This window comes from Flavobacterium defluvii (assembly GCF_900129555.1).
GTDB lineage: Bacteria > Bacteroidota > Bacteroidia > Flavobacteriales > Flavobacteriaceae > Flavobacterium > Flavobacterium defluvii.
The window spans coordinates 403,701-461,371 of record NZ_FQWC01000003.1; the positions used below are offsets into that span (position 1 = coordinate 403,701).

Below are 57,671 nucleotides of genomic sequence, written 5' to 3' on the forward strand. Positions count from 1 at the left end.
GATTAAATTCGTCGGATTGTATAATTCAAAGTTTAGCATTTTTTTTAAGGTTCTAGGATGCTAAGATGCTATGGTTCTAAGTTTTTTCTTTGAACTTTTCTGCAGCCCAGCATTGTTGTTTATTTATTTTTTATTAATTTTTTGAGCAAGGGATTGAATTTTTAAGCAATAAGGAGAACCTTAGTTCCGATTGCTATCGGAATAGCATCTCAGTCCCTTAGCCCTTTATTTATTTTAACTGATCTAATAGTTTCCCTGCGACTAATTTAGACGATGCCGGGTTTTGACCCGTAATTAAAAGTCCATCGGCAACAGCATAAGGCTGCCAGTTTTCTCCTTTAGAAAAGATTGCTCCGTTTGATGCCAGTGCGTCTTCTAATAAAAACGGAACAACTTTAGTTAAACCAACAGCTTCTTCTTCGGCATTTGTAAATCCGGTAACTTTTTTACCTTTTACCAAATATTCGCCTTTTACTTTTACGTTTTTCAAAACTGCCGGAGCGTGGCATACAAAAGCTACAGGTTTGTTATGTGTATAAAAAGATTCGATTAATGCAATTGAACTTCTGTCTTCAACTAAATCCCAAAGCGGACCATGACCTCCAGGATAAAAAACAGCATCATAATCTTTTTGATTTATAGTTGATAGTTTCAGTGTATTTTTTAATTTTTCCTGTAAAACTTTATCAGCATCAAAACGTTTTGTGTCTTCTGTAGCTGATGCCGGATCGGCACTTTTTGGATCAATTGGCGGCTGCCCTCCAAGTGGAGATGCAATCGTAATTTCGACTCCCTGATCTAATAATTCATAATAAGGTGCAGCAAATTCTTCAGACCAAAATCCGGTTTTTTCTCCAGTGTTGCCCAGCTTATCGTTGCTGGTTACAACAAATAATACTTTTTTCATACCTTTTTTATTTGATTTTTGTGCTACTGCAGAAATATTTACAGAAGCAAATGCAATTATTGCGAATAGTGCTATTTTTTTCATGAGTTTAAAATTTTTAACAAATTTACGCGGAAAGTGATATCAGTAAAAATAAAATAAACTATGTTTGTTATAAACAAATTTATATCATGGTAAATCTAGAATGGTACAGAACTTTTAAAGCAGTTTACAAAAACGGCAATTTTTCAGTTGCCGCAAAGGAATTATTTATGAGCCAGCCTGCGGTTAGTCAGCAGATTTCTATGCTCGAAGCTCATGTGGGGAATAAATTGTTTAATCGGAAATCAAAAGGTGTTGAGCCAACAGAATATGCTAAGTTACTCAATAATTTGATTATAGATGCGCTCGACAGACTCGAAAGTGTAGAAACAAGTTTTAGGGCTAAAGCAGAAGATGCCAATCGATTAATTTCTGTAGGGGTTTCAAAAAACCTTTTTGATTGTATTGGAAATCTTTTGATTTCAAAGTTTGATTTAATCGATTTTACTTTTGCAGAAAACGATGAACTTTTTGAATTAGTAAATTCTAAAAAACTCGATTTCGCCATTACGACAAAAAGGTTCGATACTTTTGATACTACTTATGAAATTGTTGGAAAAATTAAGCTGATAATGGTCGCACCAGCCAGTTTAGATATTACCGAATTCCGTCAAAGATTAAAGGCTGATAATTTTACCGAAATTGAACAATGGCTTAATACACAAAAATGGTACAGCCATGATGCAAGAATTCCGCATATAAAATTATTCTGGCTGCATGCATTCAATAAAAAAAGACCTTCAATGGTTCCTAATTACATTATTCCATCAGAATCTGAAATGCTTAGACTTTTATCTAAAAATACGGGTGTAGCAGTAACATGGAATTGTAATGCAAGAAATTATATCAAAGAAAACAAATTGCAGCTAGTTTGGAACAGTTTCCATGTTCCGGAAGAATTTGTGTATTTACTAGCGCCTAAAAACAATAATTTGAAATCATTTTTTGATATTATTGAAAAGGAACTGAAATTGTTTTTTGGAAATAGATTATAGTTTAGTTTAAAAATATATGAAAATTCTTTCTATTTTACTTTGACTTTATTTTTTAAAAGGATATTTTTGAGTGTATTAACCACTAAAATTTCCGATTATGAGAAAGATTACGGCTGTTTTAATGTTTTCCCTTGTGTTTTTTGTAATTAATTCCTGCAGCAAACATGACGATGAAGAAATAGTAGATTGTTTTGGAGATTCAATTTTTATCAAATTGACCCATTCTGTTGACGCATCGGATTCTAAGAAAATTAATTATTCTATAGAATATACTGGTTCAAGAACATTGAGTTCAGTAAAATGGACTTTTGGAGACGGAAGTACAGGTACAGGAACAAGTATTTCGCATACTTATGCCGCCGCTGGAACTTTTGAGGTTAAGGCAGATGTTACTACAAAAAACGGAAATGCAGAATGTACCAGTAGTCCTAAGAAAAGTATAACTGTGAATTAACTAGAAGATACTTTCGGATTTGCGATGAAAGCAACTTACGGAGAAGTAAACGGAGAGGGAAGAGCCATCTTCAAAGATCCAATTACAGATGACGGAACTAAAAAATCGGCTAAAGGATTAATGAAAATAGATTTAATCGACGGTAAGTATCACTTAACTGATAATGTTTCTTGGGAGGAAGAAAAACAAGGTGAATTGAAAGAAGTTTTTAGAGATGGAAAACTTTTAGTTGATCAATCACTGAACGAAATCAGAACGAGAATAAAAAGTGAAGTAAGCATAGAAGCTTAATTATAGCAAAAAGCCTGAGTTTTAAATTCAGGCTTTTTTTATATAGTATTGTCATTTCGACGAAGGAGAAATGACAAGATTATACTTAATTCTTTATTTTTTATAAAAATTATTATGATCAATATATTCCCAAACTTTAGAAGGTAATAAGGGCTGAATATTTTTCCCTTCTTTTATGCTGTTCCGAATGAAAGTTGAAGAAATCTCTACAATTGGCGCATCAATAACATGAATTTTTGGATGCGATTTTAATTCGATATTTTCAGGTTCGTCTGAAATTCGCGGATAAACATAAATATTATGATTTTCAAGAATCACTTCATAATTTCTCCATTTGTGAAGCGTTTTCAAATTGTCTTCGCCCATAATTAAAGAAAATTCATGATTTGGATATTTCTCTTGTAAATGAGCGAGTGTAATCACTGTATAGCTTGGCTGAGGCAATTTAAATTCAATATCTGAAGGTTTTATTTTCGGATAATCTTCTGTGGCCAGAAAAACCATTTGAAGTCGTTGCTGATCGTCTAATAAAGTCGCTTTCTTTTTTAACGGATTATGTGGCGTAACAACCATCCAGATCTGATCTAAATCTGCAAACTCGGCCATGTGATTCGCAATAATCAAATGACCAACATGAATAGGATTATATGTTCCGAAGTAAAGACCTATTTTCATTTTTTATAGTTTCACAGAGAGTCGCTAAGATAGCACAAAGATTCGCAAAGTTTAGAATAATACTTTTGCGAATCCCGGTGTTTTTTCTTTGTGTATCTCTGTGGAATAAAATTATTTATTTACAAACTCCTTTACAAGTTGATAAGCTTCTTCTTTAGCAGTATCTAAATCGTAGTTTTTAATAATAGTATCAAATTGAGGAGCTGTTGCCAATTCTACCGAAGCTTTTGCAATTCGCATATTGATTTTATCATCGCTTTCTGTTGAACGTTGTTTTAAGCGTCGTTTTAGTTCGTCAACACTGGGCGGTTTTACAAAAACTGCTAAAGTCTGTTCCGGGAATTTGTGTTTAATACGAAGGCCGCCGGCAACATCAATATCGAAAATTACATTTTTTCCCATAGCCCAGATTCTTTCAATTTCGGCTTTTAAAGTTCCGTAGAAATTATCGCGGTAAACTTCTTCCCATTCCAGGAATTCTTCAGCTTTAATGTGTTTTTTGAATTGTTCAAGCGAAATAAAATAATAATCTTTTCCGTGAACTTCTTCTCCGCGTGGGTCACGTGAAGCTGCTGAGATCGAAAATTCTAAGTTTAAATCTTCTTTCCCTAATAAATGTTTTACTATAGTTGTTTTCCCTGATCCCGAAGGTGCTGAAAAAACAATTAATTTTCCTTTGTTCATTCTATATGCTTTAGGCTTTAGGCAGTAAGCCTTAAGCTTTAATTTGATTTGTTATTCAGCTTATAGCATATTGCTTATAGCTTACAGCTTTTAAAGTACATTCAAAACCTGTTCTTTAATCTTCTCCAATTCATCTTTCATCATCACGACTAATTTCTGCATTTGAGCGTGATTTGATTTTGAACCCATAGTGTTGATTTCACGACCCATTTCTTGTGTAATGAAACCTAATTTTCGTCCATTAGCTTCGCTTCCGCCTAAAGTTTCAATGAAATAATCTAAGTGATTTGTTAAACGAACTTTTTCTTCAGTAATATCTAATTTTTCAAGATAATAGATTAATTCTTGTTCAAAACGATTTTCATCAACATTAACCTGTAATTCTGAAATGGCAGTCTGGAGACGGTCTTTAATTGCCTGAACACGTTCCGGATCTAATGCCAGAGTATCATTCATTAACTGACGAATATTACTAATTCTTAGATTGAATTCTTTCTCAAGAGATTCGCCTTCGTCTTTCCTGAAATTTAAAATGTTTTGTAATGCTTCGTCAATAATACTCTGAATTTGTTCCCAGTCATTTTCATCAATTTCTTCACGTTCTGTTTTTAATGTATCAGGCATACGAACCGCCATTTTCATTAATTCAGTTTCATCAGCATCAGCATAAACTTCTCTCAATTGTGCTATGTAACTTTTTACAACGGGAACGTTTACTTTAGTTGAAGTTTGTTCTGCAGTACTTTCTACATAAATTGCAAAATCAATTTTTCCTCTTTCAAGTCTGGTCGAGATTTGAGTTCTTAAACCTAATTCCATTTCACGGTAAACGGATGGCATTCTTACGTTTAAATCCAAACCTTTGCTATTTAAGGATTTTACTTCAACGGTAATTTTTTTTGTAGGCAATTGCAAAGAAGCTTTGCCAAACCCTGTCATAGATTGTATCATATAATTGAGTATAAAGGCGCAAAGATAAATAAAACTTTCTGTATTCGATTGCAAAATAGTGTTCAGTCACAGTTTTCAGTCTTACAGAAAAAAAATTAAGATTTTAGCTTAAAGCGTTTATTACTTCGGCTACATTTTTTTGGCTGTTGCCGATGTAAATTTTGCCATCAATAATAAAAACCGGACGGCTTAAAAAAGTGTAATGTTCTAATATGTATTTTTTAAAATCTGCCTCAGTCAAAGATTTATCTTTTAGACCCATTGATTTGTACAATTGTGCTTTTTTGCTGAATAATGCTTCATAGCTTCCTGAAAGTTTATACATTTCTTCCAGTTCAGTTTCGGTAATTGGATCTTGTTTAATATCGTGAAAAACCAAATTGTTTTTCGGCAGACTTTTGATGATTTTGCGACAAGTATCGCATGAAGCTAGATAATATATTTTATTCATTTTTTTCAAATTTGTTAGAATGCAAAGAAAATCCATTTGAAGCTTAAAATTGTCTAATTTTAGAAAAAAAATAAAATTATGAGTTCAGTTTTTGAAACGCAGAAAACAATTAGAGAAATCCTGGTAAAAGTCTTGGATAATAATTCATTAGAACAATTAAACAAAATCCCAAGCGGATTTAAAAATAATTTAATTTGGAATGTGGCGCATTGTATAGCTTCACAGCAGATTTTGGTCTATAAATTATCAGGTTTGCCTTTACATGTTTCGGATGAATTTATTGGCAAATATTCAAAAGGGACAAAACCTGAAGCTGATGTTACTAAAGAGGAAGTTGATGAGATTAGAAATTTGCTTATAAGTACTTTACAGCAAACAGAAGATGATTTTAAAAACAATGTTTTTACTAATTATAATCAATACAAAACAAGCATGGGTTTTGATCTCACAAATGTTCAGGAAGCGCTTGACTTTGTGAGTTATCATGAAGGAATTCATTCCGGAATTATAATGAGTATTAAAAAGTTTATTTAAAAAAATCCAGTCTTGAATTCAAGACTGGATTTTTTTATTCTATAATTGTTTCAATTGTCACTTTCATAGCACCTGCACCTTTGTGCTTTGTGATTTCCATAAAAGCCCTTTTCGAAAGATCTATTTCACGGGTTTTTACAAATGGACCACGATCTGTAATTTTTACGATTACAAATTTTCCGTTAGCTTCGTTAGTTACTTTAACTCTTGTTCCAAAAGGAAGTTTTTTGTGTGCAGCAGTGTATTTATTGTTATTAAATCTACTGCCGTCAGCAGTTTTTTTACCATTAAAACGATCAGCATAGTAGGAGGCATGAGCGTTTTTTTTATATGTTTTCAATTTTAAACCTTTATCTGTAAATACTGAGTCGGTTGGTAGTGCAATAATAGTAGGTTTTGCATTTTTTACAGTATCCTGAATAACTTTGGGTTCAGTAGTAGGTTTGGTCTGGCTTACAACATAAGTAAAACAACTTATAAAAGCTGCTGTAAGTGTTGTGATTACAATGTTTTTTTTGTTTTTCATGGGTTATTTTTTTCAGACTTGGGGAGTTTGTACAAATAATATGCCATCATAAAAAAAGTCCTAAACTCTAGGACTTCATTCGTTTAGAACCATAGGCTCCAAGGTATTCTGCTTAAAATTAGGATTAATCCTAATCCATAATAAATTGCGAAGGTTTTAAATTTAGCTTCGCTGTTAATTAGTTTTTTATGTTTTGACCATCCGATAGTTATCAAAACTATAGCTATTAAATTGATTAGCGGATGCTCTAAAGATGTTAGTCTTAATGCTGCATTAGACATTTGACCGAAAGCATCTTTCCCTAATGGAGAAACAAAATAAAGTATTAATCCGATTAGTAATTGTGTATGAGTTCCGATTAATGCAAATAAAGATATTTTACGATCTTTTGCTGTAAATTCTTTTTTAGAAGTCAGGCCGATGATTGAATTGATTACTGCGAACAGTAAAAGCAACAATGCTAAATATGCCCATCCAGAGTGTAGTTGTTTTAGAAAAGGGTACATAAACTGTATTTTTTTGTTAAAAACAAATATAACAAAATTGGTCATAAAAAAACGGCATTGAGTTTAAAAGTCAATGCCGTTTATGATATTTATTTAGATTCTAAATATTAGAAATCGTAACGTAAACTAAAGTTCCAAGTTCTACCGAAACCGAAGAATACTTGGTTAGCATTAGCTACACCGTTGTATAATCTACCATTAGATGCATAAGTTCCTAAAGCAGGATTTGTTGAACTTACGTTGTCATCTGCAAAAATGTTAGTTCTTGATTCAGCAATGTAAATTTTATCAAATAAGTTATTGATGTTTAATCTGAAATTAACAGATTTATCTTTGTTTTTACCTGTTAACATTTTATAAGAGAAACCTGCATCAAATAAGCCATAAGAAGGTAGTTCTAATGCCCCTTTGTTAGTTGGGCTAGTAAAGTTAACCGGGCTTAATCCAGCATATAATTTGTCGTTATAGTTGTAGTTAGCATCAACAGTTACTCTTGTTAAAACTTCGTAAGAAGCTCCTAGAGAAGCTGTCATTTGAGCAGCATCACCAACTTTTACTTTATCCATATACACAGTCGCTGCAGTATATCCTGTTACAGGGGTGTTATCTGCTTGGTAGTATGCATTAACAGTTGCATTTCCTTTGTATTCCCAAATTCCATAAGAGAACATAGCATTAACTTTGAATTTATCAGTAATATTTGAATAACCTTCAAACTCAATTCCAGAGTGAACCTCGTTAAGTCCTGTAAATTCAGTATAAGTTGTGTTGGCTACAATTCCTCCACCTGCTGGAAGAGCATTACCTTTTAAGTATCTGTCATTCCAATTTGTATTGTAAACGTTTACAGTAGCATTAAAGAATCTAGAACGGAAACCATATCCAGCTTCAAATCCAATAATTTTCTCATTAGTAAGATTAGGGTTTACTGTAGATCTATTGTTTGGATAAACAGAGTTAAAGAACGGTTGTCTTGAGTAGTATCCAGCATTAACGTAAACATTATGTTTCTCGTTCAAATTGTAGTTAGCACCTCCTTTTACGTTTCCACCTAAGATGTTTTCGTAATCTGTAGAAGACAATGGATCAGTTGGTAAGTATACAAAGTTATCTTCTCTTTTAAATCCTTGTTGTGAGATTGCTCCTTGTACGAAAGCAGTTAAATCATTTTTAGAGTACTCTAATTGAGTAAATGCTCCATACCATCTAACTTTTCCAGTACTGTTAAATGAAACTTTTTCATAGCTTTTTTTGTCGAAAACATTCCATTGAACATCTGTAGGGTAAGTTGTTGTAATGTGTCTTCCAGCTGGTTTTTGACTAGCAACAAAGTTGTCAAAATATTCATCACCACCTAATAAATCATTTACTACTGTAAAGTGGTATCCTGTGTAAGTTCTAGCATCAAGACCAAAATCCAATGTTAATGTGCTAGATAATTTTTTGTTTAAGTTAATTACCGCACCATACCAGTCATGAGAGTTGATTGATGAAGTTTGAGAAATACCAGAAGTATTTATAGATGTATTTGCATTATAATCAGTATTTGCTCCACTAAAGTAAGAACTGTTTTGGAAAAGCCCACCAATTCTTTGTCTTGTTTGAGGTCCAGTAAGTCCGCCAATAGTAACAGTTTGGCCAGAGTTGTAAGCTACAATTTTATCGTAATTAATCGATCCGTCAGGATTTCTGAAAGCTAAAACGTCATTATATCCTTTTCCTTTAATACCACCAGTTGCACTAGCTCCCGCACCACGTCCCATAGAAGCATAAAGAACAGAAGAAAGTTTTGTAGTTTCGTTGATTTTGTAATCCCAGTTAAACGATGCGATAGGTTTGTGATAGTAGTTTTTTCTAATGTTATACTCTTCACCATTTAAATAACCTGTATCTGCATTATAACGAATGTTTGGTCTGTCAAGAGAACCATATTGTTGGTAAACAGCAATTGTAGAAGCTGTACTTCTTTGGTTGTGCCATTGTGGAGCACCAGTTACAGTTAATTGAAAATCGTGTTTATCATTTTTAGTAGAATACCCTAAAGCAATGAAGTAGTTAGAACCATCAAATGCAGTTCCATCAACATAACCATCTCCCATTGTATGAGATAATAATACAGAAGCAGAAAGACCGTTTTCTAATTTTCCTGTGTTGTAAGAACCTTGAACTTTGAAGTTTCTTCCATTTCCAAATCCAGAAGAGAAAGATCCTCCTTCTTTTTTGTCAGAAGATTTAGTAACAATGTTGATAGTACCTCCTACAGATGGAGTAGCCAATTTAGAAGAACCTAAACCTCTTTGAACCTGCATAGCAGATGTTACATCTGATAAACCAGCCCAGTTACTCCAGTAAACAGAACCATTTTCCATGTCGTTAACTGGCATACCGTTAATCATAACAGCAATGTTGTTTTGGTTAAATCCACGGATGTTAATTCTAGAATCTCCAAATCCACCCCCTGATTTAGTAACGTAAACAGATGGAGTGTTTCTTAAAATTTCAGGAAATTCTTGAGTACCAAGTTTTTCTTGAATCTCAGCTGCTTTAATTGTAGAAACAGCAACCGGAGTTTTTCTGTCTTTAGCGATATCGACTACTGTACTTTTAACAACAATTTCACTTAATTCGTTTGAGTTTGATGTCAAAACGATAGTTCCTAAGTTAGTAGTTGCACCATTTGAAACTGAAAATTTAACAGTTTGGTTTTCGTAACCTAAGTAAGAGATAACAATTTCTCCTACGCTTGTTGTTGAATTGAGGGTAAATTTACCATCAAAATCTGTTGAAGTTGCCGTAGAAGATCCTTTGATCTGTACGTTTGCTCCTGGTAATGAACCTGTACCATCGGTAATAGTACCAGTAACTTTTCCTTGAGAAAATACGGTTGAAACTATCATAAAAAATAGTCCAGTAAGTAACCAATTTTTCATTTTCTTCATTTGTTCTTTAAGTTTATTGTTTTTGGCAAAATTATAACAATTAAATCAGATAATGTTATCAAAATGTTAAGAAAAATCAGTTTTACACTTTGTGCTGCGTATTAAAATGAATTTGTTGATTTTATTTAACTAAAATCATGTTTTATTGAATTTAGATATTTGTATTTTGTTAAAATGATAATATTTTGCACAGTGTTGTAGCGCTAAACCTTCAATAATTCTTAAAAAAGGGGATTTTTGCTGCTGTTTTATACGAAAAAACGCCTTAATTTTTGTAAATCAAGGCGTTTCATATTTTAATGGAAATTTTCTCTATTCTTATTTATTTTTCAAAAAATGGTCTAATAAAAACGAAGTTGAACTGTCATGACTTTTAACCATTTTGGAATTTATTTCGTCTAAAATTGAATTCGCCAATTGCTTTCCTAATTCAACTCCCCATTGATCAAAACTGAAAATATTCCAGATAACTCCCTGAACAAAAATCTTATGCTCATATAATGCAATCAGCGAACCTAAAGATTTTGGCGTTAATTTTTGAATAAGGATTGTATTCGTTGGTTTGTTTCCTGTGAAAACCTTAAATGGTAACAAGTAAGAAGCTTTCTCTGCAGATAAACCTTGTTTGTCAAATTCAGCCTGAACTTGAGTTTCAGTTTTTCCGTTCATTAATGCTTCGGTTTGAGCGAAGAAATTTGACATTAATTTATCATGGTGATCTTCATTTCCGTAAAGTGGTTTTACGAATCCAACAAAATCTGTTGGAATCAATTTTGTTCCCTGATGAATTAATTGAAAAAAGGCGTGCTGAGAATTTGTTCCCGGCTCTCCCCAAATAATAGTTCCAGTTTGGTAGTTAACAGGTTTTCCGTCACGACCAACACTTTTTCCGTTACTTTCCATAAATGCCTGTTGCAAGTAAGGGGCTAATTTTGATAAATATTGTGTATACGGAATCAAAGCTTCACTTTCAGCTCCAAAGAAATTGTTATACCAAATGCTTAATAAAGCTAATATTACCGGAATGTTTTCATCAAATTCTGCTGATTTAAAATGCTCATCCATTTCGTTAGCACCCTTCAATAAATCATTATAATTATCAAAACCAATAGCCAGAGCGATGCTTAAACCAACGGCACTCCATAAAGAAAATCTTCCTCCAACCCAGTCCCACATTGGGAAAACATTTTCAGGATTAATTCCAAATTCTGTTACTTTTTGAATATTAGTTGAAACCGCCACGAAGTGTTTTGCAATATCTTCCTGTTTTGCCGATTTTAAAAACCATTCTTTAATAGTTTCAGAATTTGAAAGCGTTTCCTGAGTTGTAAAAGTTTTAGAAACAATAACAAAAAGTGTTGTTTCAGGATTTAATTTTTTAATAATTTCATTTACGTGGTCACCGTCAACATTCGAAACGAAATGTGTATTCAGGTGATTTTTGTAAAATTGTAAAGCTTCAACAGCCATAACCGGACCAAGGTCAGAACCACCAATTCCAATATTTACAATATCTGTAAAAGCTTTTCCTGTAAAACCTTTTCTTTCTCCAGAAATAACTTCCTGAGTAAAGTTTTTAATTTTATTTTTTACTTCATAAACTTCCGGAATCACATTTTCTCCGTCAACTTTAATCACTGCCGATTCCGGAGCGCGCAAAGCCGTATGTAAAACAGCTCTGTTTTCAGTTTGGTTAATTAATTCTCCTCCAAAATATTGAGCAATTGCATCTTTTAATCCAATTGAATTTGCCAGTTCTAGTAAAAGAGAAATAGTTTCCTGACTAATATTGTTTTTAGAATAATCTACTAAAAAGTCATTCCATTGTAAGTGAAATTTTTCAGCACGAGCACCATCTTGCTGAAATAATTCTTGTATCGTTGTTCCGTGAATAGCGTTAAAGTGATTTTGGAGATTTTTCCACGCTTCAGTCCCGGTTGGGTTTGTTGTGTTTAAAGCCATTTGTATTTTATTATTGAGATTGTTTTTTTTAGAAACACAAAAATACTCAAATAACTTTTAAAAGGCTCACGCTTCATGATTATATAACAATTAGTTGCGAAAACGTTTTATGAAACTACATCATAATTTTTTCCAAATTACTTCGGCCGTTGCCGATTTTCCACCTTGTGTTGTATTGGTTACGATGTATTTAAGTTCGTTGTTTTTGAAAATATAAGATCGTTTTTGCATTGTGTTTTCCCAATTCGGAAAAGACGCTGTTTTTATTTTAAAAGTAATAGTGTTGTTTGTTTCGTCAATTTCATATTCTCCAAAATGCGAATTACTTCCTTTTACAATCGCTGCATTTTCTTCAGGAGTACATTTATTTTTATCACCCCAAACAATTTTTGCTCTTTCGCTTTTGTAAATCTGAATGGCGTAATTTCCTTTTTCATCAAAAAACAAAAAGCCTTTGGGATTTACATCATAAGGAAGATTTTTTGTTCCGTCCTGATTTATGTTTTCTACCGAAACCAAAGTCCATGAACCTAAAAAATCGGATTTTTTTTGTGCGTTTACTGAATTTACTATCAAAAGTAAAATCATCACAATTGTGTTTTTCATCTTTAAATAAAATTAATAGTTTACTTTAATAATCTCTCCGTTTATAATTCCTTCAACACTTTTGTTGTAAGCGTTTATTAAATCCTGAATTGGAATGTCTGAAACTTTTGCCGGACTAATGGCATTTATTCTGATTCCTCTTTCTAATTCAAGTGAAGCGGCAAGAACAAAACTGTTGATGCCGCCATTTACAATTGCTTTGCTAATATTGTTTTTTACAGGTTTGTCGGCCATTTTTCCTGAAGTCAAGGTAAATGATCCGTTGTCGTTTAAATATTTCTGACCAATTAAAACCAAATTTATCTGTCCCAATAATTTATTTTCAATGCCAATATTTAATTTTTTTTCGTCAAGCGAAAGTAAATCTCCCGTATAACAATCTCCAGCAACACAAATACAGGCATCAATGTTTTTAATTTCTTCGAATAATTTTTCTATCGAATTTGAATCTGATAAATCGATTCTGAAGTTTCCACTGGTTCTTCCGGCCGAAATTATTTCATGATTTTTTGCCAGAGCCGGTTGTAGTATTTTGCCAATTTCTCCATTTGCCCCAATTAAAAGTATTTTCATTTTGTCCATTTTTAGTTTGTTATCTGAAACAAAATTAAAAAGTTAGCTTCCGCCGAAAATTGTACTTATTGGTACTAAAATTGTATTTTAGCCTAATGACAAATACGAATTTATATCTTCCTTTTGAAGTAGATTTTAAAGAACTCGAACAGTTTCCGAAAACAATTCGGAAGAATAATTTCTTTGAACTGATTTACATCGTCGACGGAACCGGAATTCAGATTATTAATGATAATAAATTTCAGTACCGAAAAGGAAATCTCTTTTTAGTAACGCCGCAAGATGTTCATTCATTTGAAATTTTAACGCCAACGAAATTCTTTTTTCTTCGGTTTAATGAATATTATATCAAAGCAAATTCTCAAAACGCAGAATCAGAAATGATTTTGCGAATGGAATATATTCTTCAAAATGCAAGTCATCGCCCGGGATGTATTCTGAAAAATAAAATTGATAAACCTTTAATTGCGTCATTAATTGAAAATATAATCAGCGAACAAAACAATCAACAGATTTACCATCAAAAAATTATTGAGCAGTTTGTAAATACAATAATTACAATTGTAGCGAGAAATATTGCTTTAAAACTTCCGAAGAATATTAAAGAAACAACCGGAGAAATGGTTCTCGAAATCCTGCATTATATTCAGGAAAACATCTACAATCCAAAACAATTAAAAGCAGAAAAAGTAAGCAAGCATTTTAATATTTCTCTTAATTATTTAGGGAAATATTTTAAGAAACAAACTGGCGAAACACTTCAGGAATATATTGCAAACTATAAATTAAGATTAATTGAAGCCAGACTTTTAAACAGCGATATGCGTATTAACGAAATTGCAGATGAATTAAATTATTCTGACGAAAGTCATTTGAATAAAGTTTTTAGAAAACATAAAGGAATGAATCCGTCTGAGTTTAGAAAGAAATATACTAAATAAGCCGAAAACTATAATTACCAAATCTTCCACCAGGGCTTTTTATTAACTTCAATAGTTTTCTTCTCGATATTGATTTCGATTCTTTTTGGCGATTCAACTTTGATTCTTGAATCATCAAAAAACATTTCACCGTTTTCATTCATTCCAAGAGGAGATTTTGTTCTTTCTTTCCAGCTTTCCGTTTGCAATTCTGGAACTAAAGCCAAATTTATTTTGGTTTCAAATTTTTTTCTTGCTTTTTCTATAATCTCATCTTCCAGATTTGAAGATGAATTTTTTAAAAGCGTAATTGAATTGTCTGGAATGTTTAAAAGAAAAACTTGTGTTTTATTACCTATTTTCTGAATATCCAAAACTTTAAAATAAGCAATTGTGTCTAAAAGAAAATGTCCAATTTTTGCTGAATCGGGATTAAATTTCGATAAGTCTTTGGCATGAGCACTTGCAATTAGATACCTGAAATTACCAGAAAGTCCTCCACCGATAGAAGTCATATCTGTAAAGCCTTTTTCCAGAATTATTTGTCCAATTTTATAATTTGAAATTAAATTTTCAGGCAAATCAGTATCTCTGTAATATAACTTTAAACCTGAAAAAGTATCATTGTAAATTGCCTTAAGACGCGCATTTTTCATTTGATTTCAGATATTACAAATTCCCAATACTATCCAACTCTCTTTTCAAAGGTTCAATTTGCTTGAAGAAACGGGTTTTGTCATTTCCGGTTAAGGATTCTCCGGTTGGTAAATTCAATCGAAGCGCATCTACCTGAACGCCATTTTTCCAAAAGCGGTAACAAACGTGCGGGCCAGAAGCTAAACCTGTACTTCCAACCAAACCAATTGTTTGTCCTTGTGTAACGCGTTGTCCGCGGCGCACTAAAATTCTGGACATGTGTAAATATTGAGTAGAGTAGGTGCCGTTATGTTTTACTTTTACAAAGTTTCCGTTTCCTGCAGTATATCCGGTTGCTTCAACAACTCCAGATGCCGTTGTCGAAATTGGAGTTCCGGTTGGAGCTGCATAATCAGTTCCTTTGTGGGCTTTCCAGGTATGCTGAACAGGATGAAATCTGTTCATTGTAAATCGTGAAGTGATTCGGCTGAATTTAATTGGCGTTTTTAAGAAGAAGTTTTTTAGCGTTTTTCCCTCATCATCATAATATTCAATTTTTCCGGAAAGTGTATCTTTTTCGAAAGGAAAAGCATAAACGATTTTTCCTTTATATTCAAAAAATGCAGCTTCAAGATCTTCAACGCCGTCGTACGTTTTTCCGTTGATAAAACGTTCGGTAAAAATCAAGCCGTAACGATCTCCTTTTTTAAGTTTGAAGAAGTCGATTGACCACGAAAATACTTTTGTAATTCTGCTGGCAAGAGCTGTTTCTACATCTTCATCTCCTAAAGTTTCGGATAATGAAGTTTTTAAAACGCCGCCAATTATTTTTCTTTTTAAGGTAACCGGTTTTATTTTTTTATAAGCTTTTGCAATGCTGTCTCGTAAATCGATTACATAATATGTTAAAGCGTCGGGCTGATAAATAAAAACCTGAAGATTGTTTGTTTTGTTTTTTGAGCGAAGTAAAGTAAAAGGTTTGTTATAGCGAATGGTTCTTACGTCAAAACTATCTTTGACCTGCTCGACAATGTCGAATACTTTTTTGTCGCCAATATTTTGACTCTGAATTATAGATCCAAAAGAATCTCCTTTAGAAATAGTATCATTAACTACATTAAAATCAGCGTAATTAAAACCAAATTCTACTTTTTTAGTTTTTGGTTTTGTAATTTTAATCTCAACTTTTTCTTCGGTTTTATTGCATGAAAATATTGAAAATAATACTATTATAATTACGAATGCTTTTTTCAAACTCTTAAAATTTTTGAAGGAAATTAAAGTGTATTTTCATTTCCCCAATTGGACAATTCTTCTTCGGTCCACAATTTAGGAAAAAAGATGCGTCTTTGGTATTTTGGATGCATATATTTTTGCCAGTCGCTTCCTCCGGTCGCTTCACCATTGCCTTTTCCGCTTTCTAAAATGTATTTTATCGCAGTATTTAAGTGCTGCATAACCCACGTAATGTTTACAGTGTGATCGTAATGACGCATTGCCTTGATCAATTCTGTATTTTGCTGGTCTTCAAGTGGTAGTTGTGTAAATTTCTGCCAAATGTTTTTCGTTTTAAACGAAGCCATTTGTCTTAAGAACTGATCTTTGTATTTCTTTTCAAACTCATTTAGCAAATAAGATTTTTCGCCAGTATGATAATCTTTTCCGGCAGCCTGCCAGTACAAATGTTCAAAACTGGTTTCAAGATCTGTATTTTCATCAAAGTTTGCTTTGTATCTTCTGTCAGTTAAATTGATAACATCTGTAGAAGCGAATTCAATCAGCCTGTATTGCGCACTTTGAAAACCGCTTGCAGGGGTTAAAGTATTTCTAAATTTCATATATTGGTCAACTTCCATTCCGTTTTCCATAATACTGAAAGAATTTGTCAGCATATCAAAATAACGGGTAATTCTTGAAAGTCTTTCGCTAAAAAAATCAACCTGAATGTTTTGCGTATCTGCAATTTGATCGATTTCCCACAAAATCATTTTAAAAATCAATTCGTTTACCTGATGATACATGATAAAAACCATTTCGTCAGGAAGCGTTGTGCGTTGTATTTGTAAATTTAAAAGAGCGTCTGTTTGTATATAATCCCAATAAGTAATTGGTTTTGACCAAAGTAATCCTTCTAACTGAACGTCAGTTTTTTGATTTATGGCTTGAAATTTTTGGTCAATTTCTTTTAAAATTGATTCTGAATGATCAGTAAGGTTCATTATTTTTTAACTTTAAACGGATTTTTTAATCCTTTATATTCATCAAGATCTGCTTTTAGAGACCCAACTGCCAAATCCGCTTTGATTCTTATCGGAACTTTGTTGTCGTCGTCTGTAATCCAGAGCGTTAAACTTTCTTTTTCTTTAAAAACTCTTCCGGTTTGTACAAGTGGTTTGAAAACCATTGTAGAAACCGTTCCAAATTTAGTTGTAATATCTTGACGGCCTACATATTTTAACTTAAATTTTGTGATTTCATCATCAAAAAACATATCAATTGTAATCGCTTCGCCAGATTTCAATTTATCAATACTCGGATGGTTTCTTAAAAAATAAAATGCCGAAACGATATCCTGCACATGGTCTGTGATTACAATTGTTTTTTCGGTTTTTCTTTTATAGTCTTTTACTAGAACTTTATTTTCACTTTGGTTAAAAAAACCTTCCTGATTTTTGGTATACCCGCCTTCATCAATTTTTCTCACGAAGCGATACGGATCACCATTTTCCTTGTCAAAATAACTTTCATATAAATCTTCAACTTTAAAGAAAAATTTTGACATTCCGGTTGTATAGCCTTTACCTACAGCATGATGCACCCTTTTATTGTTTATAATGGCATCTTTAACTTCGAGAGTTGCATATCCGGCGTTTACAATTCCGTAATGGATTCTAAATTTGAAATACTCTCCAGTGTCAAAAGCATTTTCTTTTTGTGCATCAAAACTAAATGTGGAGAGAATTAATATGATGAGGATGAACTTTTTCATAGTACATTTTTTACATTCTATTATAAAGATAGAGAAATGCAAATTTTATTCCAAATGTACGAAAACAAAAAAACTCAGCCACGAAGACTGAGTTTTTATGCTATTAACTAACCAAAAAACTATAAATTATGAAATTTATATCAATTCAGAAGGAAACCACCCCTTCTTGATTTGCGAGTGCAAAGATAGATAGAAAGTTCAAAAAATAAATAGCAAAAGTCAAGTTTAACATAACATTTGCATAAAAATCAACGATTTACAGAGAATTTTTCTGCATAATGCAAAAATATTGCGTTTTTATAGAGTTCCTCTCAATTCTTGCTCTCTCTCAATTGACTCAAAAAGAGCTTTAAAGTTCCCTGCACCGAATCCTTTTGCACCCATTCTTTGAATTATTTCGAAGAAAAGTGTAGGTCGGTCCTGTACCGGCTTTGTAAATATTTGTAAAAGATAACCATCTTCATCGGCGTCGACCATAATTGCAAGTTTTTCAATTTCGTTTAAATCTTCTTTCATCATATCCATATGAACACCCAATCTTTCCGGGATTGCTTGGTAATATGTATGAGGAGGAGCTGATAAAAATTCTACACCACGCGCTCTTAACTGCGATACGGTTTTGATAATGTCATCTGTTGCAATAGCGATATGCTGAATTCCAGGTCCGCCGTAGAAATCTAAATATTCCTCGATCTGCGATTTTTTCTTTCCTTCTGCCGGCTCGTTGATTGGGAATTTAATTCTGCCGTTTCCGTTTGACATTACTTTACTCATTAATGCTGAATATTCTGTAGTAATTTGTTTGTCGTCGAAAGAAAGGAAATTTACAAATCCCATAACTTCTTCATAGAATTTTACCCAGGTATTCATTTCGTTCCAGCCCACATTTCCAACCATGTGGTCGATGTATTTTAATCCTGTAGGTTCTGGGTTAAAGTCAGATTTCCATTCTCTGTAACCTGGAAGAAAAACTCCGTTGTAGTTTTTTCTTTCCACGAAAATGTGAACTGTTTCTCCGTAAGTATAAATTCCGGAACGAACCACTTGTCCAAATTCATCTTCTTCAACAGTTGGTTCCATAAAAGAACGTGCACCGCGTTTCATGGTTTCTTCGTAAGATTTTGTAGCATCTTCTACCCAAAGCGCAGCCACTTTTACACCGTCGCCATGTTTTTTCAAATGTTCGTTGATTGGCGAATCAGCTGTTAGAGGCGTTGTCAAAACAATTCTGATTTTATCTTGTTTTAAAACATAAGATGCTCTGTCTCTTACTCCGGTTTCTAATCCGGCGTAAGCTAATGATTGGTAACCGAAAGCAGATTTGTAATAATGTGCAGCTTGTTTAGCATTCCCTACATAAAACTCTACATAATCTGTTCCTAATAATGGAAGGAAATCCTGCGCTCCTTCAAATATTTTTTCTAATCCGTATTCTACTGATTTAACTTCTTTACTCATGATGTTTATTTGTTTAATCGGTTATTTGGAAAAACCGAAATGTTGTGTTTAATTTTTTTTAACCGCAAAGGCGCTAAGTAAATCGCAAAGCTCGCAAAGTTTATTATAGCGATCTTTGCGTAAAATCCTTGCGAACTTTGCGGTTAGATCGAAAGTGAAATTTATTCACACCAAGATTTGTAGTACTGACCATCGTCAAGCCCCATAGCTTCTTCAGTAACCATTAATGGACGGAAAGTATCTACCATAACGGCTAATTCCTGAGTTTCTTTATGACCAATACTGCGTTCCATTGCGCCAGGCGCTGGTCCGTGAGGAATTCCTTTTGGATGTAAAGTAATATGGCCTTGCTCAATATTATTACGGCTCATAAAATCGCCATCTACATAATATAGAACTTCATCAGAATCTATATTGCTGTGATTGTATGGCGCCGGAATTGCTTTTGGATGATAATCGTAAAGTCTAGGGCAGAAAGAACAAACAACAAAAGCTGCTGTTTCAAAAGTTTGGTGTACCGGAGGCGGTTGGTGAACACGTCCCGTTATAGGTTCAAAGTTGTGAATCGAAAATCCGTATGGAAAATTATATCCGTCCCAGCCCACAACATCAAAGGGATGCGTTGCATAAACCACTTCGTGAATCATGCCTTCTTTTTTGATTTTAATTAAAAAATCTCCTTTTTCGTCGTGTGTTTCCAATTCATTTGGCAGAATAAAATCACGCTCGCAAAATGGAGAATGTTCTAAATGCTGACCCGATTGGTTTTTGTATCGTTTTGGAGTATAAAATGGAGAATACGATTCTACATAAAATAGTCGATTATCTTCCGTTTCAAATTCTATCTGATAAATAATACCGCGTGGAATAATTAAATAATCACCATATTCAAACGGAATATTTCCTAACATGGTTCTTAATTTTCCTTTTCCTCTATGGATGAAAAGCATTTCATCGGCATCGGCATTTTTGTAGAAATAATTTCGAAGCGATTCTTTTGGCGCAGCCAGACCAATAATGCAGTCTTTGTTGACTAACATGGCTTTTCGGCTGTTCAGAAAATCATTTTCGGGTTTTAATTCAAAACCTTTAAAAAGAAGCGATTTTATATTTTTTCCGATTGCAATTTTTGGTTCAACAGAATAAGAGTTTAAAATTTCTTTTACCTGCGTTGGTCTGTGTACATGATACGATAGAGACGAATGTCCGTGAAAACCTTCTGTTCCAAATAACTGCTCGTAGTAAAATCCGCCGTTTGGTTTTTCGAATTGGGTGTGTCTTTTTTGAGGGAAATCCCCAAGTTTATGATATAGTGGCATGGCTTTTCAATTAGATAATTTGTAAATTAGATAATTCGAAAATGTGAATTGAAGAAGTAGACAATCAGTTCAGTCTTTTCGACTGACTAATTATCTCAATTCGATAGAGCCATTATTCCGGATTTCTCTTAATGAGGAATTGAAGATACTCTAATAAACCTGTCCAATTTGTTTTCATTATAACAAATGTCGTAAATTTTATCGACCAAAATTACATATTATATTATTTATAACATAAAATATTTCTAAAAAATCATTTTAGAAAATAAATCCAATGCTAAACCAGGTAAAACTCTTAGACATTTGCGGCGACCAGGATTGTTTAACTTCAATTGGGCCAATTATGGTTTCTAATCCGTAACCTACTGCATAACCTGAGTTTTTAGGCATTGAAATCCAGTCGACTGTTTTAAAAATATCGTCTCCAAGATTAGCAAAATTGGCTGAAAAGTTCACATGATTTTTTCTGATAAACTCGTAATCTAAAGTAATATCTGTCTTTATAAAACTATTTCCGGCAATACTTAAAAAGTCGTAACCATAGAAATAATTGAAATTATTGATTTTATTGTAACCATAACCTCCGAGTATAAAATCAAAAAATGGTACGCTGTCACTTCCAATATTAAATCCCGCATCGGCGCCAATTTTGACAGTCGCTTTTCTAAGGAAAGTTTTAACAAAGGAAACTTCTGCTTTTGCGATTGAAAAAGGCCTGAATTTATTTGTGTAATCTGATGAAGCCATATACGTTTGCACATCTGTAGAAAAATACAATCCGGAATTTGGAAAATATTTATTATCGAGCGAATCGTATTTTAAATAAGCAAAAGCACTAAAATAATTACTTTTATCTATTATATTTTCTTCATTAGAAAGTGTCGGGGAACTTATTTTTAGATACTTATATTCTAAACCGCCGCCCATTAAAAATTTCTGTACAAAAATGGTTTGAAAATAAGCCTGGTTATTTAAATCTAAAAAATCGACATTTATCAAATTTAAATTTGGATTTTCTGAAGTTAAACCACCAAGACTTGTGGTAACATTTCGATTAAACTGACTCAGTCTTGAACGAAAACCAAAACTGATGTTGAAACCATTTTCGACATAATAATTAAAATCGTATCTAAAATTATCTCCTAAAATAATGTCCAGCGAAGTAACATCATTTTTCAGAAATGTTTTTTTATGAGTAAGATTTAGCAATACAGCACTTTTATATAATCCATCGTAATGAAGACCGAGTTTTAAAAATGTCTGAGTGGGATTTTCTCTCAACACAAGATCCAAATCGTCTTTATTTCCGTCGGGCTGTAAACAATATGAAATTGTGCTAAAATTTTGTGTTGCATTCAAATTATTAATTCCGGTTTTTAGATCATCATACGTAATAGTACTTCCGGGTTTAAAACGAAGTTTTCCGCGAATGTATTCTTTAGTATAATTATCTAGTCTGTCGGTATTTATTTTTTGTATCTGAATAGTATCTGTGGCAACTTTTAATTTTGGTTTTTTATAAAAATTGTCTTCATTTACGAGGGATTTAATTTTCTCGTAAACAGCAAAAGCAGCTTCTTCACCTTTTCGGATAATTTCTTCGCCTCTGTCAAATGAAATTACACCAAAATCACGAATGTCAGGTTTTATATAAACATCTGTATCTTTTATTTTGCTTTTCATTTTATCGATAGACTGCAAATTGGTAATCTGAACGAGAATTCTGGTAGCGTTTTTTAAATTTTTTCGCTTCATCAAATCGTCCTGAACATCAACACCAATAATAATATCGGCGCCAAGATTACGAACTTCTTTTATAGGATAATTGTTTACAACTCCGCCGTCAACCAATAAATTTCCGTCGATTTCTACGGGAGTAAAAAGAGAAGGAAAGGCAGCACTCGCCATCATTGCCTGAACAAGATTTCCTTTATTCAATAAAACCTCTTCGCCGGTTTCAATATTGGTTCCTATACATAAAAAAGGAGTTGGCAGTTTATTGAAATCACGAACATGTCGAACATTACGTGTCAAACTGCTTAATAAATTATAATTATACATTCCTTTTGAAAGTGCTTCAGGAATGCCGACTCTGAATTTACTAAATGGTAAAACTATTGCATATAATTCGTCATTTTTTTTGCCGTAAAAGTTTTTTGATGAGCGCGGAATATAATCGTTTATCAATTCGTCGAAATTGGTTTTTTTGAAAATAGAATCAATTTGAGAGGCATTGTAACCAGAAGCATACAATCCGCCAATTACAGATCCCATACTGGTTCCGCCAATATAATCGATTTTGATTCCGGCTTCTTCCAAAACTTTTAAAACACCAATATGGGCAAAACCTTTGGCGCCGCCGCCGCTTAAAACCAAACCAATTTTAGGTCTTTTTACACTGTCTTTTTTTATTTCCTGCGAAAATGAATTTTTAGGAAGAAATAAAAACACAAAAAATAATAATGCTGCGCTCCAAATCTTACCGATAGTTCTCGGAACAAGAGAAAATCCTGTTGACTGAGTTTTTGAAATTAACAGTTTATTGAGGCGCATAAAAAAATGTAATTGGTTTTTGTAAAAGTCGGTAATTTTTTCGGCTTTATGCTAGATTTATCTTAATATGATTGTGTTTTTGATAGTATTAATTTTTTGTTTTTGTTATACTTCCAAACATCTGTATGATTTCTTGCGCCGCCTCTGCAGTTTGATGTAAGTGTCTTTTTGATTTTATCAATTTTCACATCACAAAACATGTCACATTTAGGGCTAAAACCCGCTGGAAAATTCAAGCGTTCAAATTGTTTTGTTTTCGGATTAAAAATAAAAATTTCATAAATCGTATAAACACCCATTCCGTCATCTGTATGAAAGGAAGCAAAATCCGTAAAACCGTCAAAATTAAAATCATTGACTTCGAGATTTGATTGTTTCCCCGTTATAGAAGCTTCAAGATTTTTTATAATCTGAACTTGTTTGGTTTTAGTATTTTTTATTTTTAATGTCTCAAAATGATCTGCAAAACTTACTTTGAATTCACTTTTGTCTTTTTGTAAAAAAGTTGTTTCATTTTGACTATACGAAATAGAAAAAGCAAATAGTAAACAAATATTTAAGAAGTGTTTTTTCAAAATAAATTAATTCTCTTTTGGATGATAAAATTCGACAATTTTTTTGGCTTTTGATATACCTACCACAGCAGATATATCTTTTTCTGATGCCAATTTCAATCTTTTAACACTTTTGAAATGTTGTATTAACGTAAGCATCGTTTTTTCGCCAATTCCCGGAATACTTTCTACCGAAGAATTAAGAGCAGCTTTGCTTCGTTTGTCCCGGTGAAATGTGATTCCAAATCTATGAGCTTCGTTTCTCAGCTGCTGAATTACTTTGAGCGTTTCTGATTTTTTATCTAAATAAAGCGGAATCGAATCGCCCGGATAAAACAACTCTTCGAGGCGTTTTGCAATTCCTATAATCGTTACTTTTCCGCGTAGACCTAATTCGTCAATACTTTTTAATGCCGAAGACAATTGACCTTTTCCACCGTCGATAATAATTAATTGGGGCAAAGGTTCGTTTTCGTCTAATAATCTTTTGTAACGACGATACACAATTTCGGTCATCGAAGCAAAATCATCAGGACCTTCAACTGTTTTTACATTAAAATGGCGATAGTCTTTTTTGCTTGGTTTTCCGTCTTTAAAAACTACGCAGGCCGCAACCGGATTTGTTCCCTGAATATTCGAGTTATCAAAACATTCAATATGACGCGGTTCAGCAGGAAGACGTAAATCTTTTTGCATCTGTGCCATAATTCTGTTTACGTGACGATCAGGATCTACAATCTGCAATTGTTTCAGTTGTTCGATTCGGTAAAATTTAGCATTTCGAATTGATAAATCCAGAATCTGTTTTTTATCGCCAAGCTGTGGAACGGTTACTTTTATTTTTTCGCCCAAATCGATTTCAAAAGGAACAATTATTTCTTTTGACATTAATTCAAAACGTTCACGAAGTTCGATAATTGCCAGTTCTAATAATTCTTCGTCGCTTTCGTCGAGCTTTTTCTTTATTTCTAAAGTATGCGAGCGAATAATCGATCCATGAGAAATCTGCAGAAAGTTGATATAAGCGGCACTTTCATCTGAAACAATCGAAAACACATCAACATTTGTAATTTTGGGATTTACTATTGTCGATCTGGATTGGTAATTTTCCAGAATTTCTATTTTTTCTTTGATTTTCTGCGCTTCCTCAAACTGTAAGTTCTGTGCATATTGATTCATCAATTTTTTAAAATCTTTCATACTTTCCTTGAAATTTCCTTTCAGAATTTCACGGATTGCGTCGACTTGTCTTTGGTAATTTTCGAGAGATTCTATTCCTTCGCACGGACCTTTGCAATTGCCAATATGATATTCAAGACAAACTTTAAATTTGCCCGATTCGATATTCGATTTGCTCAAATCATAATTGCAGGTTCTTAATGGGTACAATTCTTTTATTAAATCCAGAATGGTATAAACCATTTTAAAATTAGTATACGGACCAAAATATTCAGATCCGTCTTTTATCATTCTTCGGGTTAAAAATATTCTCGAAAAAGGTTCTTTTTTTATGCAGATCCAGGGATAACTTTTGTCATCGCGCAGCAAAACGTTATATCTTGGCTGGAGCGTTTTAATTAAATTATTTTCTAATAAAAGGGCATCGGTTTCTGTGGGAACAACAATGTGCTTTATGGTTACGATTTTTCTAACCAGAACATTTGTTTTCCTTGTATCATGAATTTTATTGAAATAGGAGGAAACTCTTTTTTTTAGATTTTTGGCTTTGCCGACATATAAAATTTTCCCGTCTTTGTCATAATATTGATACACGCCGGGATTGTCCGGCAGGGTGAGAATTTGTAAATCTAAGGACGGTTTTGACATTCTGTTTTGTTTCTGAAGATGGCTGAAAAGCAATTTCAAAAACCATTCCGATTTCTGAAAAAAGCTTAACAGTGATTTAGTTTCAAATTTACGAAATCAAAAGAATAATTTCTATATTTAGCTTTTATAATTCTACATGAAAAATAGTAAGCCTCTGGTTATTTTTGGCGAATCGATTTTGCCGGGAGAACATAAAACCATAAACGTCGAAATAGCGCGATTACACACTACAACAAAACTAAATATTCCTGTAATTGTGCGCCGCTCAAAGCTTGAAGGTCCGGTTGTTTTATTTTCGGCAGGAATTCACGGTGACGAAATTAACGGAGTTGAAGTCGTTAGGCAGATTATCAGTAAAAAAATAAACCGTCCGCAAAGAGGAACCATTATTTGTATTCCGATTATCAATATGTACGGTTTTGTCAATAAATCCCGAGAGTTTCCTGACGGCCGGGATTTAAACCGTGTTTTTCCGGGAAGCAAAAAAGGTTCTTTGGCAAGTAGATTTGCCTATCACATTGTAGAAGAAATTTTGCCTATTATAGATTATGCAGTCGATTTTCATGCCGGCGGTGCAAGCCGTTTTAATGTTCCGCAGATTCGAATTACCGAAAATAATATGGAACTGAAATTACTGGCTGATATTTTTAATGCGCCTTTTACTTTGTATTCCAGAAATATTGGCGGTTCTTTTAGAAATACTTGCGAAAAAGCCGGTATAAAAATGTTGCTTTTTGAAGGAGGAAAATCGCTGGACATAAATGACGCTGTTGCTAATGAAGGAATAAAAGGAGTAAAGCGTTTACTGGATTATTTGAATATGCTCGATCCAAAACACATTGTTGAACCTGCCATAGAATCTTCTATTTATATAAAATATTCGGTTTGGCTTCGTGCAAAATGTTCCGGTTTGCTACATGATTATAATATGGTTGGTAAATTTGTGACCAAAGGAACTATTTTGGCAATTATTACAGATCCGTTTGGGAAGTTTGAGCAGAAAGTAAAAGCACCGCACGACGGGTATGTTATTAATGCCAATCATTCGCCCATTGTTTATGAAGGCGATGCGATTTATCATATTTCTAAAAATTCTCCTGTAAATGACGACGAGTAAAAAAGAATTACGGCTGTATTATAAAAATCTTCGGGCAGCATTTTCTGAAAATGTTATCGAAGAAAAAAGCCTGGCTATTGCCAATAGTTTGATTCAATTGCCTATTTGGGATAAAACTTATTATCATGTTTTTCTGCCCATTGTAGAACAAAAAGAAATTGATACTGAATTTATTCTGCATTTACTTTCCGGAAAAGATAAAGAAATCGTAATCTCAAAAAGCGATTTTGAAACCAGAGAAATGACTCATTTTTTATTGACGGATAATACCAAAATCAAAAAAAACGAATATAACATTCCGGAACCTGTAAACGGACTTCCAGTTCCGGTAGAAAATATTGAGGTTGTTTTTGTTCCGCTTTTGGCTTTTGATGTTTTTGGAAACCGCATTGGTTACGGAAAAGGTTTTTATGATAATTTTTTAGCAAAATGCAAACCCGAAACCATAAAAATTGGCCTTTCTTTCTTCGAATCGGTAAAACAAATTGATGATGTTTTTGAATCTGATATAAAATTAGATTATTGCGTTACACCGGAGAAAATTTATACGTTTAAATAAATTTTACAATATTGTTCCGCAATCAAATCTTAGAGACCGACTGCAGTTCGTTTTTAAAATGGTGAAAATCTGGAAAAAGGAAAATCCCAAACTCCAAATAATAATTGAAGTTTGGGATTTTGTTTATTTGTGATAAAAAATTATTTTACTTCTTTAATTGTCGAAGCGTCAATCCAGCCTTCCTGACCATCAGTTAATTCTATTCTTTTCCATCCTCCTACAGTTTCCATTACGTAAACTTTTGCGCCTTCATGAAGCAGAATAATTGCTGAACCCGCTTTTTGAGGTTCACTTCTTACTTCGCTGAATTCTGAAAAAACAATTGCCGGACGATCATTATCAAAATGATCTTTTTCAGACATTCCAGCAGAAACACTTAAAATTAAAGTAACTAAAAGAATAAACATTCCGATAAAATAGATTCTTTTGGTAAGTGTAAGCTGCGAAAAATAATATCCGATAAAACTGAGCAGAAATAAAAATGAAATGGCTACAGAAATTTTCGCCCATTGATTATAATTAAAAATACCTGTAAAATTCTGAATTAGTTTTGCAAAACCTACTTTTGGAACTTCTTTAATTTCGTCAATGGTTAGTTTTTTTGCAAATTTTAGGTTGTTTAAAGTCTCAGGATCATTTGGTTTTAACACCAAAGCTTTTTCATAATTATAAATAGAAGGCGCAACTTTATTGAGTTTATAATAACTGTTTGCCAAATTAAAATATAATTCTGCAGATTGCTGTTTGTTTTCTTTAATAATATCTTCATAAACCTGAACAGCTTCCTGATATTGTCCCTTTTGGTACAATGCATTTCCTTTTTCAAAGCTGCTTTGAGCAAAGAAAACCTGTGAGATTAGTAAAAAGAGATATAGTATATTTTTCATTCTTATTTTATTAAACTTAACAGGTTTTTAAAACCTGTCAGGTTTGATTTAAGTTAAAAACTAAACGATTTGTTTTTCTAATTCTGAAATAATTAAAACAGCTTTATCATAATCCTGCTGAATCGAAGTGCTCGATGCCGGAGCATAACGCGCAAATTCACAGCTTTCAGTCAAATTAATGAAATTTTGAACCGTTTCCGGATTTGCATTTCTGGATAAAAGCAATTCGCGAATATTGTCTTTACTCATTTCGGAAGTTTCAATATGTAGTTTTGCTTTCAGGAAATTATGCATTGCTTTTTCAAGAGCGATATAAAATTCTTCTTTGTTATTAAGCTGCTTTTTTGCCTGCGATAAATATTTCTTCGCAAGTTTATTGTTCATTTTGATTCTGTTTCCGGTTATGTCGCTGTCAATTGCTTCTTTTTTCTTCTTAGCCAAAATGATAACAGGAATAATGGCAAAAGGAAGGAACACCAATGCATAATACAAATCTGAACTGTAAAAATCATCTTTAGCAATACTTACTAAAGTTGTTTTTGGCTTAATATATTTAAATTGTTCCGTTTTTGTAATTACGTTTTTAGCCGCTGTAGAAGGATTTGCTTCTGCTAAAGTTGGTCCGTCTAAAACATCAACCATAATTTCAGGAGAAGTAACCGTTTTATAAGAACCTGTGCTTAAATCAAAATACGAAAACGTCATTGGTTTAATCGCATATTTTCCTTTGTACTGCGGAATAATTGTGTATTTATCTGTGATTTTTCCGGACATCCCCGTTAATGAAGTTGTTACTTTTTCATCGTGAACAGGATCGTACATTTCTAATGCATTTGGAACAACTGGTTTTGGTAAAGTAAACAATTTCATGTTTCCTGTTCCTGCCGCGCTTACAAGTAAATCCAGACTTTCACCGCTTTTTAAAGTTGTTCTCGATGGCGTAACTCTAAAACTAAAATTTCCAACCGCTCCGGTAAAACCTTCCGGTTTACCAGTTTCAGGAAGAGGTCTCACGCTTATCGTTCTTGCACCTGTTGTAACAATTTTATTGTCTTCGGCAATGATCATCTGGCCAAACATATCACGTCGATTTGTTGGCAGTTGAACTCCAATATCTAATGAAAGCGGTTCGATCGTTAATCTGCCCGATTTTTGAGGATATAAAATAGTCTTCTTTAAAACAACATAATGACATCTTTGACCCTTAAAAGTTCCTTCTTCCATTGTCAATTGTTTGATGTCGATGTTTTGATTCCAAAAATCGTTGTATTTAGGTTTTGCAAGTTCTCTAAATCCTGTAACACCAATTTCGTTAAAGTATAATTTGTAAACAACCGTAATAGGTTCGTTTAAATAGGGTGTTGTTTTAGAAACTTCGGCAACGAGCTGCAGTAATTGATCGCCATAGTTTCCGCCTCCGCCTTGCTGTCTGGGATCACTAGGATCTCTTTCCTGAGCAACGGCATTAGTTACGGTAACTTTTATCGGAGAGGTTTTATAAATCTGTCCGTTGTATTCTATTGCAGCTTGTTTAATAACTATAGTTCCTTTTTTTTCAGGCTGTAGAATATAAGAGTATATTTTTTGAAAAGAACTGCGGCCGTTTACCCATGACTGGCTTATCTGCTGGCTTGGTCCGGCTACAAGTTTAAAACCTTCAAATCCTGGCTGATCAAAATTATCCCCATCAACATTCATGATAAAATCAATGCGGAGTCTTTCGTTAAGTCCAAGCGTGTTTTTACTGACTCTGGCTTCAAACTGAACCTGAGCCATAAGTCCTTGAAAAGCGAATAGTAATAAAATTAAATATCTTTTCATTTAACCGTTTAATCGTTTATTTGTTTTAACCATTTAATCGTTTAACTATTATTTGTTTTTAAAAAATTGAAATCAACTTAAACAAATAAACGGTTAAACGATTAAACTTATTTTACCAGTCTTTCTCTGGTTTTTTCGGGTTAGGTTTTATTTTTTGAGCGTTTACTTTATCTTGAATTTTCTTTTCTTCATTGTTTACAGCATCCAGCAAGTTCTGAACGCGTTCTTTTGAAATTCCTCCAGGCATAGGTTTCGGCTCTCCTTTATTGTCAGACTTATCATCTTTTTTTGGATCATTTTTGCCGTCTTTTTTATCCTTGTCTTTGTCGCCTTTATCGTCTTTCTTGTCCTTGTCTTTATCCTTATCTTTATTCTGGTCCTTGTTCTTATCTTTGTTTTTATCCTTGTCTTTGTCCTTATCCTTATTCTTGTCTTTGTTTTTATCGTTTTTTGGAGGATTTTCTTTTAACTTTTGTTTTGCGTACGCATAGTTGTAACGTGTTTCGTCATCTGTCGGATCGTTACGCAGCGCTTCTTTATAAGCTTCGACCGCCTGCGTATAATCTTTCTCCTTCATAAAAACGTTACCAAGATTATGATACGCTTTGTGTTTTTCAGATCTGGTTTTGGCAGCTTTAATTGCATTTGCATAAGCGTATTTAGCTTCAGAAGCCTGATCTTGTCTGTAAATCGAGTTTCCTAAATTGTATGCGCCAGCGGCACGTTTTGAAAATTTTGATGCCGAAATTCTGTAATTTGCCTCAGCATCGCTAAATTTATTCTGCTTATATTCTTCATTGGCATCAGGCAATGTCTTGTCTTTTTCCTGTGCAGCAACTGCAAAAGGAAGCGTTAGTAAAATATAAAGAAGTAAATTTTTCATTCTAATTTTTTTATTTTTTGTTCCGAATTTCGAGCGGAATCTCTATTTCTTTTCGTTAAATAAATTCAACTCTTTGATCCAGTTTGTTTTTCTTTCCAAAAGGAAAATATCTACAAATAATAATAAGAATCCAAAACCAATAAACCATTGAAACTGCGATTGGTAATCTGCCATTTGAGTTGATTCGAATTCTGTTTTCTGAATATTATTCAAAGCATTTTTCAGATATTCTAAAACCTCTTTGGTATTTCCGCCATACACGTAACCGCCTTTTGTAGCTTTTGCAATGGTTTTTAAACCTTCCTGGTTTAATTTTGTAATAACAGTCTGTCCGTTTTGATCTTTTTGATAACCTCTTACAATTCCATTTTCTCTTAACGGTATTGTACCGCCTCTTTCAGTTCCAACACCAATTGTGATGATTTTCATACCAATTTTGTTGGCTTCTTCAGCTGCGGCAGTCGCTCCTTCAGAATGGTCTTCTCCATCAGAAATTAAAATCAGAAGTTTGCTTGTTTTGCTTTTTTCGTCAAAATATGTAGATGATAATCTAATCGCTTCATCAAGAGAAGTTCCCTGAGAAGAAACCATATCCGGACTCATGCTTTGAAGAAACATTTTAGCTACGCTGTAATCAGAAGTAATTGGCAAAACCGGGAAGGCACTTCCTGCATAAGCCACAATTCCAATTCTGTCACTTCCTAACGAATTTATAATCTGCGAAACCAATTGTTTACTTTTTTCTAAACGACTCGGTGCCACATCTTCGGCAAGCATACTTTTTGAAACGTCGACAGCAAAGACGATATCAATACCTTCACGTTTTACGGTCTCCATTTTGGTTCCAATTTTTGGATTTACTAATCCAATAATTAAGCAGGCTAATGCCAAAAGCAAAATAGATAATTTTAAAACAGGTTTAAAAACAGATCTTTCAGGACTCAGTTTTTTTACCATTTCCAAATCACCAAATTCACGTTGTTTTTTTCTTTTCCAATACATATTGAAAAGGAAAACACACACCACAATTGGCAGTAAGAGTAAGAGATATAAATATTTTTTTTCGTCTAATTCCATAAATATTTTAAATTCCAATGTTGAAATTCCAAATTCCAAATCTTCTTAAATTTTCAATTTTTTAAATTCCAAATTCCAATTTTGTTATTTGGAATTTCTAAACTTGGAATTTTTAATTTTGAAAAAATTAAATGAAGCTTCTGTAAACTGTATTTCTTAAACCAACTTCAAGCAGTAGTAAAAATGCTGCGACTAAAACAAAAATTCTATATTTTTCGTCATAATCGTAGAATTTTAATTCCTGAATTTCTGTTGTTTCTAATTTGTTAATCGAATTGTATATTTCGGCTAATTTATCGTTGCTTGTTGCTCTAAAATATGTTCCATCGGTTTTGCGGGCAATGCTTTTCATTAACTGCTCATCAATTTCAACTTTTTGCATTTTAAATAAGAAGCCTCCGTTTGGTGCGTATGCGTATGGAGATTCTGCCATTCCGTTTGTTCCAAGACCAATCGTATAAACTTTAATTCCGTATTGCTTTGCAATATCTGCAGCCGTTTCCGGTTCGATAAATCCGGCGTTATTTACACCATCTGTCAATAAAATTATGACGCGGCTTTTTGCTTTACTGTCTTTTAAACGGTTTACCGCCGTTGCCAATCCCATTCCAATTCCGGTTCCATCTTGCAAAACGGTATCGTATTTGATGCCTTTTATGGCTTCGAGAATAATAGGCTTGTCGCTTGTAACAGGTGTTTTTGTATAAGCTTCTGAAGCGTATAAAACCAAACCAATTCTATCATTTGGACGTTCACCAACGAAATCTGCAGCTACTCTTTTTAAAGCCTCCATACGGTTTGGTTTTAAATCTTTTGCCAGCATACTTCCGGAAACGTCTATTGCCATTACAATATCAATTCCTTTTGTTGTTTTAGTCTGATTGCTTATGTCAACAGTTCTTGGTCTTGCCAAAGCTATAATTAAAGAACTTAACGCAATAATCCTAAAAACGTACAAAGAAGGTTTTAGCTTTGTAAGCAGCGACTGACTGTTTTTAAAACCGGCAGTTGAACTCATCTTTAAAGTTGCCGACTGCTGATTTCTTTTCCAAAAATACCAGCCAATAGCAACTGGAATTAACAGAAACAACCAAAAGAATTCCGGATTTAAAAAAGTGATCTGATTATTCATTAGTTATTTGCTTTTTTAAGTTCAACAGAATTTAAAATTCGGGTTGTAATGTCGTTTGCATACGTGTCACCTTCTTCGTGGAAAATGATAATTTGCTGTAATCCCTGATCTTGTTTAAAAAGCAGGATTTCATAATATCCTTTTAAACTTGTTTTGGTAGCAGGGTTTAAAACGGTCATTGTTCCGTAACCTTTTATTCCCTGAATACCTTGATTTGTCTGGAAATCTTCTTGTTTTACGATTATATTTTGACCGCCCTGAAGTTCGATAACTTTTAAACTTCCTTCTAATGCTTTTGATAAATCAATATCAGTAGGATTTTTAAATTTAGTTGTTGAAACAGCCACATAAAAATTGTCAATCATACTTCCATATACAAAAAGCTGCATTTCTTTAATCAGCGCCATTGTCTCTTTTGGAAGCGTTTTTAGGGCATCCATGCGTTTTAAAACTTTTGGAGTCTCAATAATTACGCCCGGATTTCCGTATTCACTTTTTACCCATTCTCCTTCTAAAAGTTCTTTAGACGGATGACCAATAATGTTGTCTTTTACGTAAGCAAAACCTTTTGTAACAATGAAAAAAGCTGTCGTTGCTACTAATAAAAACACAACAGAACCAACAGCAATTGTAATGCGTTTGTTTCTTTGTTTTTTTAGTTGAAGCTGAATTTGTTTTTGTCTTTGCGCTTCGTTTAATAATTGATCTTCTTCCTCGGTCGAAACTTCTGTTGGAATTGCATTATCAAGTGTTAAAATTACTTTTTGGATTTTATTTCGGTCTTCGGTAATTTCAAAATCAAGTGGTTTCGATTTTGCGAATTTTACTAAATCGGCCTGACGTAAAACACGCTCCAGATTTTCAACCGTTTCCGGCGTCAAAGTCATTTTCTTTTTAGTCGATGCCGTTCTAATTGCCTGAATTAATTCAGAAGTCGTGCTTTCCATTGCCGGAATATGAATCGCTTCTTCTATATAATTACGGGCAATATCGGTCAGTTCGCTATAATATTCTTTAATTTCCCCTTTTTGAACCAGCTCTTTTTGTTCGAGATTATTTAGAAGGCTTGTTGCTTTTTCGATAGGTGTTTTATAAACTTCTTCCTCGATTTTCTTTTTCTGGTGTTTTTTAACATACCAATAAATTCCTGCGCCAATTGCTAAAATAATAAGTAACGCCAAAACGTATTTCCACCAATTACCAATACCGTCTTCGGCAGCTGTAATATCTTTGATATCGTACATTTTTTGCTGTAAAGTGTCAACTTTTACATTAGCAACTTCAATGCGGATAGAATCTGACAAAAACGGTTTTTTATCGATTAAAATTTTAATAGACGGAATAGTATATTTTCCTGAATCAAATTGAGTTAAACCATATTTCTTTATCAATTCGTAAGTGTCATTTTTCTTTACTGTATCGATAGGATAAGACTGAATAACTTCTAAAGGACCAATATTTTTCAGCTTAGGAAAAACAACTTTTGAGTTTGAACTCACTACCGTTTTAAGCGTTAGTTTAAACTCGGCGCCAATTTTATTTTTTGTGGTATCAATACTGGTTTCCACTTGTTTCTGCTGAGCAAAAACAATTGTAGAAAAGAGAAATAAAAATATATAAAGTTTAAATTTCATTTGATTTGTGATTTCAGATTTTAGTCTAAAATGAATGCTTAAAAGCGGATTTTTATTTGAAAAAAAAATTAGAGCAGATAAGATTCTAAATCTGCAATCTAAAATTTATTTATCTAGATTTGAAATAGCCTAATAATTTAGTTACATAATTTTCGTCGACTCTGGTATTAACGACTCCAGCTCCTGATTTACTAAAAATGTCTTTGAAATAATTAACTCTTTCCTGATAATGCTTTTCGTAGTTCATTCTTACCGTTTTTGAGCCCGTATCTACCAGTTGAATTTTCCCGGTTTCGGCATCCAGCATGGTTACCATTCCAAGGTTTGGGATTTTTTCTTCGCGAATATCATATACTCTAACGCCCGTAATATCATGTTTTTTAGAAGCAATTTTTAAAGTCTGCTCATAATTTTCAGACATGAAATCCGAAATCACAAAAACAATGGCTTTCTTTTTTTGTGTTCCTGATAAAAACTTTAGAGCTTGTGAAATATCCGTTTTATGGCTTTTTGGTTCAAATTCGATCAATTCACGAATGATTCTCAAAACGTGCGAACGGCCTTTTTTTGGCGGAATGTATAATTCAACATTATCAGAAAATAAGATTAATCCAATCTTATCATTATTTTGTGTAGCCGAAAAAGCCATCGTTGCCGCAATTTCGGTTACGATGTCTTTTTTAAACTGACTTTTAGAACCAAAACCTTCAGAACCAGAAATATCAACCATTAAAACCATGGTTAATTCTCTCTCTTCTTCAAAAACTTTTACATGGGCTTCATTATAGCGTGCGGTTACATTCCAGTCGATGTTACGAATATCATCGCCATATTGGTATTGGCGCACCTCGCTAAAAGTCATCCCGCGCCCTTTAAATGAAGAATGGTATTCTCCCGAAAAGATATGATTGCTCAGTCTTTTGGTTTTGATTTCTATTTTCCGTACTTTTTTTAAAAGCTCTTTTGTATCCATTTGATTTGTTTAAAGTTTAAAGTTTAAAAGTTTCAAGTTTGCTTGACAAACAACTTGAAACCTGAAACTTGAAACAAATTTTTAAGGTACTTCAATCTCGTTTACGATTTTGTTGATAATGTCTACAGAAGTTATGTTTTCGGCTTCAGCCTCATATGTTATTCCAACTCTGTGACGTAATACATCATGCACAACTGCACGAACATCTTCTGGAATTACATAACCACGACGTTTGATGAAAGCGTAACATTTAGCAGCATTTGCTAAGTTGATACTTCCACGTGGAGAAGCTCCAAAACTGATTAGTGGTTTTAAATCGGCTAATTTGTATTTTTCTGGGTAACGTGTAGCAAAAATGATATCCAGGATATATTTTTCGATTTTTTCATCCATGTAAACTTCACGAACCGCTTCCTGCGCACGTAAAATTTGATCTACAGATACTACTGGATTTACTTTTTCGAAAGATCCTTTTAAGTTCTGACGAATTACAAAACGCTCTTCGTCAATTTTTGGATAATCAATAACAGTTTTTAGCATAAAACGGTCAACCTGTGCTTCAGGAAGTGCATAAGTTCCTTCCTGTTCAACAGGGTTTTGGGTTGCTAAAACCAAAAACGGACGGTCTAATTTAAAAGTTGAATCTCCAATTGTTACTTGTTTTTCCTGCATTGCCTCAAGTAAAGCAGACTGTACTTTTGCAGGCGCACGGTTAATCTCATCGGCAAGTACGAAATTGGCAAAAATCGGCCCTTTTTTAATAGAAAATTCGTTTGCTTTAATATTGTAAATCATGGTTCCGATAACATCGGCAGGAAGTAAATCCGGCGTAAACTGGATACGGCTGAAAGAACCCTGAACTGCCTGCGACAAAGTATTTATGGCTAATGTTTTTGCTAAACCCGGAACGCCTTCAAGTAAAATATGCCCCTGACCCAAAAGACCGATTAATAGACGCTCGACCATGTGTTTCTGGCCCACAATAACTTTGTTCATTTCCATTGTAAGAAGGTCTATAAAAGCACTTTCTCTCTCAATTTTTTCATTTATCGCTCTAATGTCTAAAGTCGTTGTATTTTCTTCCATATAAATATTTTTAAAACCTTGATTTTTACGCCTAATTTTTGAGAGTGCAAATTGAATATTTTTTGAGAAGTAAGATGTTAAAGAATGGTTAAAACTTCGACCAATGACCTAATTTTAAGGACGAATTGTGAATCTATTTTTATATTTTTAAGAACTTTGGTGATTATGTTTTATAAAAGCATATTTATTAGCAAAAATAACTCAAGATAACCATGAGCAAAACAGTATTATCGCCTATTATTTCGGGCACAATGAATTGGGGAATTTGGGATAAAAACCTTACACCAAAAGAAATGGAGAACATGATACAGATCTGTATCGAAAACAAAATTACAACTTTTGACCACGCCGACATTTACGGTGACTATACTACCGAAGCTGATTTTGGTAAGGCATTTAAAGCAAGTAAAATTGCGCGCGAAAAATTACAATTAATTACCAAGTGCGGAATTCAATTGGTAACAGAAAGCCGTAATAACAAAATTAAACATTACGATTATTCTAAAGATTATATTATCTGGTCTGTAGAAGAATCTTTAAAGAAACTAAAAACAGATTATGTAGATGTGTTTTTACTGCACAGACCGAGCCCGCTAATGCAGGCAGATGAAATTGCCGAAGCGGTTGAGAAATTAAAATCTGAAGGGAAAATTATTGATTTCGGACTTTCGAATTTTACAAGTTCTCAAACTGAATTAATTCGCCAGAAAACAGAAGTAAGTTATAATCAGGTGCAATTTTCGGCAACTCATTTTGAGCCGATGGTTGACGGAAGTTTAGATTATATGCAGACAAACGGAATCCGTCCGTTATCATGGAATCCGCTTGGAACTGTTTTTAGAGAAGATACTAAGAAAACACGTCGCTTGAAAAAGTTGTTCTCGACTTTATTAGAAAAATATCATCTTGGCGCAGATACACTTTTATTGGCGTGGATTTTAAAACACCCGGCAAACGTTATTCCAATTGCTGGAACTGTCAACGTTGCCAGAATTCAGTCTTTAGTAAAAGCAGTCGAATTAGAAATGGAAAAAGAAGACTGGTTTGCCATCTGGACAGAAAGTATGGGCGACGATGTTGCCTAAATAAAAATATAGCCCGCAGATTTTACAGATTAAACAGGTTTAAAAATACAGTGTAAATCTGTTTAATCTGCGAGTAAAAACAAATACTTAATAATGAAAAAAACAGTTTTAATTACCGGGGCAACAAGCGGAATTGGAAAAGCAACCGCTCAGATTCTGGCAAAAAACAATTATAAAGTTATTCTTTGCGGAAGACGTAAAGAACGTTTAGAAGAATTAGAAAAAGAACTTTCTGTTTTTACAGAAGTGCATTCACTTTCTTTTGATGTTCGTGATAAAAATGATGTTTTGGAAAAAATAGGTGCTTTACCAGCAGATTTTTCAGATGTTGATGTTTTAATCAATAATGCCGGAAATGCACATGGTTTAGATCCAATCCAAACAGGAGATTTAGACGATTGGGATGCCATGATCGATATTAATGTAAAAGGACTTTTGTATGTTTCAAAAGCGGTAATTCCGAAAATGACAGCAAAAAACTCAGGACATATAATCAATATTGGCTCAACCGCTGCAAAAGAAGTATATCCAAACGGAAATGTATATTGCGGAACGAAACATGCCGTTGATGCCATTACGGCAGGAATGCGAATCGATTTAAATCCATTCGGAATTAGAGTTGGAGCCATTCATCCCGGAATGGTTGAAACAGAATTTAGCGAAGTTCGTTTTAAAGGTGATGCCGAAAGAGCTTCAAATGTATATAAAGGATTTGATCCGCTTCAGGCAGAAGATATTGCAGATATAATTCATTTTGTAGTTTCAAGACCTTATCACGTAAATATTGCTGATTTGGTCGTGATGAGTACCGCGCAGGCATCTTCGACAATTGTAAAAAGAGACTAACTTATATTTTTTTAGACTAACTTAGACTTCTTAGATTTGAAGTTTATTATAAGTTGAAATCTAGAAGTCTAAAATCTAAGCTAGTCTAATAATCTAAAAAAGAATGATTAATAAGCGCCTTTTAATTAAGAATCTGCTTGCTCACAATGATGAGAGCAGCTTTTATGACAAAAAAAGGCAGTTAAATCTTCATTCACGCGAAGGAAAAGCCAAGTTTTTAAAACACATTTGCGCACTCTCAAATTCAAATCCGGCCAATAATTCGTATATCGTTGTTGGAGTTGAAGATCAGGATAATGAAATTGTCGGCGACGATTTCTTCGATGACAGCCGAATTCAAAATCTGGTTAATGCTTTTTTAGAAAACCCTCCTAAAATTCAGTACGAGAACGTACCATTTCCCAATCTTCCAAAAGATAAAGTAATTGGTTTGGTAACCATTAAGCCCAAAAGCCAGATTTCTTATTTTAAAAAAGGAATTCATACAATTGCAGCCAATAGTATTTTTATGAGAAGGGGCAGCAATTCAATTCCTCTAGAAGAACATGAAGAAGTTGAAAAAAACAATCAAAATACAGAAACAGTAATCGGGATTGAAAATAATTCAAGAAACAGTATTCAATATACTCTCGATGGTGTAATCGATTTTATGAATTTCAGGCACAAAGATATGTCGCCGAAATATTATGTTTTTAAGGAATTATTTGTGATTTGCTGGGCTGGAGTTCCAAAAAAATCCCGTGACAAGACCTTTCTGTCTCGTGTAGATATTGAGTTAATTAACGAACAGGTAAAGCTTTTTTATTCGGCTCAGGATGTTGTGACTATTTTTTATGATGATAATAGTTTTACAATTACAGAATATGTCCCGCTTGGCTTAAATGATAAAACAAGTTATTATCCGCTGGAAGAACAAACCATTCATTTTTTTGATAATGGTTATTATAAAATTGACCGCCAAATGCTTTTTCAGCCGCCCGAATTCAATAAACGGATGTTGTTTCATATTTATAATGCAAATATTGCGCTTCTTCAAAAACTGCATAAAGGATTTTCTTTATCAGACCGCGAATTAAAAGATCTTGAAAATCTGCCTTCTACTTTTATGATCTGTTATTTAAATGGCTTTGACGATGCTAAACAAAAACTTATTGATGCAAAATTGCTTTTAAAACCTTTTGGTCAGGCTTATTTATCTTTTAAAGAGGCTTTACGGGTTTTGAGAAAGATGAAGTATGATGTTCAATAAAAGGTTTTAAGTTGCTGAGAAGCTGAGGTTTTCTATTTAAATCTTAAATATTTGCCCACTTTATCATAGGAGAATAAAATTTCTTTTGGGCCATCGGCATAAGATGCGGCTTCATAAGAGTTGTAATATAAAAGTAAACCTTCTGAAGTATAAAAAATATTTTGCGGCAGCTGAAAAGTATCGTTTTCAAACATTAATCCTGTTGCATTTATATTTGCTTTTTCCGGAATATGATATTTAAGCCTGAATTCTTTTTCGGCGAAAGCCTTAAATTCTTTTTCGTTTTTAAATAGATCTTCTATGAAAATCGACTTTCCTGTATTTTTATCAAATAATAAAGATCTGAAACCCTGATACCCATGCGCACCTCCGGTAAAAGTATAATGATCTATTTTGATGTTTATAATCTGCTCTGACGCAAATTCGACATCGCCTTTAATTTTTCCTTCCCAGCCAAAAGTATCTTGTGGAAATTTTTTATGCATTTCTTCATAAGAAGCAATAAAAGATTTGGCCAATGATTTGTAATCATTGACTTTCGTGGAATCTTCTCCAAAATAAACAATCTCTTTTATAACAGCGAAAACTTTTTTGTTTATGCTGTCGGCGACAATTTTTTTATTTTTAGCAACTGGTATTTCTATTGTGATATTCGGGCAGTCATTTTTGCACGGAATAGTAGATTTTTCTTCAAACGTTTCATTATCAAATGAAAGCTCTTTTTTGCAACTCGTAAAAATCAAACACAAAAAGATTATAAATATGTAATTTTTCATATCAAAAAGTGTTAATTATCTACAAAGGTAAGAAGTTGTGTCAGGATAAAATAAATATACGGTAAATTTGTAGAGAAATTAAGTACTTAAAATTTATAATTATATGAAATTCAATACAAAAGTAATACATGGTGGCCAGCATCATGATCCAAGTACAGGAGCGGTGATGCCTCCGGTATATCAAACTTCAACATTTGTTCAGTCAAGCCCGGGGAAACCTTTGGCAGATTATGAATACAGCCGGGCATCAAACCCTACGCGTACAGCTCTTGAAGAAGCTTTGGCAAGTATTGAAAATGGTACACGCGGTTTGGCTTTTTCATCTGGTTTAGCAGCGACAGATTGTATTTTACGATCGTTTAAAGCGGGTGATGAAGTTATTGCGATGGATGATTTGTATGGAGGAACGTATCGTATGTTTTCCAGAATTTATAAAGATTCAGGAATTAAATTTCATTTTGTAGACATGACTGATCTTGCCAAATTGAAATCATTAATTAACGAAAACACAAAATTGGTTTGGGTAGAAACACCAACAAACCCGTTAATGAAACTGGCTGATATTGCTGAGGTTGCAAAAATTACAAAACAACATAAAATTTGGTTTGCTGTAGACAATACTTTTGCAACACCATATTTACAAAAACCACTTGATTTAGGCGCTGATATCGTAATGCATTCAGCAACAAAATATTTGGGTGGACATTCTGATGTTATAGCCGGAGCTTTAATTGTAAAAGATGCAGCGTTAGGAGAACAATTACATTTTCAACAATTTGCGACTGGGGCAACTTTAGGACCAATGGATAGTTTCTTGGTTTTAAGAGGAATTAAAACTTTAGCGTTAAGAGTTCAGAGACATTGTGAAAATGGAGAAAAAGTCGTAGAGTACTTAAGTAAACATCCAAAAATAAATACGGTATATTATCCAGGTTTAGAAAATCATCCGTTTCACGAAATCGCTAAGAAACAAATGAAAGCTTTTGGCGGAATGGTTTCTTTTACATTCAAATCGGGTAAAAAAGAAGATTCTATCGCCTTTTTAGAAAAATTAAAAGTATTTACTCTTGCAGAATCTTTAGGAGGAGTTGAATCACTAGCCAATCATCCGGCTTTAATGACGCACGCATCAATTCCTGCAGATAAAAGAGCAGAAGTTGGTATTACTGATGATTTGGTAAGACTAAGCGTTGGTATTGAAGATGCAGAAGATTTAATTGCAGATTTAGAACAGGCTCTGGCTTAAATAAATTCTGATACAAAAAATCCCAAATTCCAATTTGATTGTTTTGGAATTTGGGATTTTTATATTTTATATAATTTATATTTTTAGAATTCTAAATAATAAATGTATCCAACATTAAACCAAACCTGCCAGTCATTTGACTTGTTTTCTTTGTACAAATCTTTGTTTGGATTCAAACCATCGATCCAGTCTGAACTAAATGCCTGAAAACGAGTTTCGAACATTACGTCGCTCATTTGAGTTAATTTAAGATGGAATCCAACACCTGCTGTAGCCGCTAAAGCCACTCCGTTTTCACTGGAAAATCCATATTGATGACCATCTGAAGGAGTTAAGTATTTAGGAAATGTTGTAGCGGGAAGCCCTAATTCACCCATTGTTGAGCTTATTTTTGTAGAATAATAAGTAGCAAGGAATCCCACACTGAAATATGGACTAAAACCGCCAGGCGTATTTTCGAAATCATGAATTTTCATAAATGGAGAAAATTCTAGCTGAGCTCCGAGATTTAATAGAGTAGATTTACCACTCATAGCTCTTAACTGAGAAATAGCAAATTTGTTTGTAGAAGTGTCAAGAAAACCTCCAAAGTGGTTTAGAGTTGTGGTGTTAAATGACAATTCAGATCTAACTTTGAAATGTTCTGTAAAGAAACTTTCTCTATTATTGTTTGCAGAAAAGTTGATAAAGTGAACAATTCCTACACCAAATCCAGTGTTTCCAACATTGGTATCGAAATTATGTCTTTGTCCAAAATCCGACTGAAAAGTTATCGGACCGAATATTATTCCTACTTCTTGTGCTAGATCTGACTGAGCATTGGCAATTGTGGTCATGCCAAATAGGGCGAAAATCGTGAAATATAGGTGTTTAAACATCTCTTGGGGCTTTCAAAATATTGGCAAATATATAAAAAACATACTCTAAACAAAATATTAAATACTTCTATTAAAAAATTAATAACAAAACACTTAATTTTCTGACTTTAACGGGTGTTAATTGATGTAAATTCGGAGGTGTAAAATCGGAATCTTATTTTTGTTTAAAAAATATATAATTCTGTTTCAAAAACGAAAAAAAATAACAAATCATCGTGATTTTGCTATATCTTTGTATGTTATAACGAAAACGTTTTCTTAAAACGTATTTTCTTATCTAACAATAAGTTTAAAACTATTATTTGAATAATTTATTTTAAAATGGAACAAAAAATAAATGAATTTATGGCTCTTGTTGAGTCAAAAAATCCAAACGAGCCAGAATTTCTTCAGGCTGTTAGAGAATTTGCAGAAACAGTAATTCCATTTATCGCGGAAAGAAAAAAATATGATGGGAAAAATTTACTTTTAAGAATTGCTGAACCGGAAAGATCAATAATCTTTAGGGTTCCGTGGGTTGATGATAAAGGTGAAATAATTGTAAACAGAGGTTTTAGAATTCAAATGAACTCTGCAATTGGTCCATACAAAGGAGGAATCAGATTTCATCACACTGTAAACCTATCAGTTTTAAAATTCCTGGCTTTCGAACAAGTTTTCAAAAATAGTTTAACGACACTTCCTATGGGTGGAGGTAAAGGAGGTTCTGATTTTGATCCTGAAGGAAAATCTGATGGAGAAATTATGCGTTTCTGTCAATCATTTATGACTGAATTATGCCGTCATATTGGTCCGGACTTAGACGTTCCTGCAGGAGATATTGGTGTTGGAGCAAGAGAAATTGGTTATTTATTTGGCCAATATAAAAGAATTAGAAATGAGTTTACAGGAGTTTTAACCGGTAAAGGACTTGCCTACGGAGGCTCTTTAATTCGTCCTGAAGCTACAGGTTATGGAGTAGTTTATTTTACAGATCAAATGCTTCGCACAATCGGGCATGAAATTAAAGGTAAAAGAGTTGCTATTTCAGGATTTGGAAACGTAGCCTGGGGAGTTGCCTTAAAAATAAATGAATTAGGAGGAAAAGTGGTTACTCTTTCTGGTCCAGACGGTTACATTTATGATGAAGAAGGAATCTCTGGAGATAAAATCGATCACATGCTTGAAATGAGAGCAAGCGGAGATAACAGAGCTGAGAGATATTTAGAGAAATATCCAAATGCTGTTTTCCATAAAGGAAAAAGCCCTTGGGAAGTAAAAGTTGATATCGCAATTCCTTGTGCTACTCAAAATGAGTTAAACGGAGAGGACGCTCAAAAACTGATTGATAATGGTGTTTTATGTGTTACTGAAGCTGCAAATATGCCTTCAACATTAGAAGCAATTAAACTTTTCTTAGATAATAAAGTACTTTTTGCTCCAGGAAAAGCTGCAAACGCTGGAGGAGTAGCTGCATCAGGATTAGAAATGACACAAAACTCTATTCGTTTAAACTGGACAAGCGAAGAGGTTGATTTAAGATTAAAAGAAATCATGGTTGGAATTCATAACCAATGTAAAAAATACGGTGCAGAAGAAGACGGATATGTTAACTACGTAAAAGGAGCTAATATTGCCGGATTTGTTAAGGTTGCCGATGCTATGCTTGCTCAGGGTGTAGTTTAAGATTAATTACAATTGAAAAATGCTCTCATTTATCTAAGATAAATCGAGAGCATTTTTTTATTTATAACAGAAGAAAAATCAAATACTTTCGTTTGTAGTATATTTGTCTAACCGATATCTATTAAAAATGAGAAGAAAATTTCTTTACGTTTTATTTTTGATGCTGTTTCAATTTAGTTTTGCTCAGGGACAATTGTCCTGGCAGGGTTATTTTTCATTTAATGAAATAAAAGATATTTCAGAATCTTCGACAATTGTTTTTGCAGCTTCAGAAAATGCATTGTTTTCTAAAAACGCCGCGACAAATGCTGTAAAAACAACAACAACTGTAGAGGGCCTTTCAGGACAGACAATTTCTGCTCTATATTATAGTGAAGCTTTCAAAAAAACAATTGTTGGTTATGAAAACGGTTTGATGATTATTGTAAACGAAACAGACGGCAGCATAATCACAAAAGTAGATATTATAAATAAACAATTATCGGCGAGTCTTAAAAAAATAAATCATTTGATGGAACATGATGGAATACTGTATGTTTCGTGTGATTTTGGAATTGTGCAGTTTAACTTGACTACATCGCAATTTGGAGACACCTATTTTATTGGAGATAACGGAGCAGAAATCAGCGTAAAACAAACCACCTTTTTTAACGGATTTATTTTTGCTGCAACTTCAACTGGAATTAGAAGGGCAGATATTGCAAACCCAAATCTAAATGATTATAGTCAATGGGCTGTTGTCAATACAGGAAGCTGGTCAGCAATTTCTACTTTAGATACACAACTTATTGCCATAAACTCGACAGGTAATATTCATAGATATAATGGGGTCAATTTTGTTGCATTTTTACAGCTTCCGCAAGCTTCTGTAGATATGCGCGCTGTAAATCATAATTTGTTTGTAACCACATCTGCTTCGGTTTGTATATATAACAATCAAATGATTTTGAATCAACAGATTGTAAATACACAACTTCCTGATATTAATTTGACTTTTTCCTGCGCAACAGCTGTTGGGGATTTATTATATATAGGTACAAAAGAAAAAGGACTATTTTCTGCTGCACTTTCCTCTGCAGGAAACTTTGAAAATATCACTCCGGCAGGTCCGGCACGAAATAATATTTTTTCAATAGATGTTTCGCCAAATGTTCTTTGGGCAGTTTATGGAGATTATGATACTTATTACAATCCTTATGATCTGGATAGTTATGGTATAAGTAAATTTAATAACTCAAAATGGTTAAATATTCCATACTCAGAGGTTTATGATGCAAAGTCAATAACACGCGTGATAATCAATCCAAAGAACGAAAAACAAGTTTATGCAAGTTCTTTTTTCTCCGGATTGCTACGAATTGAGGATGATATTCCGAATTTTTTATATAATGAAAAAAACAGCGGTTTAGAGAGTATAACATACGAAGGACCGACATATATTGATGTTCGTATTAACGGAACTGCATTTGATAAAAATGGAAATCTCTGGATAACAAATAGCAGAATCAAAAACGGATTAAAAGTTTTAAAAACAGATGGACAATGGCAAAGTTATGCCACAAGTACAATTTTAAATAACGCCGAAGCAACGAGTTATTCCAACATTGTTATCGATAAAAATAGCGTAAAATGGATTTCTACCAGTAATGATGGTGTAATTGCCTTTAGCGAAAGCGGAAATGTATTTAAAAAAATAACGACTGGAGCTGATACAGGAAATCTGCCTGTAACTGATGTCAGATCTGTTGCGCTTGATACTAAAAATCAGCTTTGGATAGGAACTACAAAAGGTTTAAGAGTTTTGTCAAACGTTGGAAATTTTCAAACCGATAGTCAGTTAAAAGCAAATCCGATTATTATAACTGAAGATAATCTGGCTCAGGAATTGATGTATGAACAATTTATTACTTCGATAGCTGTCGACGGTGCCAATAATAAATGGATTGGAACGGCAGATTCTGGTGTTTTTATGGTTTCGCAAAATGGTCAGGAGACCAGATATCATTTTACGATTAACAATTCGCCTTTACCAAGCAACACTATAAACGATATTAAAATCAATAGTACAACCGGAGAGGTTTTTATAGTGACCAATAAAGGAATGATTTCTTTTAAAGGAATTGCAACCGGAGCAAACGAAGATTTAAGCAATGTATATGTGTATCCAAATCCGGTTAGACCGACATATTCCGGAACTGTAAAAGTTGCCGGTTTAATCGACAAAGCCAATATTAAAATCACAGATATCGAAGGAAATCTAGTTTACGAAACAACTTCTGAAGGCGGAACAATTGAATGGGACACAACGGCTTTTGGGAAATATAAAGTAGCTTCTGGAGTTTATATGATTTTTATTTCTGCACAAGATGGAGGCGAAACAAAAGTCAAGAAAGTGATGATTATTCGTTAGTCTGCAAGTCGAAAGTCAAAGGTCGAAAGTCAAAAGTGAAAAAATCTAAGAAGTCTAATAATCTAAAATGCTCGTCAAAACAAAAGCCATAGTAATCTCATCTTTAAAATTTCAGGAAAAAAGTTTGATTGTAAAATGCTTTACACTTTCAAATGGACTGAAATCTTATTTTGTGCGCGATGCTTTTTCGAGTAGAAAAGCAAGCCAGAAGATTGCTTATTTTCAGCCATTATCAATTTTGGAAATCGAAGCTGTTCATAAAAATAAAGGAACTCTCGAAAATTTTAAAGAAATTAAAAACGGAATTCCTTTTCAAACCATTCATACAGATATTGTAAAAAGTACGATGGTGATGTTTCTTTCGGAAATATTGCATTATTCAATTCAGGAAGAAGAAAAAAACGAATCGCTTTTTTTGTTTTTAGAAACGGCTCTAACATGGCTTGATACTCACGATGAAATTTTTAATTTTCATTTAATTCTGCTTTTAGAAATCACAAAATATTTAGGTTTTTATCCGGATATTTCAGAAATCGATCTGCCTCATTTTGAAATGAATGATGGTATTTTTACACTTTTTAATAAAGGAAATGTATTAACGGAACACGAAACAAACTTATTCAAAAAATTAATCGATTTGAAATTCGACAATGATCAAAAAATCTTTCATGTTTTAGAAAGACAAATACTGCTAAAAATCCTAATTGACTATTATAGTTTTCATCTGGAAGGATTCAAAAAACCAAAATCATTAGAGATTTTAAAAGAAGTTTTCTCTTAAATCGACCAAAACCGTAATATTTGTTGCGGAATCTACCTGAAATTTCCTCAAATCGGTCTTTTTTCCGTTATCTTTTATCTATTTTCCTCAAAATTCCTTACTTTCGCACCTCGTTTAAGAAAAGGATAAAATGAGTACAAAATTTACTGAATACAAAGGACTTGACTTACCAACTGTAGCGTCTGAAGTTCTTGATTTTTGGAAGAAAGAAAATATATTTGAAAAGAGTGTAACAACTCGCGAAGGTGCTGAACCTTACATATTTTTTGAAGGTCCGCCTTCAGCAAACGGATTACCGGGAATTCACCACGTAATGGCGCGTGCAATTAAAGATATTTTTTGCAGATATAAAACTCAAAAAGGTTTTCAGGTAAAAAGAAAAGCCGGATGGGATACTCACGGTCTGCCTGTAGAATTAGGTACCGAAAAAGAATTAGGAATTACAAAAGAAGATATTGGTAAAACCATTTCTATCGAAGAATATAATGAAGCGTGTAAAAAAACCGTTATGCGTTATACTGACGTATGGAATGATTTGACCGAAAAAATGGGGTATTGGGTTGATATGGAAGATCCGTATGTGACTTATAAACCAAAATACATGGAATCTGTTTGGTGGCTTTTGAAACAAATCTACGATAAAGGTTTGTTGTACAAAGGATATACAATCCAGCCATATTCTCCAAAAGCAGGAACTGGATTATCTTCTCACGAAGTAAATCAGCCGGGAGCTTATCGTGATGTTACCGATACTACAATTGTAGCACAATTCAAAACTTTACCAGAAACGCTTCCAAGATTTTTACAAGGTTTTGGAGATATTCACATTTTGGCCTGGACGACAACTCCATGGACACTTCCGTCAAATACCGCTTTGACAGTGGGGCCAAAAATCGATTATGTTTTAGTTAAAACTTTCAATCAATATACTTTTGAACCGATTAATGTTATTTTAGCTAAAAACTTAGTTGGAAAACAATTCGGAAAAGGATATTTCCTAAGCGAAGATGACGCTGATTTTGACAATGTAAAAAACGGCGACAAAAAACTTCCGTACAAAATCTTAACCGAAGCAAAAGGAGCAGATTTAGTAGAAATACGTTACGAGCAATTACTGCCTTATGTACTGCCTTATGAAAATGCTGAAAATGCGTTTAGAGTAATTTCTGGTGATTTCGTTACCACAGAAGACGGAACAGGAATCGTGCATACAGCTCCGACTTTTGGTGCAGATGATGCTAAAGTAGCAAAAGAAGCAAAACCAGAAGTTCCGCCAATGTTAGTTTTAGACGAAAACGGAACTGCAGTGCCTTTAGTTGACTTACAAGGAAAATTCACCTCTCATGTTGGTGATTTGGCTGGTAAATACGTTAAAAACGAATATTACGATGCAGGACAAGCTCCGGAGAAGTCTGTAGATGTTGAAATTGCTATTCGATTAAAAGAAGAAAATAAAGCCTTTAAGGTTGAAAAATACGTACATAGTTATCCACACAGTTGGAGAACCGATGAGCCGTTATTATATTATCCACTAGATTCTTGGTTCATTAAAGTAACCGATGTAAAAGATAGAATGTTCGACCTGAACGAAACTATCAACTGGAAACCTAAATCTACTGGTGAAGGACGTTTTGGAAACTGGCTTAAAAATGCCAACGACTGGAACTTATCTCGTTCTAGATATTGGGGTATTCCTTTGCCAATCTGGAGAACAGAAGATAAAACAGAAGAAGTTATTATCGGTTCTGTTGAAGAATTGTACAATGCAATCGAAAAATCGATCGAAGCAGGTTTTCAAAAAGAAAATCCGTTTAAAGGATTTGAAATCGGAAATATGTCTGAATCAAATTATGATTTAATCGATTTGCATAAAAATGTTGTTGATGGAATTACTTTGATTTCTGCTTCTGGAAAACCAATGAAGCGCGAAAGTGATCTAATCGACGTTTGGTTCGATTCTGGAGCAATGCCTTATGCACAATGGCACTATCCTTTTGAAAACAAAGATAAAATTGACGGAAATAAAGATTTTCCAGCAAATTTCATTGCCGAAGGAGTAGATCAAACTCGTGGATGGTTCTATACCTTACATGCGATCGGAACTTTAGTTTTTGATAAAATTGCATACAAAAACGTAGTTTCAAATGGTCTTGTTTTAGATAAAAATGGAATTAAAATGTCTAAGAGTAAAGGAAATACCATAGACCCATTTAAAACCATTGCAGAAAACGGTCCTGATGCTACACGCTGGTATATGATTATGAATGCAAATCCGTGGGATAACTTGAAGTTTGACCTTGAAGGAATTGCTGAGGTTAAACGTAAATTCTTCGGAACACTTTACAATACCTATTCATTCTTCTCGTTATATGCAAACATCGACGGATTTAAATATGCAGAGGCAGAAATTCCGTTAAACGAAAGACCAGAAATCGATCAATGGATTATTTCTGAATTACATTCGTTAATAAAATTTGTTGACGAATGCTACGAAGATTATGAGCCAACAAAAGCGACAAGAGCAATTTCTGATTTCGTTCAGGAAAACTTAAGTAACTGGTACGTTCGTTTATGCCGTCGCCGTTTCTGGAAAGGAGAGTATGCAAAAGATAAAATTGCAGCTTACCAAACGCTTTATACCTGCTTACTTACAATCAGCAAATTAAGCGCTCCGGTAGCTCCATTTTTTATGGATAAATTATACAGAGATTTGACAGTTTCTACGGGAATCGAGAATTTTGCTAGTGTTCACTTGGCTGAATTTCCAAAATTTGTCGAAAACTTTGTTAATAAAACGTTGGAAAGCAAAATGCAGAAGGCGCAAACCATCTCTTCTTTAGTTTTGTCGCTGCGTAAAAAAGAGATGATAAAAGTTCGTCAGCCTCTGCAAAAGGTAATGATTCCGGTACTTGACGAGAATCAGCGTGCTGAAATCGAAGCGATTTCTGACCTGGTAAAAGCTGAAGTAAACGTGAAAGAAATAACACTTTTAGACGATGATTCAGGTATTTTGATTAAACAAATTAAGCCTAATTTTAAGGCTCTTGGACCGCGTTTTGGAAAGGATATGGGATTGATTTCTAAGGAAATACAAGCTTTTTCTGCAGATCAGATCAATCAGCTGGACAAGCAGGGAACGCTGGATATTGTTATTGCAGGAAATAGTGTAACTTTATCATTAGAAGATGTAGAAATTACATCACAAGATATCGAAGGCTGGTTAGTTGCGAATTCAAACGGAATTACAGTTGCGTTAGATATTACAATAACTGAGGAATTGAAAAACGAAGGTATCGCAAGAGAATTGGTAAATCGTATTCAGAATATCCGTAAAGATTCAGGATTTGAAGTTACTGATAAGATTAAGGTACAAATAAAAAGAAACAGCACATTAGAAGAAGCCGTTTCAAAAAATGAAGACTATATTAAGTCTGAGACATTAACAGACAATTTGGTTTTTGCTGACGCTTTAGAAAACGGCACAGAAATTGAGTTTGATGATATTAAAACAATGATATTAATTTCAAAATAATTATTAAAATGATAGATGAAATTACAAGATACTCTGATGCAGATTTGGCAGAGTTCAAAGAGATAATCCAAGCAAAAATAAAAAAAGCGCAAGAAGATCTTGATTTGATCAAAAGTGCCTACATGAATGATTTAAATAACGGAACTGACGATACTTCTCCAACTTTTAAAGCTTTTGAAGAAGGAAGTGAGACCATGTCTAAAGAAGCAAACTCTCAGTTGGCAATCAGACAAGAGAAATTCATTCGTGACTTAAAAAACGCTTTATTCCGTGTAGAAAACAAAACTTACGGTATTTGCAAAGTAACAGGTAAATTAATTAGCAAAGAAAGGCTTAAAATCGTTCCTCATGCAACAATGAGTATCGAAGCTAAAAATTTGCAGAGATAAGTATTTATATAAATATTGAATAAAAAACGCTCCTGGATAAGGGCGTTTTTTTTTGTTTAATCTTTCATGTTTCCCAATTTTACAGGGAGGATTGAGTATTGAAAGAAATTATTTATAATTAATCAAAATAATCATTTTTAAAACAACCATTTTTTGTAGGAATAAAACAAGTGTAATTACTTGAGAATTTTTAGAATAAGTTCAAAAAAAAACCGCCTTTATCAGTGCGGTTTTTTTAATGTAAAATTGTTATGCCAGATTTTTTTCTAAATCGGCTTTGTGCTTTCTTAAAACCGCTCTTGTCATTCCAAGATTAGCTTTGTTTGCATCTGCCGCAAGATAAATCATAAATTTTTTGTTTGGTGAAATGTCAATGATGTGAATTTGGTTTGAAAGTGTAATCAAAATATCTTCAATATCCTGATTCAAGCCTAAAGCTTTAACCGCATTCAGTTTTGCTTTTACAACTTCGAGATTATAAGCAGCTGCAAGTTCAGGATCAAAAGCTGAATCTACAGTTATGTTTCCAAAGCTTAATCCTGTCTCAATTTCTGTTACAGCTACAGCAATAAAGCCGTTTACGTTAGTTTTCATTTCATTCAAAAAAACGTTTAAAAAGTCGTTACTCATAGTTCTTGGGGTTTGTGGTTAATAGATGTATATTATTTTAATAGCGAATTTTTGCTTAATTCTACAGATAATTCGTCGGTAGAGTGCATTAAGATTCCAAGGTTGCTTCCTTCTCTGGAAAATGCAATGACGAAGTTTGAACCGCTGATCTTATTTCCGACGACAACCCCATCGGAACTTTTTAAGTAAAGTTGCTTTAAAGAGCCTTTCTCTAAATCGATTAGAAATTTTTCGCTCATTGATAATATTCCGGCACTCATAGCTGCAATACTGTCGCTGTAGTCAAGATTAAGAGAAGTAATTAGTTTTCCTTTTCCGTTTAAAATTAATGCCGCACTAGCTTTTGTCTCGACCAAAAAGTTGTTTAGAATAGTAGTTATTTCATTCATAATTTTGTAAGGTTTGGGGGTAATGTTAAAATTAGTTCATTTTTGGTAATGTATATAGGTTATAATTGAGATTCGTCCTAAACAATTGTTAATTATTATTAACAAATATAAATTAAATTATGTATCATTGTAGAACCAAATCGTTAAATATTTTATTTTTTTACTTAAAAAACTTACACCATGGCTAAAGTATTGAAATTCAAAGATGTAAATTCTGATGTAGAACACAGAATGAAAGAATTTGAAAAATTACGTGTCAAATTCAAAGCAGAAGTTAAAAAGGCAGAAGCGAAGAGGGCTGCGGCTGGAAAACCGAGCAAAGGTATCTTTAAATCGATCTCGGAATTCTTTTCAGACAGTCCGGCAAAAGCGACTGCAAAAAAATAAGTATAATTATAAAATTGAAGGCAATTGCTCGATTTTTATTTTATTACAAAACAATTAACGTTCCTAATGGAGCGTTTTTTTTGATTTAATTGTTACTTTTGCGCATCAAAAAATCATAAAATGTCATTAAGAAAAGCGTATTTCCTTATATTTTTAGTTTTAATTGTCGATCAGCTTTCTAAAATCTACGTAAAAACAAACTTCGTTTTAGGTGAAGAGGTAGTACTTTTTGATTGGTTTAGAATTCATTTTATTGAAAATGAAGGAATGGCTTGGGGAACAAAAATACCTGGACAATATGGAAAACTGATTTTGACAGTTTTTAGAATTTTTGCAGTATTCGGAATTGGATACTGGCTTGCAGATGCAGTTAAAAAACGTCATTCGACTTATTTGATCGTTTCAATCGCTTTAATATTTGCCGGAGCAGCGGGTAATATTATCGATTCTGTTTTTTACGGAGTAATTTTTGACGGCAGCGAGCATAACCTTGCTACGCTTTTTTCTCCACAACCATACGGAACATGGTTTCATGGTTTGGTAGTGGATATGTTTTATTTCCCTATTTGGGAAGGAGAGCTTCCAGCATGGCTTCCAGTTTTTGGAGGTAAACATTTCGCTTTTTTTAATGCTATTTTTAATGTTGCCGATATGGCAATTTCTACAGGAGTTGGAATATTATTGGTTTTCAACAAAAGAGCATTTCCTAAACACGCATAAATTAGATTAAAATATCAAAATTTCAAATTCCAAATTCCAATATCAGCTTTAGATCTTAGAATTTGGAATTTTTCATTATTGGATTTTTTCATTATTGAGGTTTAATATTATTGTACTATTTTTACAATGCTAAAACCCAAAGCTTATGCAAAGTCCGTCTTTTTCTATTTATGATGCTTCTGCAGGATCAGGAAAGACGTATACTTTGGTGAAAGAATATCTAAAAATTATTCTTTCTTCTCCAAAAAATGATGCCTATCGGAATATTTTGGCGATAACTTTTACCAACAAAGCGGTTCACGAAATGAAAAGCCGTATTGTGGGAAGTTTGTCTGAATTTGCCAAAGAAGAGCCTTCCGCGAAAGCGATAGATTTGATGGAGGATTTATCCCGCGAAACTGGACTTTCGATTATTCAGCTAAAAATAAAATCTCAAAGTATTATAAAGCACTTAATTCATAATTATGCTGCTTTTGATATTTCTACCATCGATAAATTTACACACAAAGTAATTCGGGCTTTTGCACACGATTTAAATCTTCCAATGACATTTGAAGTCACTTTGGATACAGAAAATTTGTTAATCGAAGCTGTTGATGCTATTATTGCTCAGGCTGGTCAGGACGAAACGCTGACCAAATTGCTGATCGATTTTACGATGGAAAAAACCGATGATGATAAAAGCTGGGATATTTCGCGTGAAATTCTGGAAACGGGCCGTTTGGTTCTGAATGAAAATAATCGAAATGAGATTATTCATTTTAATGACAAAACAATCGAAGAGTTTGTCGAGATTAAAAAGAAAATGCTGGCTTTGTGCAAAGAATTAGAATCAGAAAATGAACAATTTGCGATTGAAGCACTCTCTTTAATTGATAAAAACGGAATTGATTTAAAATCTTTTTCCCGCGGAACATTTCCGAATCATTTAGAAAACATTCGTGATGGAAAATACAATCCGCGAAACAAAACCTTTCATGAATTTGATGACATTGCGATTAATAAAACCGCACAAGACAAAGCATTAATCGAAAACATAATTCCGGAACTTCTTCAAATATTAGATAAGGTTTATAAAAATTTTGAAAAAAGAGATTTTTATAAAGCATTTCTAAAAAATATAACGCCGCTTTCATTATTAAACACTGTCAGCAATGAACTGGCAAAAATTCAATCTGAACAAAATGTTTTATCCATTTCAGAATTCAATGCGATTATTCATCGCGAAATTCAAAATCAGCCGGCGCCGTTTATTTATGAACGTTTAGGCGAGCGTTACCGACATTTTTTTATTGATGAGTTTCAGGATACTTCTGAGATGCAGTGGCAGAATTTGATTCCGCTTATAGATAACTCGCTTTCAGGTTTAGACGATTTAGGAAATAAAGGAACTTTAATGATCGTTGGAGATCCAAAGCAATCTATTTATAGATGGAGAGGAGGAAAAGCAGAGCAGTTTATTGAACTAAGTAAAGATGTAAATCCGTTCAATAATCCGGATAAAGCTATTAAACATTTAAATACAAATTATCGAAGTTACAGCGAAGTTGTTGAGTTTAATAATGCATTTTTTAAATTGATTTCTGCAGAATTTGCAAATGAAGATTACAAAGATTTGTATGAAAATCACAGCTTTCAGAATACAAATTCAAAAAAAGGAGGGTATGTAAATATTTCTTTTCTTCCAATAATCGAAAAAAATGATTTTGCTGATGATGAAGAAGTTGTAGAGAAGTCAGATTTGTATGTTTTAGCAACTTTAAATACAATTCAAAAAGTTGTTCGCGAAGGATTTGAATATAATGATATTGTAATTTTGACCCGAAAAAGAGATCAGGGAATTGCAATAGCAAATTATTTGACTGAACAAAACATTCCACTTTTATCTTCCGAAACTTTAATGATCGAAAACGCAACAGAAGTTCGTTTAATAATTAATCTTTTGCGTTATTTAAACAATAATGCCGATTTAGAATCAAAAGCATATTTTCTTCATTTTCTGGCAGAAAATAAAGAAATCGAAATGCCAATTCATGATTTCATTGCCCAGGGGATGCAGCAAAAAAATGAAGAAGATTTTGAAAAATGGCTTTTAGCTTTTGATGTTTCGCTTTCTTTTGAAAATGTTAGAAAAAAATCATTGTATGAAGCCGTTGAAATAATCATTTCAAAATTTGTTCTCCCTTCAGAAGGAAATGCTTACGTACAGTTTTTTCTCGATATTGTTTTAGAAAGAGATATTCGAAACCAAGCCGGAATTGCTGATTTTCTGAGCTATTGGGATAAAAATTCCGGAAAGTTCAGTATTCCTTCTCCGGAAGGAAATAATGCAGTTCGAATTATGACGATACACAAGTCTAAAGGATTGGAGTTTCCCGTTGTAATAATGCCTTTTGCCGAGGAAGATTATAATCGAAAACCAAAAGATAAATTATGGCTTGATGCAGAAGAGACAGATTTGGGGGTTCCAAAAGCTTTAATTGATAACAGCAGTGCAGTTGAAGGTTTTGGGGAAAGCGCTTCGGTAGTTTTTAATTTAAAAAAACAAGAAGAGCTGCTGGATAATATAAATGTCTTATATGTGGCGCTGACACGTGCAGAAGAGCAGCTGTATGTGATTTCTCAATCTTTAAAAGAAAGAAAAGATGGAGAATTACCCAATAACATGGCCTCCTATTTTATTAAATATTTAATGAGTAAAGGAATTTATGAGTCTGAAATAGTAGAATATGAATTTGGAAATAAAGCCCGACTTTCTAAAACTGAAGAATCAGTAGATTTAGTAAAAACTATTCCGATTGTAAAAGAAGTTTTAAATCCAAAAAATATTAAAATTGCGCAGCGTGAAGCTTTGATGTGGGGAACGCATCAGCAAGAAGCTATTTCGTATGGAAATATTGTGCATGAAATTTTGGCTTTTATTAAAGATAAATCAGATGTTGATCTTGCAGTAACAAAAGCACTTGAAAATGGTTTGATTACTATCGATCAATCTGAAATGGTTGTAAAAACACTTCATGAAATTGTAAATCATCCAGAGTTAAATATTTGTTTTGAAGGGAATTACAAGGTTTTAAACGAGCAAACGATTGTTCAAAAACAAGGAAAGATTTTAAAACCAGACCGTATTGTATTAACCGGCAATCACGAGGCTTATTTATTAGATTATAAAACTGGTGCAATAAATCCAAAATATAAACAGCAAATTCAAGAATATCAAGATGCTATTGAAGATTTAGGATACAAAGTGTTAAAAAAGGTTTTGGTATATATAGGATCGGAAATTGAAGTGGTAAATTTGTGAAAAAATTAATCAGATGTTAAAGAAATAACTACTCTTTTTACGGGTTAAGTTGTTAATTTTTAACGTTTTAAATAGATAAAAATGTACGGTAAAATTAAAGAACATCTGCAAAGTGAGCTGCAGACAATCGAAGAAAATGGAATTTTCAAAAAAGAGCGAATTATAACTTCTGCGCAAGGAGCAGAGATTACAATTTCGACAGGAGAGAAAGTTTTAAATTTTTGTGCCAATAATTATTTAGGACTTTCATCGCACCCTGAGGTAGTCCAGGCTGCAAAAGACGCAATGGATACACATGGTTTCGGAATGTCATCTGTACGTTTTATTTGCGGAACACAGGATATTCATAAAACTTTAGAAAAAAAGATTGCCGATTTTTATGGTACAGAAGATACTATATTATATGCAGCAGCTTTTGATGCAAATGGAGGAGTTTTTGAACCTTTATTAGGAGAAAACGATGCGATTATTTCAGATAGTTTAAATCATGCTTCAATTATAGATGGGGTTCGTCTTTGTAAAGCGGCTCGTTATCGTTATGACAACAGCAACATGGAAGATCTGGAACAGCAGTTAATAAAAGCAAATGAAGCAGGAGCTCGTTTTAAATTAATTGTAACGGATGGTGTTTTCTCTATGGATGGTTTAGTAGCGCCTCTGGATAAAATCTGTGATCTTGCTGATAAATACGATGCATTAGTTATGGTTGATGAATGCCATGCTGCCGGATTCATTGGTGCAACAGGAAAAGGAACGCTTGAAGCAAAAGGGGTAATGGGTCGGGTTGATATTATAACAGGTACATTAGGAAAAGCATTAGGCGG

General features: G+C 33.4%; 52 protein-coding genes and 1 pseudogene (2 of these 53 cut by a window edge). 20 read left to right on the top strand and 33 right to left on the bottom strand.

Translation table 11 applies throughout. The features are described from left to right. Window positions 1–39, bottom strand: the start of a protein-coding gene (locus BUC29_RS09270) for an iron-containing alcohol dehydrogenase (RefSeq protein WP_073415549.1). The gene continues 1,119 nt to the left of window position 1, outside the view; 39 of the gene's 1,158 nt are visible here — the first part of the coding sequence; the start codon lies at window positions 37–39; its stop codon lies beyond the left edge, outside the window. 190 nt (window positions 40–229) lie between these two features. Continuing rightward, on the bottom strand, window positions 230–991 hold the full coding sequence (locus tag BUC29_RS09275; RefSeq protein WP_073415552.1) for a type 1 glutamine amidotransferase domain-containing protein: 762 nt from the start codon (window positions 989–991) through the stop codon (window positions 230–232). A gap of 86 nt (window positions 992–1,077) precedes the next feature. Here BUC29_RS09275 and BUC29_RS09280 point away from each other — a divergent pair, with 86 nt between their 5' ends. The 3 genes and pseudogenes from BUC29_RS09280 to BUC29_RS09290 form a co-directional block, all read left to right on the top strand. Continuing rightward, window positions 1,078–1,983: a LysR family transcriptional regulator gene (locus BUC29_RS09280; RefSeq protein WP_073415554.1), complete on the top strand. Its 906-nt coding sequence runs from the start codon at window positions 1,078–1,080 to the stop codon at window positions 1,981–1,983. 97 nt (window positions 1,984–2,080) lie between these two features. Beyond that, window positions 2,081–2,437: a PKD domain-containing protein gene (locus BUC29_RS09285; protein ID WP_073415556.1), complete on the top strand. Its 357-nt coding sequence runs from the start codon at window positions 2,081–2,083 to the stop codon at window positions 2,435–2,437. Between the two features lie 6 nt (window positions 2,438–2,443). Then, window positions 2,444–2,728 (top strand): annotated as a pseudogene (locus BUC29_RS09290) (nicotinate phosphoribosyltransferase); the annotation flags it as partial. A gap of 93 nt (window positions 2,729–2,821) precedes the next feature. Here BUC29_RS09290 and nadD read toward each other — a convergent pair. From nadD to BUC29_RS09310, 4 genes are all read right to left on the bottom strand, one after another. Continuing rightward, complete coding sequence (nadD, locus tag BUC29_RS09295) at window positions 2,822–3,403, bottom strand: nicotinate (nicotinamide) nucleotide adenylyltransferase (RefSeq protein WP_073415558.1); 582 nt, start codon at window positions 3,401–3,403, stop codon at window positions 2,822–2,824. A 111-nt stretch (window positions 3,404–3,514) separates the two neighbouring features. Further along, complete coding sequence (gene gmk / locus BUC29_RS09300) at window positions 3,515–4,087, bottom strand: guanylate kinase (RefSeq protein ID WP_073415560.1); 573 nt, start codon at window positions 4,085–4,087, stop codon at window positions 3,515–3,517. 90 nt (window positions 4,088–4,177) lie between these two features. Beyond that, window positions 4,178–5,038, bottom strand: a complete 861-nt coding sequence (locus BUC29_RS09305) for a YicC/YloC family endoribonuclease (RefSeq protein ID WP_073415562.1) — start codon at window positions 5,036–5,038, stop codon at window positions 4,178–4,180. A gap of 103 nt (window positions 5,039–5,141) precedes the next feature. Beyond that, window positions 5,142–5,489, bottom strand: a complete 348-nt coding sequence (locus BUC29_RS09310; RefSeq protein ID WP_073415564.1) for an arsenate reductase family protein — start codon at window positions 5,487–5,489, stop codon at window positions 5,142–5,144. Window positions 5,490–5,567: 78 nt separating this feature from the next. Between BUC29_RS09310 and BUC29_RS09315 the strand changes: the two genes are divergently transcribed. Beyond that, a complete protein-coding gene (locus tag BUC29_RS09315; RefSeq protein ID WP_073415566.1) occupies window positions 5,568–6,023 on the top strand; it encodes a DinB family protein in 456 nt (151 codons plus the stop codon). Window positions 6,024–6,057: 34 nt separating this feature from the next. Here BUC29_RS09315 and BUC29_RS09320 read toward each other — a convergent pair whose 3' ends face one another. From BUC29_RS09320 to BUC29_RS09345, 6 genes are all read right to left on the bottom strand, one after another. Then, entirely contained in the window at window positions 6,058–6,549 is a 492-nt protein-coding gene (locus tag BUC29_RS09320) for a septal ring lytic transglycosylase RlpA family protein (protein WP_073415568.1), read from the bottom strand. Window positions 6,550–6,632: 83 nt separating this feature from the next. After that, on the bottom strand, window positions 6,633–7,055 hold the full coding sequence (locus BUC29_RS09325) for a hypothetical protein (protein WP_073416004.1): 423 nt from the start codon (window positions 7,053–7,055) through the stop codon (window positions 6,633–6,635). Between the two features lie 107 nt (window positions 7,056–7,162). Beyond that, window positions 7,163–9,994: a TonB-dependent receptor gene (locus BUC29_RS09330; RefSeq protein WP_073415570.1), complete on the bottom strand. Its 2,832-nt coding sequence runs from the start codon at window positions 9,992–9,994 to the stop codon at window positions 7,163–7,165. 318 nt (window positions 9,995–10,312) lie between these two features. Further along, window positions 10,313–11,956: a glucose-6-phosphate isomerase gene (gene pgi / locus BUC29_RS09335; RefSeq protein WP_073415573.1), complete on the bottom strand. Its 1,644-nt coding sequence runs from the start codon at window positions 11,954–11,956 to the stop codon at window positions 10,313–10,315. A 120-nt stretch (window positions 11,957–12,076) separates the two neighbouring features. Next, entirely contained in the window at window positions 12,077–12,562 is a 486-nt protein-coding gene (locus tag BUC29_RS09340; RefSeq protein ID WP_073415575.1) for a lipocalin-like domain-containing protein, read from the bottom strand. Window positions 12,563–12,574: 12 nt separating this feature from the next. Further along, window positions 12,575–13,135 carry a short chain dehydrogenase gene (locus BUC29_RS09345; protein ID WP_073416006.1) on the bottom strand — a complete coding sequence of 187 codons (561 nt, stop codon included), beginning with the start codon at window positions 13,133–13,135 and terminating at the stop codon, window positions 12,575–12,577. A 95-nt stretch (window positions 13,136–13,230) separates the two neighbouring features. Here BUC29_RS09345 and BUC29_RS09350 point away from each other — a divergent pair, with 95 nt between their 5' ends. Next, window positions 13,231–14,076, top strand: coding sequence for an AraC family transcriptional regulator (locus BUC29_RS09350; protein WP_073415578.1), 846 nt, complete (start codon window positions 13,231–13,233; stop codon window positions 14,074–14,076). A 14-nt stretch (window positions 14,077–14,090) separates the two neighbouring features. Here BUC29_RS09350 and BUC29_RS09355 read toward each other — a convergent pair whose 3' ends face one another. From BUC29_RS09355 to uvrC, 9 genes are all read right to left on the bottom strand, one after another. Next, window positions 14,091–14,711 (bottom strand): hypothetical protein, encoded by a 621-nt coding sequence (locus BUC29_RS09355; protein WP_073415580.1) that lies wholly within the window; start codon window positions 14,709–14,711, stop codon window positions 14,091–14,093. 13 nt (window positions 14,712–14,724) lie between these two features. After that, window positions 14,725–15,945, bottom strand: coding sequence for a M23 family metallopeptidase (locus tag BUC29_RS09360; protein ID WP_073415582.1), 1,221 nt, complete (start codon window positions 15,943–15,945; stop codon window positions 14,725–14,727). Window positions 15,946–15,968: 23 nt separating this feature from the next. After that, window positions 15,969–16,910 carry a tryptophan 2,3-dioxygenase family protein gene (locus tag BUC29_RS09365; protein ID WP_073415584.1) on the bottom strand — a complete coding sequence of 314 codons (942 nt, stop codon included), beginning with the start codon at window positions 16,908–16,910 and terminating at the stop codon, window positions 15,969–15,971. Next, window positions 16,910–17,680 carry a DUF3108 domain-containing protein gene (locus BUC29_RS09370; RefSeq protein WP_073415586.1) on the bottom strand — a complete coding sequence of 257 codons (771 nt, stop codon included), beginning with the start codon at window positions 17,678–17,680 and terminating at the stop codon, window positions 16,910–16,912. The genes BUC29_RS09365 and BUC29_RS09370 overlap by 1 nt, the downstream gene beginning before the upstream one ends. A 297-nt stretch (window positions 17,681–17,977) precedes the next feature. Next, entirely contained in the window at window positions 17,978–19,138 is a 1,161-nt protein-coding gene (gene hppD / locus BUC29_RS09375; RefSeq protein ID WP_073415588.1) for a 4-hydroxyphenylpyruvate dioxygenase, read from the bottom strand. 161 nt (window positions 19,139–19,299) lie between these two features. After that, window positions 19,300–20,457 carry a homogentisate 1,2-dioxygenase gene (locus BUC29_RS09380; RefSeq protein WP_073415590.1) on the bottom strand — a complete coding sequence of 386 codons (1,158 nt, stop codon included), beginning with the start codon at window positions 20,455–20,457 and terminating at the stop codon, window positions 19,300–19,302. A gap of 258 nt (window positions 20,458–20,715) precedes the next feature. Continuing rightward, window positions 20,716–23,010 carry a patatin-like phospholipase family protein gene (locus BUC29_RS09385; RefSeq protein WP_084538614.1) on the bottom strand — a complete coding sequence of 765 codons (2,295 nt, stop codon included), beginning with the start codon at window positions 23,008–23,010 and terminating at the stop codon, window positions 20,716–20,718. Between the two features lie 62 nt (window positions 23,011–23,072). Beyond that, on the bottom strand, window positions 23,073–23,585 hold the full coding sequence (locus BUC29_RS09390; protein WP_073415592.1) for an XAC2610-related protein: 513 nt from the start codon (window positions 23,583–23,585) through the stop codon (window positions 23,073–23,075). Between the two features lie 6 nt (window positions 23,586–23,591). Then, the gene (uvrC, locus tag BUC29_RS09395) at window positions 23,592–25,391 is read right to left on the bottom strand and encodes an excinuclease ABC subunit UvrC (RefSeq protein WP_073415594.1); all 1,800 of its coding nucleotides are present in this window, start codon (window positions 25,389–25,391) and stop codon (window positions 23,592–23,594) included. A gap of 136 nt (window positions 25,392–25,527) precedes the next feature. Between uvrC and BUC29_RS09400 the strand changes: the two genes are divergently transcribed. Both BUC29_RS09400 and BUC29_RS09405 read left to right on the top strand, forming a co-directional pair. Next, a complete protein-coding gene (locus BUC29_RS09400; protein WP_073415596.1) occupies window positions 25,528–26,508 on the top strand; it encodes a succinylglutamate desuccinylase/aspartoacylase family protein in 981 nt (326 codons plus the stop codon). Continuing rightward, the gene (locus tag BUC29_RS09405; RefSeq protein ID WP_073415598.1) at window positions 26,495–27,067 is read left to right on the top strand and encodes a 5-formyltetrahydrofolate cyclo-ligase; all 573 of its coding nucleotides are present in this window, start codon (window positions 26,495–26,497) and stop codon (window positions 27,065–27,067) included. Before BUC29_RS09400 ends, BUC29_RS09405 begins: the two co-directional genes overlap by 14 nt. A 140-nt stretch (window positions 27,068–27,207) precedes the next feature. Here the strand turns inward: BUC29_RS09405 and BUC29_RS09410 are convergent, their stop codons facing one another. The 8 genes from BUC29_RS09410 to BUC29_RS09445 form a co-directional block, all read right to left on the bottom strand. Next, entirely contained in the window at window positions 27,208–27,954 is a 747-nt protein-coding gene (locus tag BUC29_RS09410; RefSeq protein ID WP_073415600.1) for a tetratricopeptide repeat protein, read from the bottom strand. A 60-nt stretch (window positions 27,955–28,014) separates the two neighbouring features. Beyond that, window positions 28,015–29,775, bottom strand: a complete 1,761-nt coding sequence (locus BUC29_RS09415) for a BatD family protein (protein ID WP_073415602.1) — start codon at window positions 29,773–29,775, stop codon at window positions 28,015–28,017. Between the two features lie 112 nt (window positions 29,776–29,887). Next, window positions 29,888–30,658 (bottom strand): tetratricopeptide repeat protein, encoded by a 771-nt coding sequence (locus BUC29_RS09420; protein ID WP_073415604.1) that lies wholly within the window; start codon window positions 30,656–30,658, stop codon window positions 29,888–29,890. A 42-nt stretch (window positions 30,659–30,700) separates the two neighbouring features. Continuing rightward, window positions 30,701–31,735 (bottom strand): VWA domain-containing protein, encoded by a 1,035-nt coding sequence (locus tag BUC29_RS09425; RefSeq protein WP_073416010.1) that lies wholly within the window; start codon window positions 31,733–31,735, stop codon window positions 30,701–30,703. A 127-nt stretch (window positions 31,736–31,862) separates the two neighbouring features. Beyond that, complete coding sequence (locus BUC29_RS09430) at window positions 31,863–32,867, bottom strand: vWA domain-containing protein (protein WP_073415606.1); 1,005 nt, start codon at window positions 32,865–32,867, stop codon at window positions 31,863–31,865. After that, window positions 32,867–34,501 (bottom strand): hypothetical protein, encoded by a 1,635-nt coding sequence (locus BUC29_RS09435; RefSeq protein ID WP_073415609.1) that lies wholly within the window; start codon window positions 34,499–34,501, stop codon window positions 32,867–32,869. Before BUC29_RS09435 ends, BUC29_RS09430 begins: the two co-directional genes overlap by 1 nt. 109 nt (window positions 34,502–34,610) lie before the next feature. Next, complete coding sequence (locus BUC29_RS09440) at window positions 34,611–35,474, bottom strand: DUF58 domain-containing protein (protein ID WP_073415611.1); 864 nt, start codon at window positions 35,472–35,474, stop codon at window positions 34,611–34,613. 81 nt (window positions 35,475–35,555) lie between these two features. Beyond that, window positions 35,556–36,560 (bottom strand): AAA family ATPase, encoded by a 1,005-nt coding sequence (locus tag BUC29_RS09445; RefSeq protein ID WP_008465328.1) that lies wholly within the window; start codon window positions 36,558–36,560, stop codon window positions 35,556–35,558. Between the two features lie 212 nt (window positions 36,561–36,772). On the opposite strand from BUC29_RS09445, the gene BUC29_RS09450 reads away from it, so the two are divergent. The 3 genes from BUC29_RS09450 to BUC29_RS09460 all read left to right on the top strand — a co-directional run bounded on the left by BUC29_RS09450 (window position 36,773) and on the right by BUC29_RS09460 (window position 39,740). After that, on the top strand, window positions 36,773–37,645 hold the full coding sequence (locus BUC29_RS09450) for an aldo/keto reductase (protein WP_073415613.1): 873 nt from the start codon (window positions 36,773–36,775) through the stop codon (window positions 37,643–37,645). Window positions 37,646–37,738: 93 nt separating this feature from the next. Then, a complete protein-coding gene (locus BUC29_RS09455) occupies window positions 37,739–38,491 on the top strand; it encodes an SDR family NAD(P)-dependent oxidoreductase (RefSeq protein WP_073415615.1) in 753 nt (250 codons plus the stop codon). A gap of 103 nt (window positions 38,492–38,594) precedes the next feature. Continuing rightward, window positions 38,595–39,740 carry an ATP-binding protein gene (locus tag BUC29_RS09460; RefSeq protein ID WP_073415617.1) on the top strand — a complete coding sequence of 382 codons (1,146 nt, stop codon included), beginning with the start codon at window positions 38,595–38,597 and terminating at the stop codon, window positions 39,738–39,740. A 32-nt stretch (window positions 39,741–39,772) separates the two neighbouring features. Here the strand turns inward: BUC29_RS09460 and BUC29_RS09465 are convergent, their stop codons facing one another. Beyond that, complete coding sequence (locus BUC29_RS09465) at window positions 39,773–40,516, bottom strand: DUF3298 and DUF4163 domain-containing protein (protein ID WP_073415619.1); 744 nt, start codon at window positions 40,514–40,516, stop codon at window positions 39,773–39,775. A 103-nt stretch (window positions 40,517–40,619) separates the two neighbouring features. On the opposite strand from BUC29_RS09465, the gene BUC29_RS09470 reads away from it, so the two are divergent. Next, on the top strand, window positions 40,620–41,762 hold the full coding sequence (locus BUC29_RS09470; RefSeq protein ID WP_073415621.1) for a cystathionine gamma-synthase: 1,143 nt from the start codon (window positions 40,620–40,622) through the stop codon (window positions 41,760–41,762). A gap of 83 nt (window positions 41,763–41,845) precedes the next feature. On the opposite strand, the gene BUC29_RS09475 is transcribed toward BUC29_RS09470, so the two are convergent. After that, on the bottom strand, window positions 41,846–42,640 hold the full coding sequence (locus tag BUC29_RS09475; protein WP_073415623.1) for a THC0290_0291 family protein: 795 nt from the start codon (window positions 42,638–42,640) through the stop codon (window positions 41,846–41,848). Between the two features lie 321 nt (window positions 42,641–42,961). Between BUC29_RS09475 and gdhA the strand changes: the two genes are divergently transcribed. The 5 genes from gdhA (at window position 42,962) to BUC29_RS09500 (ending at window position 51,417) form a co-directional block, all read left to right on the top strand. After that, on the top strand, window positions 42,962–44,305 hold the full coding sequence (gene gdhA / locus BUC29_RS09480; RefSeq protein WP_073415626.1) for an NADP-specific glutamate dehydrogenase: 1,344 nt from the start codon (window positions 42,962–42,964) through the stop codon (window positions 44,303–44,305). A 127-nt stretch (window positions 44,306–44,432) separates the two neighbouring features. Then, window positions 44,433–46,715 carry a type IX secretion system anionic LPS delivery protein PorZ gene (porZ, locus tag BUC29_RS09485; protein WP_073415628.1) on the top strand — a complete coding sequence of 761 codons (2,283 nt, stop codon included), beginning with the start codon at window positions 44,433–44,435 and terminating at the stop codon, window positions 46,713–46,715. A 67-nt stretch (window positions 46,716–46,782) separates the two neighbouring features. After that, on the top strand, window positions 46,783–47,496 hold the full coding sequence (gene recO / locus BUC29_RS09490; protein WP_073415631.1) for a DNA repair protein RecO: 714 nt from the start codon (window positions 46,783–46,785) through the stop codon (window positions 47,494–47,496). A gap of 130 nt (window positions 47,497–47,626) precedes the next feature. Then, window positions 47,627–51,028 carry an isoleucine--tRNA ligase gene (gene ileS, locus BUC29_RS09495; RefSeq protein WP_073415633.1) on the top strand — a complete coding sequence of 1,134 codons (3,402 nt, stop codon included), beginning with the start codon at window positions 47,627–47,629 and terminating at the stop codon, window positions 51,026–51,028. 8 nt (window positions 51,029–51,036) lie between these two features. Further along, entirely contained in the window at window positions 51,037–51,417 is a 381-nt protein-coding gene (locus BUC29_RS09500) for a TraR/DksA family transcriptional regulator (RefSeq protein ID WP_012022792.1), read from the top strand. A gap of 249 nt (window positions 51,418–51,666) precedes the next feature. Here BUC29_RS09500 and BUC29_RS09505 read toward each other — a convergent pair whose 3' ends face one another. Both BUC29_RS09505 and BUC29_RS09510 read right to left on the bottom strand, forming a co-directional pair. After that, window positions 51,667–52,047, bottom strand: coding sequence for a hypothetical protein (locus tag BUC29_RS09505; RefSeq protein ID WP_073415637.1), 381 nt, complete (start codon window positions 52,045–52,047; stop codon window positions 51,667–51,669). 32 nt (window positions 52,048–52,079) lie between these two features. Continuing rightward, window positions 52,080–52,436 (bottom strand): roadblock/LC7 domain-containing protein, encoded by a 357-nt coding sequence (locus tag BUC29_RS09510; protein WP_053473352.1) that lies wholly within the window; start codon window positions 52,434–52,436, stop codon window positions 52,080–52,082. 180 nt (window positions 52,437–52,616) lie between these two features. Here BUC29_RS09510 and BUC29_RS09515 point away from each other — a divergent pair, with 180 nt between their 5' ends. From BUC29_RS09515 to kbl, 4 genes are all read left to right on the top strand, one after another. Next, a complete protein-coding gene (locus tag BUC29_RS09515) occupies window positions 52,617–52,823 on the top strand; it encodes a hypothetical protein (RefSeq protein WP_073415640.1) in 207 nt (68 codons plus the stop codon). A gap of 120 nt (window positions 52,824–52,943) precedes the next feature. Next, on the top strand, window positions 52,944–53,543 hold the full coding sequence (locus BUC29_RS09520; RefSeq protein WP_073415642.1) for a lipoprotein signal peptidase: 600 nt from the start codon (window positions 52,944–52,946) through the stop codon (window positions 53,541–53,543). A 145-nt stretch (window positions 53,544–53,688) separates the two neighbouring features. Then, entirely contained in the window at window positions 53,689–56,847 is a 3,159-nt protein-coding gene (locus BUC29_RS09525) for a UvrD-helicase domain-containing protein (protein WP_073415644.1), read from the top strand. Between the two features lie 81 nt (window positions 56,848–56,928). Then, window positions 56,929–57,671: the 5' portion of a glycine C-acetyltransferase gene (kbl, locus tag BUC29_RS09530; protein ID WP_073415647.1), read on the top strand. The gene runs 451 nt beyond the window's last position; the window shows 743 of its 1,194 coding nt (coding positions 1–743); it begins with the start codon at window positions 56,929–56,931; its stop codon lies beyond the right edge, outside the window.

Excerpts from the sequence above, each read along its gene's own strand:
- BUC29_RS09275 (WP_073415552.1), bottom strand. The coding sequence starts at position 991 with ATGAAAAAAATAGCACTATTCGCAATAATTGCATTTGCTTCTGTAAAT.
- BUC29_RS09280 (WP_073415554.1), top strand. The coding sequence starts at position 1,078 with ATGGTAAATCTAGAATGGTACAGAACTTTTAAAGCAGTTTACAAAAAC.
- BUC29_RS09285 (WP_073415556.1), top strand. The coding sequence starts at position 2,081 with ATGAGAAAGATTACGGCTGTTTTAATGTTTTCCCTTGTGTTTTTTGTA.
- nadD (WP_073415558.1), bottom strand. The coding sequence starts at position 3,403 with ATGAAAATAGGTCTTTACTTCGGAACATATAATCCTATTCATGTTGGT.
- gmk (WP_073415560.1), bottom strand. The coding sequence starts at position 4,087 with ATGAACAAAGGAAAATTAATTGTTTTTTCAGCACCTTCGGGATCAGGG.
- BUC29_RS09305 (WP_073415562.1), bottom strand. The coding sequence starts at position 5,038 with ATGATACAATCTATGACAGGGTTTGGCAAAGCTTCTTTGCAATTGCCT.
- BUC29_RS09310 (WP_073415564.1), bottom strand. The coding sequence starts at position 5,489 with ATGAATAAAATATATTATCTAGCTTCATGCGATACTTGTCGCAAAATC.
- BUC29_RS09315 (WP_073415566.1), top strand. The coding sequence starts at position 5,568 with ATGAGTTCAGTTTTTGAAACGCAGAAAACAATTAGAGAAATCCTGGTA.
- BUC29_RS09320 (WP_073415568.1), bottom strand. The coding sequence starts at position 6,549 with ATGAAAAACAAAAAAAACATTGTAATCACAACACTTACAGCAGCTTTT.
- BUC29_RS09325 (WP_073416004.1), bottom strand. The coding sequence starts at position 7,055 with ATGTACCCTTTTCTAAAACAACTACACTCTGGATGGGCATATTTAGCA.
- BUC29_RS09330 (WP_073415570.1), bottom strand. The coding sequence starts at position 9,994 with ATGAAGAAAATGAAAAATTGGTTACTTACTGGACTATTTTTTATGATA.
- pgi (WP_073415573.1), bottom strand. The coding sequence starts at position 11,956 with ATGGCTTTAAACACAACAAACCCAACCGGGACTGAAGCGTGGAAAAAT.
- BUC29_RS09340 (WP_073415575.1), bottom strand. The coding sequence starts at position 12,562 with ATGAAAAACACAATTGTGATGATTTTACTTTTGATAGTAAATTCAGTA.
- BUC29_RS09345 (WP_073416006.1), bottom strand. The coding sequence starts at position 13,135 with ATGAAAATACTTTTAATTGGGGCAAATGGAGAAATTGGCAAAATACTA.
- BUC29_RS09350 (WP_073415578.1), top strand. The coding sequence starts at position 13,231 with ATGACAAATACGAATTTATATCTTCCTTTTGAAGTAGATTTTAAAGAA.
- BUC29_RS09355 (WP_073415580.1), bottom strand. The coding sequence starts at position 14,711 with ATGAAAAATGCGCGTCTTAAGGCAATTTACAATGATACTTTTTCAGGT.
- BUC29_RS09365 (WP_073415584.1), bottom strand. The coding sequence starts at position 16,910 with ATGAACCTTACTGATCATTCAGAATCAATTTTAAAAGAAATTGACCAA.
- BUC29_RS09370 (WP_073415586.1), bottom strand. The coding sequence starts at position 17,680 with ATGAAAAAGTTCATCCTCATCATATTAATTCTCTCCACATTTAGTTTT.
- hppD (WP_073415588.1), bottom strand. The coding sequence starts at position 19,138 with ATGAGTAAAGAAGTTAAATCAGTAGAATACGGATTAGAAAAAATATTT.
- BUC29_RS09380 (WP_073415590.1), bottom strand. The coding sequence starts at position 20,457 with ATGCCACTATATCATAAACTTGGGGATTTCCCTCAAAAAAGACACACC.
- BUC29_RS09385 (WP_084538614.1), bottom strand. The coding sequence starts at position 23,010 with ATGCGCCTCAATAAACTGTTAATTTCAAAAACTCAGTCAACAGGATTT.
- uvrC (WP_073415594.1), bottom strand. The coding sequence starts at position 25,391 with ATGTCAAAACCGTCCTTAGATTTACAAATTCTCACCCTGCCGGACAAT.
- BUC29_RS09400 (WP_073415596.1), top strand. The coding sequence starts at position 25,528 with ATGAAAAATAGTAAGCCTCTGGTTATTTTTGGCGAATCGATTTTGCCG.
- BUC29_RS09405 (WP_073415598.1), top strand. The coding sequence starts at position 26,495 with ATGACGACGAGTAAAAAAGAATTACGGCTGTATTATAAAAATCTTCGG.
- BUC29_RS09410 (WP_073415600.1), bottom strand. The coding sequence starts at position 27,954 with ATGAAAAATATACTATATCTCTTTTTACTAATCTCACAGGTTTTCTTT.
- BUC29_RS09415 (WP_073415602.1), bottom strand. The coding sequence starts at position 29,775 with ATGAAAAGATATTTAATTTTATTACTATTCGCTTTTCAAGGACTTATG.
- BUC29_RS09420 (WP_073415604.1), bottom strand. The coding sequence starts at position 30,658 with ATGAAAAATTTACTTCTTTATATTTTACTAACGCTTCCTTTTGCAGTT.
- BUC29_RS09425 (WP_073416010.1), bottom strand. The coding sequence starts at position 31,735 with ATGGAATTAGACGAAAAAAAATATTTATATCTCTTACTCTTACTGCCA.
- BUC29_RS09430 (WP_073415606.1), bottom strand. The coding sequence starts at position 32,867 with ATGAATAATCAGATCACTTTTTTAAATCCGGAATTCTTTTGGTTGTTT.
- BUC29_RS09435 (WP_073415609.1), bottom strand. The coding sequence starts at position 34,501 with ATGAAATTTAAACTTTATATATTTTTATTTCTCTTTTCTACAATTGTT.
- BUC29_RS09440 (WP_073415611.1), bottom strand. The coding sequence starts at position 35,474 with ATGGATACAAAAGAGCTTTTAAAAAAAGTACGGAAAATAGAAATCAAA.
- BUC29_RS09445 (WP_008465328.1), bottom strand. The coding sequence starts at position 36,560 with ATGGAAGAAAATACAACGACTTTAGACATTAGAGCGATAAATGAAAAA.
- BUC29_RS09450 (WP_073415613.1), top strand. The coding sequence starts at position 36,773 with ATGAGCAAAACAGTATTATCGCCTATTATTTCGGGCACAATGAATTGG.
- BUC29_RS09455 (WP_073415615.1), top strand. The coding sequence starts at position 37,739 with ATGAAAAAAACAGTTTTAATTACCGGGGCAACAAGCGGAATTGGAAAA.
- BUC29_RS09460 (WP_073415617.1), top strand. The coding sequence starts at position 38,595 with ATGATTAATAAGCGCCTTTTAATTAAGAATCTGCTTGCTCACAATGAT.
- BUC29_RS09465 (WP_073415619.1), bottom strand. The coding sequence starts at position 40,516 with ATGAAAAATTACATATTTATAATCTTTTTGTGTTTGATTTTTACGAGT.
- BUC29_RS09470 (WP_073415621.1), top strand. The coding sequence starts at position 40,620 with ATGAAATTCAATACAAAAGTAATACATGGTGGCCAGCATCATGATCCA.
- BUC29_RS09475 (WP_073415623.1), bottom strand. The coding sequence starts at position 42,640 with ATGTTTAAACACCTATATTTCACGATTTTCGCCCTATTTGGCATGACC.
- gdhA (WP_073415626.1), top strand. The coding sequence starts at position 42,962 with ATGGAACAAAAAATAAATGAATTTATGGCTCTTGTTGAGTCAAAAAAT.
- porZ (WP_073415628.1), top strand. The coding sequence starts at position 44,433 with ATGAGAAGAAAATTTCTTTACGTTTTATTTTTGATGCTGTTTCAATTT.
- recO (WP_073415631.1), top strand. The coding sequence starts at position 46,783 with ATGCTCGTCAAAACAAAAGCCATAGTAATCTCATCTTTAAAATTTCAG.
- ileS (WP_073415633.1), top strand. The coding sequence starts at position 47,627 with ATGAGTACAAAATTTACTGAATACAAAGGACTTGACTTACCAACTGTA.
- BUC29_RS09500 (WP_012022792.1), top strand. The coding sequence starts at position 51,037 with ATGATAGATGAAATTACAAGATACTCTGATGCAGATTTGGCAGAGTTC.
- BUC29_RS09505 (WP_073415637.1), bottom strand. The coding sequence starts at position 52,047 with ATGAGTAACGACTTTTTAAACGTTTTTTTGAATGAAATGAAAACTAAC.
- BUC29_RS09510 (WP_053473352.1), bottom strand. The coding sequence starts at position 52,436 with ATGAATGAAATAACTACTATTCTAAACAACTTTTTGGTCGAGACAAAA.
- BUC29_RS09515 (WP_073415640.1), top strand. The coding sequence starts at position 52,617 with ATGGCTAAAGTATTGAAATTCAAAGATGTAAATTCTGATGTAGAACAC.
- BUC29_RS09520 (WP_073415642.1), top strand. The coding sequence starts at position 52,944 with ATGTCATTAAGAAAAGCGTATTTCCTTATATTTTTAGTTTTAATTGTC.
- BUC29_RS09525 (WP_073415644.1), top strand. The coding sequence starts at position 53,689 with ATGCAAAGTCCGTCTTTTTCTATTTATGATGCTTCTGCAGGATCAGGA.